Below are 56866 nucleotides of genomic sequence, written 5' to 3' on the forward strand. Positions count from 1 at the left end.
GGCGGTCGCGCCAAGGCCCTTGGGTCGCCCGGTGGAGCCGGAGGTGAACTTGAGCGTCGTCACGTCGCCCGGCCCGTAGGTCACCGGCGGCAGGTCCGGTTCGGACACCCCGCCGGCCAGGGCGCGGACCTCGCCGATCGACAGCACACCCGGTTCGCCGCCTGGCTCGTCGGTGAACACCAGCCGCAGGTCGTAGTCCTCGGCCAGCTCGCGGCCCGGCTTGACGCTGCCCGCCTCGAACCCGGCGGTCACCAGCCCCAGCCGCAGCGCCGCCAGGTCCAGCAGCAGCCATTCCAGACAGTTGCGGGACACGATGCCGATCCGGTCGCCCCGGCGCAGGCCCCGGTCGGCCAGCGCGGCGGCGACCCGGCCGGCCATCGCCCACAGCTCGGGCAGTGCCACGGTCTCCTCGCCGTCGAGCCGCACCACCCGCAGGCGGTGGCCGGGCTCCGGCGGTCCGGCCACCAGTCGGTTCAGTACCGAGGTCACGACGCGTCCACCACGAACCCGGCCATCGCCCGCGGTGTGACCACCTCGGGCAGCCGTTGCAGCGGCACGCTCACCCCGAACTCCCGGCGCACGGCCGTGACGATCCGGGCGGCGGCCACCGAGTGCCCGCCCAACTCGAAGAAGTTGTCGTCCACGCCGACCTCGTCCAGGCTCAGTACCGAGGCCCACAGCCGGGCCATGGCGTGCGCGGACTCCGGCGCCGGGCCGTCGCTGCGCGGCGTGGCCCGCGCACCCGCCGCCCGCTCGGCGAGCGCGGTCCGGTCGACCTTGTTGTTTCGTGTCAACGGAAGCCGCGGATGCCAGACGAACTCCGATGGCACCAGGTAGGCCGGCAGCCGCGCGCCAAGATGCGCCCGCAGCTCACCGTCGGTCAGCGCTTCCCCGGTCAGGTGTGCCACCAGCCGGTCGCCGCCGGCCGACTCCTGGCGCACCACCACCGCCTGGGTGACCGCTTCCAGCGCGGCCAGGTGGGTCTCCACCTCGCCGGCCTCGATCCGATAGCCGTTGACCTTCAGCTGGTGGTCGGCCCGGCCGACGATGTCGATCGTGCCGTCCGGCAGATAGCGGCCGAGGTCACCGGTGCGGTAGAGCCGCCCGCGCACCGGGTCGTCGGTGAACCGCTCGGCGGTGCGCCCCTCGTCGCCCCAGTAGCCCCTGGCCAGGCCCGTGCCGGCGGCGCAGATCTCGCCGACGACCCAGTCCGGCGCGTCCCGGCCGTGCGCGTCCAGCACGTGCGCGCGGTTGTTGGCGTTGGGCCGTCCGTAGGGGACGGTCCCGCCGCTGAGGTCGTCGATCGGGTGCACGATGTTCCACACGGTGGTCTCGGTCGGCCCGCCCAGCGACACCAGCCGCAGGTCCGGGGCGAGCGCGTGCAGCGCGGGCGGCAGCGCGGCGGGGATCCGGTCGCCGCTCATCATCACCAGCCGCAGCGACGCCGGCAGCGCGCCGTCGGCCGCGGCCTGGTCACGCAGCAGCGACACGATCGCCGGCACCGAGTTCCACACGGTGACCCCGGCGGAGTCGGCCAGCGCCAGCCAGTGCGCGGCGTCGGCGGCCTTGTCCGCGTCCGGCAGGACCAGCGCCGCGCCGGCCGACAGCGCGCCGAGGACGTCGTAGACCGACAGGTCGAAGGTGAACGCGCTGACGCCGAAGAACCGGTCCCCGGCGGTGATCCCGAACCGGGTGTTGCAGTCGGTCACCACGTTGACCACCGAGCGGTGGGTGACCATCACGCCCTTCGGGTCACCGGTGGTGCCCGAGGTGTACAGCACGTAGGCCAGGTCGTCGGGGGTCGTGCCGGCGGGGGAGAGCGGTTCGGCGTCGGGGGCGGGGGCCGACGCGTCCAGCCGCAGCACGGCCAGCGACCCGTCGGCCAGGTCGGTGTTGGTCAGCACGTGGCGCACCCGGCCGTCACGCAGCAGGAACTCCCGGCGCGCCGGCGGCAGGTCGGCGTCCACCGGCAGGTAGGCCGCGCCGGCCAGCAGGGTCGCCAGGATGCCGACGACCTGCTCCGGCCCCCGGGTCATCACCAGGCCGACCAGTTCGTCGCGGCCGGCGCCGCCGGCCCGCAGCCACCCGGCGGCGGCCAGCGCCCGCCGGTACAGCTCGCCGTAGTCCATGGTGCCGCGCGAGGTCACCAGCGCGGGGGCGTGCGGGTCGCGTTCGGCGTTGGCGGCGAACGCGTCGGTCGCCAGCGCGTCGGGCACCGCGACGGCGGTGTCGTTGGCCCGCTCGCGGCGGGCGCGCTGGGCGGGCGGCAGCAGGTCGACCGTGGTCGCCGTCCAGGTGGACTCGTCGAGCAGCCGCTCCAGCATCGCCAGGTAGCCGGCGGACAGGTCGTCGAGCAGGCCGTCGGGGAACAGCTCCTCGACGCCGTCGATGGTCACCACCAGCCCCTCGTGCAGCTCGGCGACGAACGCGTTGATCCACACCTGGGGGGTCTCGGTCACCGCGAACACCCGTGGCCCGAACAGTTCCCGCGCCGAGTAGTCCAGATCCCGCTGGAGGTAGCCGACGGTGCTGGTGAACGTGTACGGCATCCGCGCGGCGGCCGGGTCGCCCCGGTGCCGGCCCAGCTCGCGCAGCACCTCGATCCCGGAGAAGTGCCGGTTGTCCAGGTCGCGGTGCAGCCTGGCCTGGAGCGCGCGGGCCCGGTCGGCGAACCCGAGCCGCTGGTCCAGGTCGATCTCCACCAGCAGGATGTCGGTGAAGTTGCCGACCGTGTCGGCGATGCGCGGGTGGATGGGCGGGCGGTTGGCGATGGTCGAGTTGAGCGTGAACCGGTCCCCGGCGCCCCACGCGGACAGGGTCTCGGCGTAGGCGGCGAACAGCACGGTCGACGGCGTCAGGCCGAACTCGGTGCACCGCGCCTTCAGCCGCGCCCACGGCTCGGGCTCCAGGCGCAGCACCCTCGGGGTGAACCGGGGCTCGGTGATCGAGGACGGCGCGACCCGCAGCGGCAGCGCCGGGGCCGGCGGCAGGTCGTCGAGCCGCTCCAGCCAGTAGGCCCGCGAGCGGCGCGCGGGAGCCTTGGTCCGCGCGGACTCCATCGCCGCCACGAACGCCTCGAACGACGCGCCCTGCTCCGGTTCGGGCAGCGTCTCGCCGCCGTAGGCCCGCCACCAGTCGCGAAAGACCAGGAACCCGCTGACCGCGTCGGCGGCCAGCCCGTCCAGGCCGACGTGCAGGATCATCCGGTCGTCGGCCAAGATCGTCACCCCGGCGTCCATCAGCGGCGCCCGGTCGGCCGGCAGCACCAGGTGTGAGCGCTGCTCCCGCAGCCGGTGCCAGGCCGCTTCCCGTTGCTCCACGGGCAGTTCCCGCAGGTCCACCCGGCCGAGTTCGACCCGCGTCCCCGCCTGTTCGACCTGGCGGTCGCCGACGACCCTGGTCCGCAGCATCCCGTGCCGGGCGACCACCGCGCGCAGCGCCGAGGCCAGCCGGTCGAGGTCCCAGACGCCCTCGACCTCCTGGTACACGTAGGCCGCGACGTTGCCGATCTCGAACTGGTCGCCCCGGCCGAGCAGGTAGCTGCGCTGCAACGGGGTCAGCCCGAACCCGGCGCCCAGCCGCTCGTCCGGCAGCGCCGCGAGGTGGGCGAGCAGGTCGGCCTTGTGCGTGCGGATCCGCGCGATCAGGTCCGGGTCCATCCGCTCCTTGGGCCCGCGCAGCTTCAGCTCGCTGCCGGCGGCGGTGATCCGCAGCCCGCGCGCCTCGATGTCGCGGATGACGTCTAACACGCGACCACCTCCTCGCTGGCACTCGCGGCGACCTCCGCGACCGCCTCGGGCGTGGCCTTGTCCTCCAACAGCCGGGCCAGGGCGGTGACGTCCCGGTCGCCGAGCAGCTCCTCGACGGTGACGTCGGCGTCGAGCTGTTCGAGGATCTGGAACTGCAGCGCCACCGCGTGCAGCGAGCCCACCCCCAGCTCCACCAGCGTGCTCGTGTCCACACCGGATTCGTCGGGCAGCGCGACGGTGCTCACCACCAGCTCCCGCAGCCACGCCAGCAGCACCGGCGCCGCGGCCGGCGCGGCGGTGGTGAAGAACTCCTGGCCGGCCAGGTCGATCGCCGTGCCGGCCGGCAGGTACTCGACCCGCTCCGGCCACGTCGTCGGCGCCGGCAGACCCAGCGCGCCGGCCAGCCGGGCGGCGAACCTGGGCATCACCGGCAGGGCGCCACACACCAGCAGCCACGCGGCCGCCAGCTCGTCGGCGACCGCCTCGCCACTGGTGTCGTCGAGGTGGCGCACGGCGTCCTCGACCAGACCGGTCAGCTCCTCGGCCGCCCGGTTCAGCGAGAACGCGTCCTGGCCGAGACACGCGGTGAGCGCGGCACGCCGACGTTCGAGGGTGGCGCGGAACGCGGTGTCCTCGCCGGGCGGGGGAGCCTGCCCGGCGTGGTCGGTGCGGACCCGGGCGCCCAGGTCGTCGAGCCAGGTCTGCCAGGTGCCGATCAGCACGTCGGTCAGCACCGACTCGTAGGCCGCGTGCCGGAAGCTCGTGCGCCGGCCCTCCGGGCGGGTGCCGGCCAGGAAGAACCGGACCGCGTCGACGTTGTGCTCGCCGACGAAGTCCTTGGCCCACACCGCGTGCCGCCGGCTGGTGGAGAACTTGGCGTCCTCCAGCAGGTAGAACTCGTTGACGTGGTAGTCGATGTCGCAGTGCCAGTCCGGGTGGGCGAGTTGGTAGAGGATCGGGTAGAGCACCGCGTGGTAGAAGCTGTTGTCGTAGCCGAAGAAGTGCACGATCTTCCAGTCGGCCGACGGCGAGCCGGCCGACCAGTCGCGGCCAAGGCCCTCGCCGAGCGCGGCGATGCCGTGCAGGAACCCGTAGGACATCTCCGGCCACACCCAGATGACCTGGTCACCGCCCGGCGCCGGGGCGATGCCCCAGTCCGCCGGGTGGGTCAGGGCCACGTCGAGCCGCTCCCGGCCCATCAGCCGCGCCGCCAGCTCACGCAGTCGCTCGGGGGTTCGGCCCAGATCGTGGTGGGCGGCGAGGTCGTCGCGGAACTCGTGCAGCGGCAGGGAATGACGGGTCACGGTGCCCACCCGCGGCGCCGCCGCCGAGCGGCCGGACCTCGGGTCGGTGAGGTCGGCGCACGAGTTGGGCTCGCCGCACTCCTCGCAGATGTTGCCGCCGGCCGGCTCGTCGCAGGTCGGGCAGCGTCCGCTGACGTCGACCTCGTAGAGGTAGTCGCCGGTCTCGGCGTCGAACAGCGCCGCGTCCTCGCGGGGCGCGACCCGCCCGGAGCTGGCGAGCCGGGCGAAGTAGGCCCGCAGCCCTTCGGCATAGCTCGGATCGGTACTGGTCACCGTGTACTGGTCGACGTCGATGTCCATCAGCGCCAGCGTCGCGGCGATCTCGGCGCCGTGGTGGGCGGCCGTCCCGGCGGGTGTGCTGCCCTCGCGGCGCGCGCACTCCACGACGTAGCTCTGGTGGTCGTCGCTGCCGGTGAGGTGCCAGGCGTCGACGCCGTTGAGGCGCTGGAACCGGACGAACGCGTCGGCGCCGAGGTAGGGCCCGGACACGTGACCCAGGTGCAGGTCGCCGTTGGGCGTCGGCGGGGTGGAGAACACGAAGACGGGGCGGGTGCCGAAGGGGTTGCCGGTGGTCACCTGTTCCTCCATGGACGGTGTCAGCGCCCGGCGACCGGGTGCTCGGATGTGCGGACGAGGGCCAGCGCGTCGGTGGCCAGGCCGGGCGCGAACCGGACCCCGGAGCCGGAGCCGCCGTGCACCCGGACCAGGCCGGGGCCGTACCCGGTGACCAGCGGCAGCCGGCCGGGGGTGTAGGCGTCGCAGAACGCGCGGCCGCCGGTGATCGCCCCGGCCGCGGCCGGGCAGCGGCGGTGCACGGCCTCGCGGCCCTGACGCAGGTCCTCGGTGTCGGCGCGACCGTCCACGTCGGCCGGGTCGACGTCCCACACGTCGCGGTAGAAGCTGACCAGCGTCGTGTCGCCGGGCCGGGGCAGGAAGAACAGGTCGTCGTCGACGAAGGACACCACCAGGTCACCCGGCCCGGTGTCCAGGTCGGCGTGCAGTGCGGCGATCCGCTTGACCCGCAGGGAGGACCGGGGTCGCGGCCCGGTCCACGGCCCGGTGGCGAGCACCACCTGGTCGGTCGACCACTCGGTGTCGCCGGCCGTGAGCCGGTAGCCGTCGCCGTCGCGGGTGACCGAGGTGATGTCCTGTCCGGTGTGGACGTCCACCTGGCCGGCGAGCCAGCCGGCCAGGCCACCGGCGTCGACGGCGAACCCGCGCCCGTCGAGGGCCACCAGCACCTCCTCGGCGCCGATCCGCACGCCCGGCAGCAGCCGCTCGACCCCGTCGCGTTCCTCGTCGGTGACCGGCCGGACCGCCGCGCCGACCACCCGCTCGCGGAACTCGTCGAGCCCTGAACGCCGCACGACGTAGACGATCCGCAGCGCACGCAGGAACTGCGCGCCGCCGGTGCCGGCGAGCCGGTCGTACCCGTCGGCGGCCAGCCGTACCAGCCGGCGGTGGGCCGGTGTGCGGCCGAGCGGGAAGCTGATGCCGGCCGACCAGGCGGTGGCGCCGGCGGCGACCGCCGTCCGCTCCAGCAGCGTGACCCGTCGCCCGGCGCGGGCGGCCTCGTAGGCGGTGAAGCAGCCGACGATGCCGCCGCCGACCACCGCCAGCTCGGCGGTCACGACGGGGATCCCTGCCACCACACGGAGAACAGCCGCAGCTGCTCGTCACCGGTGTTGGTCACCCGGTGCGGCACCCGGCTGGCGAAGTAGACCATCGAGCCGGGCGCGACGTCCATCGTGGTCTCACCGGAGGTGACGGTCCCGGTGCCGGTGCGCACCATCCACAGCTCGACGACGTCGTGCACGTCCAGTTCGGTCGTGGCACCGGGCGGCACCTCGAACCGGGCGGCGGTGAACGGCCAGTCCACCGGCGCGGCGGCCTCCTCGACCACCATGCCGGACTCGGACCGTTCGGGGGTCCGGTACTCCACACGCGCGGGCCGGGTCATGGCAGCGGCACCCCTACTCTGTCCGATGTGAACGCCGCCGGCCGGTCGCCGGCCGGGTCGGCGCCTTCCCAGGAGATCGTCGACCGGGAGTCCTCGGTCCGGTAGACCGTCCGGCCGACGATGGAGTTGGCGATCCTGGCGCTGCGCCAGGCGGCGAGGCTGAGGTTGGGGTCGGCGATCCCGTGGGTGGCTTCCGCCGAGTTCTGCACGTAGATGCCGAGGTCGTCGGGGCCGTCCCAGTCCAGCGAGTAGTCCCGCCGCACGCGCAGCGACCCGTCCCCGTCGAGGATCCGGTCGCGCAGCGGTTCCAGGTAGGCGGGGAACTCGCTGCGGTAGCCGGTGGCGAACACGACCACGTCGGCCGCACAGGACTCGATCTTGCCGGTGTCCTCGTCGCGGATGATCGCCATCAGCCGGTCGGTACCGCCGGTGGCGTCCCCTGACGGGTCGGTGAACAGGTCGCTGACCCGGCGGTTGACCAGCAGCCGGTAGCCCAGTCGGTGGGGTTCCAGCACGTCCAGCTCGTAGAGCCGGCGGTAGATGTCGCGCAGCAGCGACTCGGTGACCCCGTCGCTGGCCAGCCGCTGGCGGCGCAGCAGCTCCTCGCGGCGCTGCGCGGACAGGCCGTAGAAGTGGTCGACGTAGGCCGGGTGGAACCACTCGTTGCTGAACGGCGAGTCGTCGATCGGCAGGAACCCGACCCGGCTGGAGACCCAGGTCAGCGAGCGGGGGAGACCGGCGTCGTCGCTGATCAGGTGGTTGACCACCTCCGCGCCGCTCTGGCCGGCGCCGACCACCATGACGTCGCGCCCGGCGGTGGCCGGTCGCACGATCCGCAGTTCGGCCGAGTGCAGCACGGAGTCACCGCGCAGCGGGCGGGCGAAGTCGGGCAGGGCGGGGGTGCGGCCGGAGCCGATGACCAGGTTGCGTGCGCGCACCGGCTCGCGGCCGGCGCAGGTGATCTCGAACCGCCCGTCGCGCAGGTCGACGCTGTCCACGCCGTGGTCCCAGCGGATGCTGGCGATCTGGCCGGCGGCCCACTGGTAGTACCGCTCGAACTCCTGGCGTGAGCACCGGTCGGTGTGCGCGATCAGGAAGCGGTGCAGCAGGCCCTCGGTGGCCAGATAGTTGAGGAACGAGAACGGGTTGCAGGGATCGACGAGCGTCACCAGGTCCTTGAGGAACGAGACCTGCAACTGGGCGCCGGGCACCATGATGCCGCAGTGCCACTGAAACGACGACCGTGCTTCGAGAAACCGTGCCTGGACGTCGGCCAGTGGTGCCAGGAGTGCGGCCAGGCTCAGATTGCACGGCCCCAGTCCGACACCGGCGACGTCCAACTCGGGTAAGTCCGCGTCCGTCCCGCCGTCGTTCACGTCCCTGCCCCCTTGTTCGGTCGAGGTCGAGACAAGTTGCAGAACCTTAAACGGAGGAGGCTGGCTCCTGTCAAGACATCGCGTCGAGAGCGATTCGCGTTCTGCCGGGATCGTTATGTCCACAAAGGACATCACGGCGCCGGGCGGACCGGTCACCCGTAGCTCTGAGTGACCGGCCTCGGCGAATGTCCGCTCGGTATTCTGAGGTGTTCTAGGGAATTCTCCGATCGATTTTCGAGATCGGCGAACCTAGCGGGATTGGTGACCGAAACGTGTCGGGTGAACGTCCCACACCCGCACGGTCGGGTCGACCTGCCGCTGGCCGTCCGTCCTCGGCGCCGCCGGCTCGATCACCGGCGCCGCCTCACCCGCCTCGACCATGCGGCGCACCAACCGTTCCCGAAGCTCGTCGGCCACCCGGCGGTGAGAGGTGAGGCCCGCCAGGTTGGTCAGCTCCGCCGGATCGTTGTCCAGGTCGTGCAGCGCGTACTCGACGTAGCGGTCGGCGCCCGGCTCCTCCCACGGGTCGGCGTCGGGCGCCACCGCGTAGTACTTCCACCGCGCGGTCCGGATCCCCCGGCCCACCTCGGACTCGCTCACCTGGAAGAACGACTCCGCCGGCCGGTCGGCGGCCAGCAGCGACCTGCCCTGCATCCGCTCCGGAACCTCGATCCCGGCCGCCGCCAGCAACGTCGGCGGCAGGTCCAGCGTGGACACCGGCTCCTCGATCCGCCGGCCACCGTCGAAACCGGGTCCGCACAGCGCCAGCGGCACCCGCAGCGACCCGTCGTGGCAGGACCGCTTGTACTCCGCGTTACGGGTCCGGAAGTGACACCCGTGGTCGGAGGTGTAGGCGAGGATCGTGTTGTCGGACAACGCCATGCTGCGCAGCGCGTCCCGCAGCCGGCCAAGACCCTCGTCGAGGCGCCGCACCTGCCCGCAGTACCCGGCCAGGTGCTGGACCGCCGGGTCGCCCGGCACGCGCAGCGCCGCCACGTCCGGCGGCAGCCACCGCCCCGCGTAGCGCCGCGCGTAGCCCTCCGGCGCGGGATAGCAGTCCACCTCGTTCTGGTGGTGCGGCTCCAGGTAGGACACGAACAGGAAGAACGGCCGGTCGTGGTGGTCGGCGACGAACCGGATCGCCGCGTCGGTGATCGCGTCGGACCGGTAGCCGGGCAGCGCGACCGGATCACCCCGGTCGTCGAACATCACCGTGCGGTAGGCGTCGGAGGTGAACTCCAGCAGGTTGGCGGCCAACCACCGCTGGTAGCCGCCGCGCTGGTCGGGCGGCACCGGCTCCTCGGCGGCCAGATGCCACTTGCCGAGGTAGCCGGTGGCGTAGCCGGCGTCGGCGAACTCGTGCGCGAGCGTCCGTTCCGCCGCCGGCAACGGGATCCCGTTGCGGAAGCAGCCGGTCGCCGTCGGGTACCGCCCGGTCTGGAGGGCCGCCCTGGCCGGCGCGCACACCGGCTGCGGGGTCACCGCGTGCACCGCGTGCGTCCCGGTGGTCGCCATCCGGTCGAAGGTCGGCGTGAGGTCCAGCGGGTTGCCGTGCACCCCCGTGGTGTCCCAGCGCTGCTGGTCGGTGAGGAAAACGATCACATTGGGCCGGTCGGGCACGGGTCCCCCATCTCCTACTTCATACCGGTGAGCGTGATACCTCGGACGAAGAACCGTTGGCTGGCCAGGAAGATCAGCGCCGTCGGCAGGAACAGCAGCACCGCGCCGGCCGCCGTCAGGTTCCAGATCGTGAAGTACTCCTGGCTGAACAGCGTCAGCCCGACCGGGATCGTGCGCATCCCCTCGGTGCTGGTGGCCACCAGCGGCCAGAGGAACTCGTTCCACTGGAACACGAAGGTGAACACGCCAAGCACCGCGAGTGCCGGCTTCACCTGCGGCAGCACCACCCGCCAGTAGATCCCCAGCTCCGAGCAGCCGTCGACGCGCGCGGCGTCGATCAGCTCGTCGGGGATCGGCTGGATGAACTGGCGCATCAGGAAGATTCCGAACGCGTCCATCAGGAACGGGGTGATCAACCCCTGATAGGTGTCCAGCCAGCCCAGGTTGGACATCATCACGTACAGCGGGATCATCTTGACGAAGAACGGGATCGCCATCGTCGCGATCACCGCCACGAACAGCGTGTCCCGGAACGGGAAGCGGAACTTCGCGAACACGTACCCGACCAGCGGGTCGAACAGCAGGTGCGACAGGGTGATCCCGCAGGTCACCACCAGGCTGTTGACGATGAAGTTCGCGAACGGCGCCCGCTCGAACAGCTCGACGAAGTTGCCCCACATCGGTGTCTCGGGCACCAGCACCGGCTCACCGGCCAGCGACTCGGCCTCGGTCTGCAACGACAGCGACACCATGTACAGCAACGGAAGCACGGTCACCGCGCTGGCGGCCAGCAGCGTGACGTAGGCGAGGACGCGACCGATCCTGGTCATCAGTACCGGACCTCCCCGCGTCGGCCGTAGCGCAGCTGCACCACGGTGAACGCCAGGATCACCACGACCAGCAGGAACGACAGCGCCGAGGAGTACCCGAAGTCCCGCGCCTCGAACGCCACGTTGAACACGTGGAACACGTACAGGTCGGTGGCGGCGGCCGGCCCGCCGTCGGTGATGATGTAGGCCTGCCCGAACGCCTGGAGCCCGGTGATCACCGAGATGATCGACACGAACAGGGTCGTCGGCGCCAGCAGCGGCAGCGTCACGTGCCGGAACCGGCGTGCCGGCCCGGCACCGTCCACCGTGGCCGCCTCGTGGTACACCTCGGGGATCCCCTGCAGGCCGGCGAGGAACAGCACCATGGCGTACCCGGTGTGCTGCCAGAGCATCACGCCGATGATCGTGGCCAGCGGGTGGGTGATCAGCCACTGCTGGGTCGGCAGGTCCAGCGCAGCCAGCAGCCGGTTGAGCACCCCCAACTCCGGGTCGAGGATGTTGCGCCACAACAGGCCGACGATCGCCACCGACGTCAGGTACGGCACCAGCAGCAGCGCCCGGAACACCACCCGCCCGCGCAGCGGCCGGTTCAGCAGCAGCGCCAGCGCGAGCCCGAGGACCAGCGCGCCGACCGTGGTGGCCACCGCGAACAGGACTGTGATGCCGAACGCGTGGCGCACCGCCGGATCGGTGAACGCCCGGGTGTAGTTGCCCAGCCCGGTGAACTCGTCCGCCCGGGGTCCGCTGTGGGCACTGGTGGTCAGCAGGTTGCCGATCGGCAGGTAGGTGAACAGCACGAAGAACGCGATCGCCGGCAGCAGCATCAGGTACGCGGTACGGGCGCGCCGCGCGTCCAGGGTGCGCCGCCGGGAGCGGCGCCGGGTCCGGCCCATGGCTCAGCCGGCCAGTGCTCGCCCGGCGGCCTCGTCGAACACCGCGAACGCCTCGGACACCGGGGTGTTGGCCACGACGATCGACTGGTACAGCGTCTTGAACAGGTTGTCGGCGATCTCGCCGCTCCTGCCGGTCGGGCCGATCTCCTCCAGGAAGTCCCTGGCGTGCGGCAGACCGTCGGCGAAGGCCCGGATGTGCTCGTCGTCCTGGACCTCCGGCTGCTCGGCCCAGGATTTGCGCGGCATCAGCATCCCGGCCTCCCTGGTGGCCGCGCGTTCCACGTCCAGGGTGGTGATCCGGCGCAGGAAGTCCCATGACAGGTCCGGCCGGGACGCCTTGGCCGGCACCATCATGCTGGCGCCGGCCGAGATCGTCGCCTGCTCCTTCTGTCGCAGCACCGGCGCGATACCCAGCTCCAGGTCGGGGCTGGTGTCGGCGATCGGCTTGAGGTCCCAGGGCCCGGTGATGATCATCGCCGCGCGGCCGGCGGAGAGCAGCTTCTGCGGCCCGGCGTAGTCGGTGCTGGGGACCGGGACGGGGGAGACCCGGTGCCGGTGGGCGAGGTCGGCCTGGAAACGTAACGCCTCCTCGGCGGCCTCCCTTGGCGCCAGGACCGCGCGGGTGTCCGGGTCGTAGAAGCGCACACCATTCTGCACCAGCCACGGCCAGGCGTAGGAGGAGTCCTGGTTGAGCGCGATCCCGTACACCTCGCCGGTGGTCAGCTCCTTCGCCGCCGCCAGCAGGTCGTCCCAGGTGGACGGTGGACTGATGCCGGCCGCGTCGAGCATCGTCCGGTTGTAGAGCAGCAGGCTGCACGTGTAGTGCAGCTGGAGTCCGTAGACCTCGCCCTCGTGGGAGTTGCGGCTGACCGTGGCCGGCAGCCAGTCATCCGGGAAACCCATCTCCGCGCCGTCGGCCGCCACGTACTTCGCCAGCGACAGCGCGTCGCCGGACACCGCGAACTCCTGCACCCACGCGCCCTGGGTCTCCACCACGTCGGGCACGGTGCCGGAGGCGAGGTCGGCGAGCAGCCGGGTACGCAGGTCGGGCCACTGGTACTTCTGGAAGTTGACGGTGACGCCGTGCTCCCGTTCGAACTCGTCGATCACCTTCTCGTAGGCCTGGTAGCCGTGGCCGGCGTTCCAGTAGACGGTGAACGCGTCACCGTCGGTGTCGGACTTCGGCGCGCCGGAGCCACACGCGGTGGCCAGCGGGGCGGCGGCCGTGGCGAGCGTGGCCGTGCCGGCGATGCGCAGCAGATCGCGTCGGGTGAGGTGGTACGCCATGACATGTCCCTTCGTCGGACCTGGTGGCGGGATCAGGCGGAGCCGCGCCTGATGAACGTCCACTCCGTGGTGATCACCCGGCCGGCCGGCCGTTCGCCGGTGGCCAGGACGCGCTCGAACAGCAGCCGGGCCGCGTCGTGGAAGTCCATGGCCGGCGGACCGACGGTGGTGAGCGGCGGCCGGGTGATCCGCCCCTCGTCGAGGTTGCCGACGCCGACCACCGCGACCTCGTCCGGGATCGCCACCCCGGCGTCGCGCAGGGCCAGGATCGCGCTGATCGCCGCCCGGTCGGACGCGGCGAACACGGCGTCCGGGCGGACCGGGCCGGCCAGCAGCGCCGTCACCGACCGGTAGGCGGCGACCCGGTCGTCGGCGCCGTCCACCACCAGCTCCGGCCGGCGGTCCAGGCCGTGCCGGTCGAGCGCGGCGAGGTAGGCGGCGTGTCGCTCGGTGGGCAGTTCGCCGGTGAGTTCGTGGCGGTGACCGAGGAAGGCGATGCGCCGCCGGCCGGTGGCCACCAGGTGGTCGAGCGCCTCGGCGCAGGCCGCGTCCTCGGTGGTGCGCACGACGTCGAAACCGTCCGGGTCGGCGGCGTTGCTCATCACCACCAGCGGCAGGTCGGCCAGCGCCCGCAGCTGGGCCGGCGACAGGTAGGGGACCGACGGCGCGATGATCGCGCCGTCGGCGACGTGCTGGCGCAGCAGGTCGACGGCCTTGTCCGCGCGCGCCGGCGAGTCGACCACCATGGTCAGTACGCCGTGGCCGGCCGCGTCGGCCGCGTCGGACAGGTCGCGGGCCAGCTGGTCGTAGGCCGGCACGCCGATCGACCCGACCACCAGGCACACCCGCTCGGTCCGGCGCAACCGCAGGCTGCGGGCCGACGAACTGCGGACGTAGCCCAGTTCCTCGGCGGCGGCCAGCACCCGCCGCCGGGTCTGCTCGCCGACCCGTTCGACCTTGCCGTTGAGCACGTAGGACACGGTCGCGACCGACACCCCGGCCAGCGCGGCGACCTCGCGGGTCGTCGGTCTCCGGAGCGGGTTCGCCATGTTAAACGTTTAACAAGGATGCTCGGACTCTGTCAACACCTCACCTCAGTCGCACGGCGGGTCGACCGGCACGTCGTCGCCGACGTAGCGCCGCCACTGGGTCGCGGTCACCGTGCCGCGCGTCGACGCGCAGATCAGCGCGGGCGCCGCGGCGGCGTCGGTGCGCCACAGGCGGATGGTCCGGTCGCTGCCGGCGGTGGCCAGCACGCCGCCCGGCCCGAAGGCCACCGCGCGGACGACGTCGGTGTGGTTGGTGAGCGGCTGGCCGAGACGCCGTCCGGTGGTGAGGTCCCACAGGCCGACCGTGTCGTCGGCGCTCGCCGAGGCCAGGGTGCGACCATCGGGTCCGAAGGCCACCGCGTTCACCGAGTCGGTGTGCCCGGCCAGCTCCCGCACCGGCCCCGGCGAGTCCACATCGGACACGTCGCGGAACCGGATCGTGTCCTCGCCGTCGAGGGACACCAGAGTGTTGCCGTCCGGGCCGAACTCCAGCCCGGCCCACCCGTCCTGGCCGGTCAGCGGCTCACCGAGCGGCACCGGTACCGCCGGGTCCGCCACGTCCCACAGCCGCACCAGCTCACCCTCCGCCGTGGCCAGCCGGCCCCGGACCGGGTCGAACGCCACCGCGTTGACGACCACGTCACCGGGCAGGCGCCCGGCGAGCACCGGCGCCGCCGGGTCGGACACGTCCACCAGCGCCACCACGCCGACGGTGTCGATCACGGCGGCGGTGTCCCCGCCGGGGTGGAACGCCAGCGCCGGGGTGCTCAGCACGTCGCCGGTGCGGCGCAGCGCGACGCGGCCCAGCGGGGCCGGCGCCGCCGGGTCCGTCAGGTCCCACAGCCGCAGACCGTCCTCGCCGGCGGTGCCCAGGACGCGCCCGTCCCGGCGGAACGCCGGCGACCCGCCCAGACCCGTGGGACCCGGCAGAGGGCCCAGCGGCGCCGGCCGGTCGGGATCCGCCACGTCCCACACCGCGACGGTCGCCGCCCCCGGCTCGGCGAAGCTTCCGGTCGCCGCGGCCATGGTCCGCCCGTCCGGGCTGAACGCCAGGTCCCACACGGTGTCGGTGGCGCCGGTGGCGCGGGTGGGCAGCGTCCAGAGCCGGACCGTGTCGTCCTCACCGACCGACACCAGCGCGGAGCCCGCCGGGTGGAACGCCACCGACAGGACCGACTTGGTGTGGCCGCGCAGCGGATGTCCCTGGGCGAGCGGTGTCCGCGGGTCGGCGAGGTCCCACAACCGGACCGTGCCGTCGAAGGACGCGGAGGCGAGGGTGGTGCCGTCCCGGCTGAACGTCACCGCGTTGACCTCTCCCGCGTGCGCGTCCACCAGGTCGGCCAGCGGCGCCGGCCGCGCCCGGTCGGTCACGTCCCACAGCCGCACGGCGCCGTCGAGACCGCCGGTCGCCATGATCCCGTCCGGACCGAACGCGACCGTGGCGGCGAACCCGTCGTGCGCGGTGACCGGCGGACCGGCGGGCACCGGAGCGCCCGTCACCTCCCACAGCCGCACCGACTCGTCCTCGACGACCGCCACCAGCCGCCCGTCCGGCGAGAACGCGGCACCGTGAACGCTCTCCCCGGCCGCGTCGACGCGGCCACGCGCGACGGGCCTGTCCCGGTCGGTCACGTCCCAGAACGCGATCCCGCCGCGTCCGACGGCCGCCAGCACCGCGCCGTCCGGGCTGAACCGCACGTCGATGACGTCGTCGAGGTACCGGCCGAACAGGCCACCGGCGGGCACCGGCCGCGCCGGGTCCGACACGTCCCACAGCCGCGCCTCGGTGCCGACACCGCCAGAATCGTCGCCGTACCCGGCGGTGGCGACCGTGTCGCCGTCGGGGGACAGTGCCAGGGTGTGCGCGGCCCCGGCGGTCGACTCGCCGAGCGGCACCGGGTCGGCCGGGTCGCCGGCGTCCCACAGCCGGAGCCGCTCGTCCGGGCCGGCGGTGGCCATCAGCCCGCCGTCCGCGTCGAAGGCCGCCGCGCTGCCCTCGGGCAACACCGAGTACAGCGGGGAGTTGGCGTCCTGGACGAGCTGGGTCGCGGTCCGTTCGTCCGGTCGCAGTCGATGGCGGACCAGGTCCAGCCGCGCGGCCAGCGACGCGTCCGTTCCGCGCAGCCTGGCCGCCTCGGCCTCCACCCGGTTGGCCACGGCCAGGTCCCGCTGGTCACGCGCCTCGCGTTGCTGTTGCGCGGCGACGAGCGCGGCGACCGACGCGACCACGGTGAGCATCGCCAGCACCGCCACGGTCCCGGTGCGCCGCCGGGCAGCCCGGCGCCGCTGCCGGTCCGCCGCGCCGACGAACGCCCGCACCACGGGACTGTCGGTGGCCAGCGACCGCGCGTCGTCGAGCCGGCTGCCCCGGTACAGCAGCGCGGGGTCGCGGCCGGCGCGGTCCCAGGCGAGCGCGGACTCCTCGACCCGCTGGCGCAGCAGCCGTCCGGCGCGGTCGGCGTCGATCCAGCGCCGCAGCCGGGGCCAGCCGCGCAGCAACGCCTCGTGGGTGATCTCGACGGTGTCGCGGTCCTGGGTGTCGTGGTCCTGGGTGAGCAGCCTGGCCGAGGTGAACGCGTCGATGATCGCCGCCGTGCGGGCCGGGTCGTCGCTGGAGGCGGTCAGCTCGGCGCGGGCCACGCACCGCCGGGTGTCCTCGGCGCCGTCGCCGAGGCGCACCAGGCGCAGGAACAGCGACCGCACGGCGGCGTCATCGGCGGCGTCATCGGCGGCGCCGCCGATCCCGCCGAGCTCCGCGCACACCCGGTCGGCGGTCTTGGCGACGGCGCCGGAGATGCCGCCGGTGGTGCGGTAGCCGTCCACGGTGAGGGTCGCGCCGTGGCGCTGCTGCCAGGCGACCCGCAGGGCGTGCGCGAGCAGCGGCAGCCGGCCGGCGGGATAACCGTCGACGCCGGCGCCGAGGTCGCGCAGCAGCAGCTCCACCAGGGCGGGTTCGAGGTCCAGGCCGGCGTCGCGCGCCGGGTGAACGATGACCTCACGCAACTCGTCCTCGGTCATCGGCCCCACCACCACCGGCCGGTCCTGCAGGGCGGCGCGCAACCCGGGGTGGTTGACGCAGTCGGCGTAGAAGTCCGCGCGGACACCGATGACGACCAGACAGGTGCGGTCGTCGGCCAACCGCGTGATCTCGTCCACGAACTGGTGCCGCCGGGTGTCGTCGTCGCACAGCGTGAACAGCTCCTCGAACTGGTCGACCACGAGTACGGCACCGGTCCCGGGGTCGCCGTCGAGCGCGGTGATCGCGTCGGCCAGCACGGCCAGCGGCGCCGCGGTCGGGGTGATCACCTGTTGGCGCCACCCCGCCGACCCCGGCAGCGCGCCCCGCGCGAGCGCGGCGGCCAGCCCGGCGCGCAGCAACGAGGACTTGCCGGCGCCCGACGGGGCGAGAACGACCTGCACGCCGCCGGTGCGCCCACGTTCGTCGAGGTGGGTGAGCAGGTCGGCGGTCAGCCGGTCCCGGCCGAAGAACCACCGGGCGTCGTCCTGGCCGAACGGCGCCAGCCCGGGGTAGGGGCAGTCCGCCGGCGCCGGCTCGGTGCGGCGCACGCCGTCGCCGTAGTGGACGTGCAGGTCGCGGCCGGCCTGGTGGATGCGCGCGTGGTCGTGGGCGGTGGCGTCGAGCCGCACACTCGCGGCCCGCTCGCCGGCAGGGCTCACGGCTACCGCTCGGTGACGTGCTGGTCGCGTCCCGCCTGGTAGATCCGGCTGCGCCCACTGGCCCGCGCGGACAGCACGGCGCCGGGCTCGCGGTCGGTCAGCGCCGGCACCAGCTCCTCGGCGAGCAGGCGACGCAGGGCCCCGGCGAGTTCCTCGTCGTCGGCCAGTGCCCGGCGCAGCTGGTTGCGCCACTCGCCGATCAGGTCCTGTTCGGCCAGGTCGTCGCCGGCCCGCCGCGCGGCGAGCACCTCCGTGCGGGTGCGGTCGAGGTCGGCGTCGAACGCGTCGGCGCGCTCGGGCCGCAGCCGCCGCCACAGCTCGGCGAGGCCCGTTCTGGCGTGCTCCCACGCGGTGGTGGCGGCCAGGTTCACCAGGGTCGTCGCGGCCTGTGTCACGAGTTCGGAATCCACGCGTCGCCTCCGCTGCCGGTTTCCTGGTCGCGAAAGCCTTCCACGGCGCCGAACCCACCGCCGCCGCTCGCGCACAATGTCGCCCGATCGTGTGACGGGAGCCGTCGCGGCGCGGGGGAGGGCTGTGTGAGAGTGCTGCGGTGGACACCGCCCCGGAGATCGTCAGTGACGAAGCAGGCTCGTTCCCGTGGAGCGTGCTGCACGACCGCCATCCCGCGCTGATCGACAAGGTGCGGCACGGTCTGCCCTACCCGCCGATGATCCAGCGGGCGCTCGACGAACTGGCCGAACAGACCCAGGACGTGATCCGGCCGCTGCCGGCGTCGGCCGCCGACCACGACCTGTGGCGCGAACGGGCCGGCGAGTACCTGGGGCGGAGCTGGTACGCGGTGCCGTTCCTGTGGTCGGAGAGCTACTTCTACCGCCTGCTGCTGGGCGCCGTCGGCTACTTCGACGGGCCGTGGCGGGGCGTCGACCCGTTCGAGCCGTTCAAGTCCGAGGAGCTGCGCACCGGCGCGCTGGCCCGCGACCTGGCCGCCCTCGACGACCTCGACAGGTTGTCCGTGGCAGACCAGGACGCGGCGCTGTTGAGCGCGTCGCTGTGGGGCAACCGCGCCGATCTCGGCTTCCAGATCTCGACCCGGCTGGACCAGGACGGCCAGGGTGCGCTGGTCGCCGACCAGAGCGCGCGGCTGTGGGAGCTGCTGGCCGGGTCGGCTCCCGGCACGGTGTGCGTGGTGGCCGACAACGCGGCCCGGGAGCTGGTGCCCGACCTGGTGCTGGCCGACCAACTGCTCACCACCGGCCGGGCGCGGACGGTGGTCCTGCACGTCAAACCGCACCCCTACTACGTGTCCGACGCGGTGACCGCCGACGTCGTCGCCGCGCTGCGGACGATGTCCGCCGCGTCCGGCCGGGCGGCGCTGACCGGCCGGCGGCTCTGGCGCTCCGTCGTGGACGGGACGCTGGTGGTGCGTGCGCACCCGTTCTCCTGCGCGCCCTGGTCCTACCACCGCGCACCGGCCGACCTGGCCGACGACTTCGCCTCGGCGACGGTGACCGTCATGAAGGGCGACCTCAACTACCGTCGCCTCGTCGGTGACCGGGAATGGCCGAACGCCACCGCGTTCGAGGCGGTGACGGCGTACTTCCCCGGCCCGGTGGCGGCGATCCGCACCCTCAAGTCCGACGTCGTGGTCGGCGTGTCGGACGAACAGCGGGCGCGCCTGGACGCGACCGGTGAGCGGTGGCGGACCAGCGGCACCCACGCGCTGGTCCAGGTCCGGGATCGGTAGTTTCACCGGTCTCGCGCCGGGTCACTGGCTCCACACGTTCCGTGCCCGCATGCTTGAAGTGGGAGCTCAAGGGTGACCTCGACAGCCGAGCCCAGTTCGTGGGCCCCCACTGCGGCCTGTGCTCCACCGACTGGGATGTCATGTCCAGGAACCTGACCTGATAATCGTTGTACAGCAAGGCGGCGACTGTCCTACCGTGACGGCCGTGCGACCTGACTCGGTACTGTCCACGTTCGTCCCCGACGGCCGGCTGCTGCGTCTGCCGGCCCGACGGGGCCGGCGCCGGATCGTCCTGGAACACGTGGTGTCCTCGTTCGAGCCCGGCCGCCGCTTCCCGGAGAAGGAGGTCGACGTGGTGCTGCGAGCCTGGTGCGCCGGCGGCGAGACCGACTACGTGACCGTACGTCGCCATCTGGTGGACGAGGATCTCCTCAGCCGCGAGAACGGCCTGTACTGGCGCTCCGGCGGCCCGGTGGATCTCTAACGAGTCCGAGTGGCCCCCACCGACGCGGTCACCACCAGCAGGACGGCCGCCCACTGAAGTCCGCCCAGTACCTCACCGAGCACCACCAGCCCCACCATCGCGGCCACAGCGGGTTCGAGACTCAGCAGAATCCCGAACACCTTCGGTGGCATCCTGCGTAGAGCCTCAAGCTCCAACGAGTACGGAACAACGGAACTCAGCAGAGCCACTCCCAGTCCCACCGCCAGCACCCAGGGTTCCACCAGCGCCGGCCCACTCGTCACGATTCCCACCGGCGCCGCGACCACCGCCGCCACCACCATGCCGAGCGCGAGCCCGTGCCCAGCCGTGGTGTGCCGCCCCAGCGACGCGCTCAGCAAGATGTAGGACCCCCACCCCACGGCCGCGGCCAGCGCGAACAGGATCCCGGCCAGTCCGACGTCTCCCCGTCCCCGAGCCAGCAGGAACACCCCGACACCGGCCAGCGACACCCACAGCAGGTCGACGGGATGCCGAGACCCGGCGATGGCCACCGCCAACGGCCCCAGGAACTGAATGGTCACCACGATGCCCAACGGCACCGTGGCCAGGGCAAGGTAGAAGAACAGATTCAGCGCACCGAGCACCGCCCCGTAGGCGATGACCACCAGCCAGGCCCGCCGCCCCAGCCGCACAGAAGGCCGCCACACGGCCACGAGAACGAGCGCGGCAAGGACGAGCCGAAGACTGAGGGCACCAGTGGTCCCGGTGCTGTCGAACAGCTTCTTGGCGAGAGCGGCTCCGACCTGGACACTGAGGATGCCGCCGAGCACTTGGGCCGGGGGAGGAGCATCGGCGACCGCCCGAGCCAGGTTCCTGATCATCGCCACCCATGGTGGCACGAGCCCTCATCCGCGCGGAGGAACGCACCCGCTGACCACGACGGCGTCGAACCGGGACCGTTGATCAAGCCGCGCACGGGCACGGGCCGGGCAGAACCCGGCCCGTGCCACAGCGAATCAACCGTTCTGGGCCTTCTCCCAGTTCCCCAACTCACCACTGTTGTCGATCAACGGGCCGGCGGGCTCGAACCCACCGGTCTTCTGCGGCGTGGCCCCGGTGTACGTGTACATCCCGCCGGCCTCGAACGGGTAGGCGTCCTCGGTCCCGCTGACCTTGCCCACGACCCCGTCCACCATCAACGGATAGGTCGACTCGTAGGAGTGCACGGCGATGTTGATGTTCGCCCGGGTCAGCCCGCCCTTCATGGTGGAGGCGTCCTGCAGGGACTGCACGATGTACCACGCCCAGAACCACCCGTTGGCGATCTGCGCGTTGTTCGGGTCCAGCCCGGCCGCGCTCACCGTGTCCGTGTAGAGCTTCGCGAAGTCCTGGTGCGGGTTGTCCGGATCGGTGGGCGCGTAGTAGTACCGCACGACGTTGGTCCCGTTGCCGGTCAGTCCCTGCTCACCCAACGGCGCATAGGTCGTCTGGATCTGCGCGCAGGGCTGGGCGGCCACGACGACCGGGTCCCAGGAGCTCTTCTCGATCGCCCCGATGGCCTGGGTGCAGAACGTGCCTGCCTCGGCGAGGACGACCACGTCGGCCTTGGACGCCGCCGCGCTGGTGACCTCGTTGTCGACGTTGGGCGCGGTCACGTCGTTGGTCTGCTCGTCGACGATCTCGATGCCGTCGGTGTGCTCCACGGCCCGCTTGAAGCCGTTGATGTACGCCTGGCCGAGCGCGTTGCCGATGGAGATCGTCGCGACCTTCGCGCCCTGGGGGAACCGCTCCTTGATCCAGCTCGCCCAGATGCCGCTCTCGTTGTAGTAGTCAAGGCCGAAGCCGGTGGTCCACGGGTTGTTGGTGGGGTCGCCGAACTCGTTGTCCGACGCGGCCACCATGTAGTGGCCGACGCAGTTCTTGTTCGTGTAGTCGACCAGGTTCAGGTTGTTCGGTGATCCGAGCACGGCGTAGCTGGCCGCGTAGTCACCGGACTGCACGGCCTCCTCGACGTTCTTGCGTGTCTGGTCGGGCTGGTACTGGTCGTCCTTGACGTCGATGGTGACCTTGCGGCCCTGGATGCCGCCGTTCTCGTTGACGTAGTCCAGGTAGGTCTTGATGCCGCCGCTGATCGCGCCGTAGGCGGCCAGCGCGCCGGAGTGCGGCATGCTGGTGAACAGCCGGATCTCCTCGGCGGTGATGCCGGCGTTGTTGTCCCAGGAGGACGGGCAGTCGCTCAGGTCGAGCTCGAAGTCGCCCGGTCCGGTGTAGACACAGCCTTCGGACAGGCCCCAGTTCTTCGCGTCCGGGTTCGGGGTGGGGACGGTGCCGTCCGAGGGCGGGTTGCCGGCCTGCGCCGGTTCGCTGGTCGACGGTCCGCACTTCTGCTCCTCGGCGGCCTGTTTGGCCTCCTCGTGGGAGCACGCTACCGCCGAGGCGACCGTGACCATCGCTATGGCCAGGGTGACGAGGCGTCGTTGCCAGGTGGATCGGGACATGGTTCAGCTCTCTCTCACAGCCGGTTGGTCGGTGCGGGAACGGCCGGCGAACCGGTACCGCTCCCAGTCACGTGGTGGGCGGGGGACGATCTCGACGATCCGGCGCCGCAGCGCCTTCAGACCGTCGATCACCCCGCCGGGCAACAGGAACACGAACGCGATGAGCAGCGCGCCGGACAGGATTCCGACGATCTGCCCGCCGTCCGGTCGCCCGCCGAGCAGGTCGAGGCCCTCGGCCCAGTCGGCGATGTAGGTGCGGAGGACCACGAACACGATGGCGCCCGGGATCGCTCCGGCGATCGAGGCGCTGCCCCCGGCGATCAGCGCGACGAGCAGGAAGATGGACAGGTACAGGTCGAAGCGCGTGTCGGACACCGCCGGCAGCTGGATGACCAGCAGGGACCCGGCGACTCCCGCGAAGGCCGCGCTGACCGCGAACGCGAAGATCTTGACCTTGGCGACGGGGATGCCCGAGGCGGCCGCCGACAGCGGCGCGTCCCGCACGGCGTGCATCGCCCGGCCGACGCGGCTGCGCACGATGTTGTGCGCGATGAGGAACATCAGCGCCGCCACCACGAGGATCGCGTAGTAGTGGTCGGTCGGCGGGCCGGTCGGGGTGTAGGGGTTGACGAAGAACCAGTCCGGCGCGGTCATCTCCTCGTTGGCGAACTTGCCGTTCGGACCTCCCGTGAAGCTGGGGAACTTGTTGACGAGTACCGGGAACAGGGCCGCGACGGCGATGGTGACCGTCGCCAGGTACAGCCCCCGGATGCGCAGCGCCGGGATACCGACGAGCGCCCCGGCGACCAGGCAGACCAGCACGCTGACCGGAATGGTGGCCAGGTAGGGCCAGTTGTGGTCGGCGACCAGGATGATCGTGGTGTACCCGCCGAGTCCGACGAACGCGCTGTGGCCGATGGAGATCTGTCCACAGTGGCCGACGAGCAGGCCGAGGCCGAGGATGGCGACGCTGTAGCAGACGATCTGGGTGATCGTCTCGATCTGCGCGACCGACGGGATGACCAGCGGGAGCACGATGAGGAACGCGGCGCCGAGCAGGCCGGCGCCCCAGCGCAGCCGGCGGTGCGCGCCGCTGCCTTCGGAAATGGTGAACGCGGCCATCACACACGATCCTGGGTACGGCGGCCGAGCAGGCCGGATGGTTTGAACTGGAGCACGGCGATGATCACGAAGAAGGCGCAGCCCAGCGCGAACTCCCCGCCCAGCCACGGGATGTAGCCGGTGAGCAGGGCGATCGCCAGGCCCGTCACCACGCCGCCGACCAGGGCGCCGGCGATGCTGTCCAGCCCGCCGAGGGTGGCCGCGGCGAACGCGTAGATGAGGATCTTGTCCATGAACGTCGGGTCGAGGTAGGTCGTCGGCGCGGCGAGGCAGCCGGCCAGCGTGCCGACCGCGGCGGCGATCGCCCAGCTGCTCTGCACGGTTCGTCCGATGTGGACGCCGAGCAGCCGGGAGGACTCCACGTTGCTGGCCACACAACGGAAGGCCAGACCCAGCCGGCTGCGGGACAGTGTCAGGTGCAGCGCGACGACGACCGCGACGGCCACCAGCGCGGTGCCCAGCTTCGTGTAGTACAGCCTGGCGCCGCCGATGGAGAGGTAGTCGTCGGAGCCGGTGGGGAACAGGGTCGGGAACCCGCGCGGGTCGAACCCCCACAGCAGCGCCGCCAGCGCGTTGAGCGCCAGGTAGAGGGCGAGGGTCACGATGATGATCGGCAGGTGGTTGCTCGGGTCGAACGGGCGGATGAGCACCCGCTCGATGCCGGCCGCCGCGCCGGCGGAGAGCACCATCCCGATCAGGATGGCGACCACCAGCGGCACCGCCCACTTGTCGACCGCGGTGAACGCCAGGAACGTGCCGAACATGGCCATCGCGCCCTGGGCGAAGTTGATCACGCCGGTGGCCTTGAAGACCAGCACCAGCGCCAGCGCGACCATGCCGTAGAGCACGCCGTTGGTCGCGCCGTCGATGACCCGCTGCAGGTAGAGCGTCAGGCCGCCGTCGATGATCGCGTAGACGGAGAACGCCGCCAGCAGCGCGGTGACCACGCCGAGGCTCTTCGCGGCGGACCGGCGGCGCCGTGCGGCCAGCACGTCGCCGCCTCGGGATCGCCGGCCGGCCGGACTGTCCGGCCGGTCCGTGGTGGTGATCGCCACTTGCACCCTCCTTTGGGCGTGGACGTGAGTCGTGTGGCTCAGTAGCCGAGGTAGGCGCGCCGGACGTTCTCGTCGTCGCGCAGGGTGTTCGCCTCGCCGGTGACGGCGATCGCACCGGCCTCCAGCACGTAACCGCGCTGGGCCATGCCCAGCGCCAGGGCCGCGTTCTGCTCGACGACGACCATGGCGACCGCGCGCTCGGCGCACACCCTGGCCAGCACGTCGAACAGCTGCCGCACCACGATCGGCGCGAGGCCGAGCGACGGCTCGTCGAGCAGCAGCAGCTTGGGTTTGCTCATCAGTGCCCTGGCGATGGCCAGCATCTGCTGCTCGCCGCCGCTGAGGCTGCCGGCCAGTGTCGAGCGTCGCTGGGCCAGCGGGGGGAAGACCTCGTACCAGTACCCGAGGTCGGACTCGACGTCCTTGTCGCGCCGGATGTACCCGCCGGCGCGGATGTTGTCCTCGACGGTCAGGTCGACCAGCGTGCCCCGGCCCTGCGGCACCATCGACACGCCCCGGCGGACGATGTCGTAGGTGTTGGCGCCGATCGGGGCGCCGTCGAACAGGATCTGGCCCTTGGTGCGCACGAGCTGGCAGATCGAGCGCAGCAGGGTGGTCTTGCCGGCGCCGTTGGCGCCGAGCACCACGACGACCTCGCCGTCGGCGACGGTCAGGTCGACGCCGTGCAGGCACTCGACGTCGCCGTAGAAGGCGTGCACCGCACGGAGTTCGAGCAGCGGATGGGTCATACCGGCGCTCCGAGGTAGGCCTCGACGAGTTCGGGGGAGTCCCGGAGCTCGGCCGGGTTCCCGGCGACGAGGTTGCGGCCGAGGTCGAGCGCGACGACGTAGTCGGAGATCCCCATGACGAACTGCATGTGGTGCTCGACCAGCAGCAGGGTCATGTCGTGGTCGTCGCGCAGCTTCATCAGGGTCTCGCCGAGCTCGCGGACGTCGCCGTGCGCCAGGCCGCCGGCCGGCTCGTCGAGCAGCAGCAGCCGGGGCTGCGCGACCAGCGCCCTGGCCAGCTCGACCCGCTTGAGGGTGCCGAACGGGAGTCCCTCGCAGTCGCGGTGGGCGACGTCGGCGATCCCGAAGTAGTCGAGCATCGCGTAGGCGCGGGCCCGGACCTCGCGGTCCTCGACCCTGGCCGGCCGGCCGAGCAGCGAGGCGGCGAACCCGACCCGGCCGCGCGCGTACCGGCCGACCATCACGTTCTCCAGCACGGTCATTCCCGGCCAGAGCGCGAGGTTCTGGAACGTGCGGGCGATGCCGAGTCCACTGAGGTCGGCGGCCTCCAGGCCGAGCAGGTCGTGTTCGGCGAACCGGATCTGCCCGTCGGCCGGCCGCACGAGCCGGCTGATCGCGTTGAACGCGGTGGTCTTCCCGGCGCCGTTGGGGCCGATCAGCGCGCAGATCTGTCCTTCCCGGACGCTGAACGACACCCCGTCGAGCGCGGTCACCCCGCCGAACTGGACGACCAGGCCCTCGATCCGCAGCAGGTCGCTCATATGACACCGTCCGCGCGCAGGGTGGTGAGTTCGTCGGGGGAGACACCGGCCAGCGTGGTGAGGACCGTGTCGGTGTCGGCGCCGAGCGACGGTCCGATGTGGTCGATCGCGCCGGGGGTGCGGGAGAACTTCGGGACGACACCGTTCATGGGCAGCTCCGTGCCGTTGGTGGTCTGGCGCCACAGGATCATGTCCCTGGCGGCGAAGTGGTTGTCGGTGAGGATCGAGGCGGCGGTGTTGATCATTCCGACGGGGACGCCGTGCCGTTGCAGCAGCTCGACGAGGTCCTTGCTCTCACGGGTGGCGGTCCAGTCGCTGATCAGCGAGTCCAGTTCGGTCATCGCCGCGCCGCGGGCCTCGTGGGTGGCGTACCGGGTGTCGGTCGCCAGCTCCGGGCGGCCCATGGCGGTGGTGAGCCGGCCGAACACCGAGTCGGCGTTGGCGGCGATGACCACCTCGGCGTCGTCGGCCGTCGGGTACACGTTGGACGGTGCGACGCCGGGCAGGACGCTGCCGCTGCGGGTGCGGATCACGCCGCCGACGTGGTAGTCGGCGAGCATGGACTCCATCAGGGCGAACACCGCCTCGTAGATGGCGACGTCGACCTCCTGGCCCTGTCCGCTGCGGCCGCGTTCGGTCAGTGCCGCCAGGGTGCCGATGACCGCGAACAGCGCGGCGAGCGAGTCGCCGAGGCTGATGCCCGAGCGCGCCGGGGTGTCGTTGGGGGAGCCGGTGGTGTAGCGGATACCGCCGACGGCCTCGGCGACGCTGCCGAAGCCGGCGTGGCCCGCGCTGGGTCCACTCTGGCCGAAGCCGGAGACGTGCACCAGGACCACGCCCGGGTTGACCGCGCGCAGTGACTCGTAGTCCAGGTCCCAACGGGACATCGTGCCGGGGCGGAAGTTCTCCAGCACCACGTCGCAGTTGGCCACCAGTCGGCGCAGCAGTGCCTGTCCCGGCTCACCGCGCAGGTCGACGGTCACCGACTTCTTGTTGCGCGCGATGGCCGGCCACCACAGGGACTCGCCGTCCTTGGTGATTCCCCAGCGGCGCATGGGATCGCCGGTGCTCGGGGGTTCGATCTTGATGACTTCGGCGCCGTAGTCGGCGAGCAGCTGGCCGGCGAACGGACCGGCGATGAAGCTGCCAAGCTCCAGGACTCTGACACCGCTCAGGGGACCCAACGACGCGCCACCTCTCGACTCGACTGGTGGCACATATTGCACACAATCCGAGTCTTGAAACAAGAGTCTCCTGCGGTCTTGTTCGTGGAAGAGTCGAAATTGTATGCTAAATCGTGCTTGCCGCTTCGTTCGTCGTGACTTCGGCACACGCGGTCACCGCCCGCGTACCCTCTACGTCCGACCAGCGGGCACCTGTGGGACAAGGGGGAGTCATGAGCGATCGGGACACCGACGTCATCGCCTACGGCGGCGGCGGGATGCCGGAGGCGGGGATGGGCGGGCCGATGCTCGCCTACACGTCGATCCGGTCGTGGATCGTGGAGGGCCGGCTGCGGCCGGGGGAGCGGCTGATCGAGGCGCGGATCGCCGCCGAGCTGAGCCTGTCACGCACCCCGGTCCGCGAGGCCGTCCGGATGCTGGCGGCCGACGGACTCGTGGTGTCCGAACGCAACCGTGGCGCGGTGGTGCGCACCCTGGGGCGCCAGGACGTCCTGGACCTCTACGAACTGCGCGCGCGGCTGGAGTCCTACGCGTGCGAGCTGGCGGCGGCCCGCGCCGTCCCGGACGACATCACCGCGATCGACGAGGGCATCCGGGACTTCGGCCGGGCGATGCGCCGCCGCGACATCGACCACCTGGAACGGACCAGGCTGATCGGCGAGGCCAACCGCCGGATCCACTCGGCGATCATCGTCGCCAGCCGCCACCACCGGCTGGCCCACCTGCTCAGCAGCGCGGTCGACGCGCCGCTGGTGTTCGAGGCGCTGCGCGAGTTCACCCACCGTGAGTTGGAGCGGTCGAACCTGTTCCACCAGCTGATCCGGGACACCATCGCCAAGGGCGAGCCGATGCGGGCCGCCCAGTTGATGCACGAGCACATCATGCTCGGCCGCGATCAGATCCTGGCCAACCTGGACGCCGTGTGATGGGAGAACCATGCTGGAGCGCAACGACTACAGCCGCCTGCTGATCGACGTGGAGGCGGGCGTCGGCACCGTCACCCTCAACCGCCCCGACCACGGCAACGCCGTGGACGACGCGATGCACTCGGAGCTGACCCGGGTCTTCGACGCGGCCCGGCGCGACGAGCGGGTACGGGTGGTGGTGCTGACCGGGGCGGGCGACACGTTCTGCCGAGGCGGGGACAGCGGTCCGGACAGGACGTTCACCACCCACACCGGCCTGACCCCCATCCAGGAGGCCAGGCTGATCATCGAGTCCCTGCTGGACCTGGACAAGCCCGTCATCGCCGCCGTCAACGGCGACGCCCTCGGCCTCGGCGCGATCCTGGCGACCCTGGCCGACGTGGCGTTCGTGGTCCACTCGGCCCACCTCGGCGACCGCCACGTTCCCGGCGGCGTGACCGCCGGCAACGGCAGTGCGGCGCTCTGGCCGGCCATCATCGGCGTCAACCGCACGAAGTACCTGCTGTTCGAGGGGGCGTTGCTCACCGCCGCCGAGGCGGTCGACCTCGGCCTGGCCCACGAGGCGGTCGACGAGGCCCTCCCGGCGGCGCTGGCCCTGGCGGCCCGCTGGTCGGCCCGGCCACCGTTCGCCCTGCGCAGCACGAAGTCGGTCATCAACCTGCACCTCAAGGAGGCGGCGGCCCGAGCGCTGGCGCCCGGCCTGGCCCTGGAGGAACAGGCCCTGGCCGGCCCGGAGTTCGCCCGCCGCCGGTCAACCGAAGGGACCCCCACATGCTCGACTTCACCGGCCAGGTAGCCATCGTCACCGGGGCCGGCAACGGCCTGGGCCGCCGGTACGCGCTGGACCTGGCTCGCCGAGGCGCCAGGGTCGTGGTCAACGACATCGGCGTCGGCGTCGACGGTACGTCCACAGCGGACACCCCGGCCGAACGCGTGGTCACCGAGATCCGCGACGCCGGTGGCGACGCCGTCGCGGCCCCGGCGACGGTGGCCGACGTGGCGGGTGGACAGTCGATCGTGGACCGGACACTGGACGCCTACGGCCGCCTGGACATCCTGATCAACAACGCCGGCATCGCCAGGACGAACCTGTTCACCGACGTCCGGTACGAGGATGTTCTGGCGTCCCTGCACGTCCACCTGCTGGGGGCGTTCCACCTGCTCCTCCCCGCCTGGCGCCACCTGGGGGCGAACGGCGGCGGAGCGGTGGTCAACACGACCTCGGCGGTGGGCATGTTCGGCCAACGCCGCTCCAGCGTGTACGCCGCGGGCAAGATGGGGATCGTGGGCCTGACCAGGGTCCTGGCCCTGGAGGGCGAGGAGCATGGTGTCCGCGTCAACGCGATCGCGCCGGTGGCCAGCTCCCGCATGGCCGCCGAGGTCTACGGCCGGCTGGACCCCAAGCTGGACCCCACGTTCGTCTCCGCCGTGGTCCTGGCCATGGCCCACCCCACCAGCACCGTCAGCGGCGAGGTCGTCTCGGCCGGTGGTGGCCGGATCTCCCGCCTGATGCTCGCCGCCACCGAGGGCCACTTCGACCCCGCCCTGGACGACGTCACCGCCGCCGCCGCTCTCACCGACGTGTGCGCCGACCAACGGGTCGCCGCCGTCCCCGGCTGCGCCATGGACGAGATCGACCTGATCCGGGCCAGCTACCCCGACCTCGCCGACTTCCGCATGCGGCCGCGCTGACCACCGGCACGCGCCGGGCCGGCACCGGGGATTCACGGGGCAGGGCGTCAGCCCTGCCCCGTGATCTCAGGCCTCGATGACGCAGAGGAGTTCGCGGACCTCGATGACGTCGCCGGCGTCGCCCTGGAGGTCGCGGACCACGCCGGTGTGGGGCGCGGTGATGACCTGGCGGGCCTTCTCCGCCTCGATCTCCACCAGGTCGGCGCCTTCGGTGACCTGTTCGCCGTCCTCGACGTACCAGTCGATGATCTCGGCGTCGCTCATGCCCATCGACAGTTGGGGCAGGCGTACCTCGTGTCGCACGTGTTGTCCTTTCGAGCGGGGTCAGCCGGCCAGTGCTCGGCGCACGGCGGCGATCACCTTGTCCTTGTTGGGGTAGATCTGCTTCTCCAGCGCCGGGCTGAACGGCACGTGGGTGTCGTCGGTGGTCACGCGGATGACGGGGCCGCGCAGGGAGGCGAAGCACTCCTCGACCACTCGCGCGGCGATCTCGCTGGCGGCACTGCACGTGCGGTTGGCGGGGTCCACGACGACCAGGCGGCCGGTGCGGGTGACCGACTCCAGGATCGTGGGCCAGTCCATGGGAACCAGCGTCCTGGGGTCGATGACCTCGGCACTGACGCCGTCGGCCGACAGCTCCTCGGCGGCCTGCTCGGCCAGGAACGCTCCCAGGCCGATGCCGACCACGGTGACGTCGGTGCCGGGGCGGCGCACGGCCGCCCTGCCCAGCGGCACGAGGTGGTCCTCGGCGGTGGGGATCGGTCCCCGGCCCTTGCGGCCCCACAGGTTCGCGTCCTCGAAGCACAGCACCGGGTTGTCGTCGCGGATGGCGGACTTGAGCAGGCCCAGCAGGTCCGGGGCCGTCGACGGCAGGATGATCTTCAGGCCGGGGACGTTCATGAACATCGGGTACGGGCGGTCGGCGTGGTGCCCGGCCGTACCCCCGTGGTAGTACAGGGCCGACCGGACGACGACCGGCAGTGTCGCCTGGCCGCCGAACATGTACCGGGCCTTCGCCAGCTGGGACACGAACTGGTCCATCGCGCCGAACACGAAGCTCGCGACAGTCAGGTCGATGATCGGGCGCAGGCCGGCCATCGCCGCGCCGGCCGCGACGCCGATCGAGCCGGCCTCGGCCAGGGGGAGGTCGCGGACCCGGGACGGGCCGAAGGTCTCCAGCGCCCCGGCCGCCGCGCCGAACACGTTGGCGCGCAGGTCCTGGCCCATCAGGATCACCCGCTCGTCGCGGGCCATCTCCTCGTTCTGCGCGCGGTTGATCGCTTGCAGGAAGCCGAGCTGCTTGACCCTGGTCCTGGCGGCGGTCATCGGGTCTCCTCCGGGGACGGGGCGTAGACATCGGCGTAGGCCGCCTCCGGCGGCGGGAACGGGGACCGCCTGGCGAACTCGACCGCCTCGTCCACCTCGGACTTCACGGACGAGTGCAGGGCCACCAGTTCCTCCTCGGTGGCCACGCCCCAGGCGATCAGCCTGTCGTGGAACAGGGTCACCGGGTCGACCGTGTCGAACCAGGTGTCCACAACGGACTGGTCGCGGTAGGGGCGGGACACCACCAGGCCGTAGGCGTGCTCGTGGAAGCGGTAGGTCTTCGCCTCGACCAGGCTCGGGCCGTCGCCGGCGCGGGCGCGGGCGACGGCCTCGCGGGTCGCCCGGTACACGGCGAGCACGTCCTGGCCGTCGACGACCGTCCCCGGCATCGAGTAGCCGGCCGCCCTGGTGGCCACGTCGGGCACCGACAGCGACTCCTCGGAGGTCAGGCTGACCGCGTAGCCGTTGTTCTCGCAGAAGTAGATCACCGGCAGCTTCCAGATGCCGGCCATGTTCATCGACTCGTGCAGCACGCCCTCGCTGGCCGCGCCGTCGCCGAAGAAGCACAGCGCCACCTGGTCGGTGCCGCGCACCTGGGCGGCCAGGCCCGCGCCGGTGGCGACCGGGATGGCCGAGCCGACGATGCCGGACTCGCCGAGGCTGCCGACGGAGAAGTCGGCCAGGTGCATGCTGCCGCCCTTGCCGCCGCACACGCCGGTCGCCTTGCCGAGCAGTTCGGCCATCAGCGCGTCCAGGTTGGCGCCCTTGGCGATGGGGTGCCCGTGCGAGCGGTGGTTGCCGGTCATGTAGTCGGCGTTCCCGGTGGCCAGGCACGCGCCGACGACCGCCGCCTCCTGTCCGATCGACAGGTGCACCATCGCCGGCAGCTCGCCGGCGTGGAACAGCGCGATCGTCGCCTCCTCGAACAGCCGCACGCGCTGCATCCGGCGCATCATCTCCAGCGCGAGCTGGCGGCCCGGCGCGTCGGAGAACTCGGCGGGCGGGGCACCGGTATCGGCGCTGACGGTCATCTCACCAACCCCTGTCGTGTTTCGGTGTGGCGCCGTCAATCTAGGTTCCGACCAGCGTCGATGGCAATAGTCAGCGTAAACGTTGACGCAGGAACTTCGCCGGGCTACCGTCTTCGTCAACACAAACGATGACGCGAGGAGCCACGGGATGGCTGGCAGGTTGCACGACGCGCTGGACGCCGTGGCGCACGGCGAGTTCGTCGTCGTCGTCGACGCGGCGGACCGGGAGAACGAGGCCGACCTCGTCCTGGCCGCCACCCACATGACACCGGAGAAGATGGCCTTCCTGCTGCGGCACTGCTCGGGGATCGTCTGCGTGCCGATGACCCACGAGCGCGCCGACGCCCTCGACCTGCCGCTGATGGTCGCCGACAACACCGAGCGGCACAGCACGGCCTTCACCGTCAGTGTCGACGCCCTCGAACGCACCACCACCGGCGTGTGCGCGGCCGACCGGTCGGTCACCGCCCGCCGGCTCGCCGACCCCGACGCCACCCCCGGTGACTTCTCCCGCCCCGGGCACATGTTCCCGCTGCGCGCCCACCCCGACGGGGTCCTTGGCCGCACCGGGCACACCGAGGCCGCCGTCGACCTCGCCCGGCTGGCCGGGATCGAACCGGTCATGGTCATCTGCGAGCTGACCCGACCGGACGGCGCCATGGTCCGGGGCGAGGACATCGCCGAGTTCGCCCGGCGCTACGACCTCACGGTCGTGGACATCCGGGAGATCGTCGAGGCCCGCCGCCGCGAGCGCGAGGTGCCCAGCATCCCGCTGCCCACCGCCTACGGCGAGTTCGTCGCCGACCTCGTCCACACCGGACCCGAGGGCGAGGAGCACCTGGTGCTGCGCCTGGGCGACCTGTCCACCGGCGAGCCCGTCCTGGTGCGGGTGCACTCCGAGTGCGCGACCGGTGACCTGTTCTCCTCACTGCGCTGCGACTGCGGCGAACAACTGCGCGCGAGCCTGGCGACCATCGCCGAGGCCGGACGCGGCGTGCTGGTCTACGAACGCGGCCACGAGGGCCGGGGGATCGGGCTGGCCGACAAGTTCCGCGCCTACGCCCTGCAGGACCGGGGCGCGGACACCGTCGACGCCAACCTGCGCCTCGGACACCCGCCGGACGCGCGGGACTTCGGCCCGGCCGCCGAGGTGCTGACCGGTCTCGGGCTGCACGAGGTCGTGCTGCTGACCAACAACCCGGACAAGGTGGCGGCCCTGCGCGCGGCGGGCCTGCTGGTCACCGTCCGTCCACTGCGCACGGTGCCCGCGCCGCAGAACGTCCACTACCTGCACACCAAGCAGGTCCGGTTGGGCCACGACCTCGCCCTCGACGGCGACGCGCTGGCCTCGACCGGCACCACAGACCGAAGGGAGCCGTGGTGACCGCGATGCGGGAGCAGGAGGTGTCCCCGGACCGGCTGCGCCAGGTGATGCGGCACGTGCCGACCGGTGTCGCGGTCGTCGCCGCGGCGACCCCGGACGGTCCGGTCGGTCTGGCCGTCGGCTCGTTCGTCTCGGTGTCGCTCACGCCGCCGCTGGTCGGGTTCTTCGTCGCGCACGCGTCGACGACCTGGCCGGTGATCGAACCGCACGGCCGGTTCTGCGTCAACGTCCTCGGCGAGGAGGGCGAGGACACCTGCCGCGCCTTCGCCGTCTCCGGCGGCGACAAGTTCGCCGGGGTGACCTGGCGGCCCTCGCCGGCCGGTTCACCGGTGCTGGACAACGCGCTCGCGTGGTTCGACTGCACCACCAACACGATCAGCGACGCGGGCGACCACCGCTTCGTGCTCGCCGACGTGCACGACCTGTCCGTACGCCCCGCCGGCGGGCCGCTGGTGTTCTGCCACGGCACCTACCAGCGGTTGGGGAACGGGCCAACCACCGATGTCAAGGGAAGGGTCTGAGGCTCGATGCGAGTCGGATACACCACCATCTTCCAGGGCGGCGGGGACCCCGCCGACGACCAGCGCGTCTACACCGACGAACTGCGCCTGTGCGATCTGGCCGAGCCGCTCGGCTTCGAGATGCTCTGGGGCGTCGAACACCACTTCACGTCCTACACGATGTGTCCGGACCCGGTGCAGTTCCTGTCCTACATGGCCGGTCGCACCAAGGACATCCTGCTGGGCTCCGGCGCGGTGATCCTGCCGTGGCACGACCCGGTACGGGTCGCCGAGCAGGTCACCATGCTGGACCTGATGAGCGGCGGGCGGTTCATCTTCGGCATGGGCCGGGGCCTTGGCCGGATCGAGTTCGAGGGCCTGCGGGTGCCGATGGACGAGTCGCGGGCGCGGTTCGTCGAGTCCGCCGAGATCGTCATGCGCGCGCTGGAGACCGGCGTGCTGGAGGCCGACGGGCAGTACTACCAGATCCCGCGCCGCGACCTGCGTCCCCAGCCGACGAAGTCGTTCCGCGACAGGATCTACGCGGCGGCCGTGTCGCCGGAGTCGGTGCGGATCATGGCCGACGTCGGCGCCGGCATCCTGATCAACCCGCAGAAGGACTGGCAGGAGGTGTCCGAGGACATGCGCACCTACCGCCAGCAGTTCCGCGAGCTCAAGGGCACCGAGGCGCCGGCGCCGATGGTCACCGGCTGGGTGTGCTGCGACGAGGACCCGGTCAAGGCCAAGGACATGGCCCAGGAGTACATCGGCGCCTACTACGAGTCGGTGATGTCGCACTACGAGCTGGGCGGGCGGCACTTCGCCAACACCCAGGGCTACGAGTACTACCGCAACCTGGCCTCCTACATCCAGAACAAGGGCTCCAGCAAGGTCGTCGACAACTTCATCGAGCTGCAGATCTACGGCACCCCCGACGAGTGCTACGAGCGCATCGTCGACATCCGGTCCAAGGTCGGCAACGACGGGTTCAACGCGGTGTGCTCGTTCTCCGGGATGACCCACGAGATGGCCGAGGCCAACATGCGGCTGTTCGCCGAGAAGGTCATGCCCCGGGTCAAGCAGCTGCCGGCGGTCGACTTCGCGGAGCTGGAAGCGGCGGGAGCGCAGTCGTGACCGCGCCGCGCGTCGTCGCGACCGGGCTGCGGTTCCCCGAGGGCCCGAGCTACCTGCCTGACGGCTCGGTCGCGGTGGTCGAGATGAAGGGCGAGGCGGTCAGCCTGGTCGCTCCCGACGGGACGGTCACCGTCGCCGGGGACTGCGGCGGCGGACCCAACGGCAGCGCGCTGGGCGCGGCCGGTGAGCTGTACGTGGCCAACAACGGCGGCCTGTCGGCCGAGGGCACCGGCTACTGGCACGCGCCGCGCGAGTTCGACGGGTGTGTGCAGCGGGTCGATCGGGACGGCACGGTCACCACGGTCGGCGGTGTCCTGCCCGGCCCGGCGCCGCACCGGCCCAACGACCTGTGCTTCGGCCCGGACGGCACGCTCTACGTCACCGACAGCGCCGACTGGGAGAACCTGCGTGACATCAAGCCCGGCCGGGTGGTGGCGATCGGCGCGGACGGGTCCCAGCTCGGGCACGTCGAGGTGCCGGCCATGCCCAACGGCGTGGTGTTCGGTCCGGACGGTCGGCTCTACCTGAGCCAGACGCTGACCAGGAAGGTGCTGGCCTACCAGGTTTCCGGCGGTGAGTTCGGCGAGCCGGAGCAGGTGCTGAAGGTGCCGTCGGGCATGCCGGACGGCCTGTGCTTCGACGGCCAGGGCACGTTGTACGTGTGCGGCAGCGTCGGCAACGTCATCCACGTCTACGTCGGCCTGGAGCTCAAGGAGTCGATCGAGACCGGTGAGGGCACCCAGCCGACCAACTGCTGCGTCGGCGACGACGGCAGCCTCTATGTCACCTTCGGACTCACCGGACAGCTCGTTGCCTACGACCTCGGTCTGACGCCGACGACTGTCCACACCGGATCGATCGCGGGAGCCGCTTCGTGAAACTCGCCCTGATGTACGAGCTGCCGGTGCCCCGCCCGTGGGGTCCGGACAGTGCCTACAACGCCTTCGAGAACACCCTCCAGCAGATCGAGCTGGCCGACCGGCTTGGCTTCCACAGCGTGTGGACCGTCGAGCACCACTTCCTCGACGAGTACTCCTTCTCCTCGGCGCCCGGTGTGTTCTACGGCGCCATCGCCGCCCGGACCCAGAACATCCGTATCGGTCACGGCGTGCGGCTGCTGCCGTTCCCGTACAACCACCCGGTGCGCGCGGCCGAGGCGGCGGCGACGGTGGACGTGCTGTCCAAGGGCCGGTTGGAGTTCGGCACCGGCCGCTCGGGCACCCGGATCGAGATGGAGGGCTTCGGCATCAGCCCGCCGGACACCCGGCCGATGTGGGAGGAGGCCCTGGAGGTCATCGTCGGCAGCTGGACCGAGGAGGAGTTCAGCTGGGACGGCGAGTTCTTCAAGCTGCCGCCGCGCGGGGTGGTGCCCAAGCCGATGCAGCAGCCGCACCCGCCGCTGTGGGGGGCGACCTCCAGCGCGGAGAGCCACGAGATCGTCGGGCGCAAGGGCATGGGCCTGCTGTCGTTCTCGGTGGCGATCCCGCCGGAGGGGCTGACCAAGCGGATCGCCCGTTACCACGAGGGTCTGGAGCAGGTGAAGCCGGTCGGCAAGTTCGTCAACAACCGGATCGCGACCTTCGCCCAGGCGCACTGCGCGGAGACCACCACGCAGGCCCACGACGACGCGCGGGAGCCGTTCCCGTGGTACATCCAGTCCTCGCTGAAGACGATCGCCGAACTCGGCGCGTGGCAGGAGGGCACGAACCTCGGCAGCTACGAGTACGCCCGCAAGCTGCTCGGCGGCATGGAGCTGTCCGATCTCACCTTCGACTACCTCGTCCAGAACGAGACCGTCCTGTGTGGAGATCCGGACCACTTCGTGTCGATGTGCCGACGCTACGAAGCGGTGGGCGTGGACCTCTTGCTCCTGCTCGTGCAGTCGTACAACATCCCGCACGAGAAGGTGATGCGCTCGATCGAACTCATCGGCACCGAGGTAATGCCGAAGCTGTCCTGACCAGCACGACTCCGGAGTGGACATGGCCGTCCAGCAGAACTCGCGCGTCGCGGACTGGATCCGCATCAACGCCAGTACCGTGCCCAACAGGGCTTGCTTCGTCACAGATACCGAGACATACACGTTCCGTGAGGTGAATGGTCGGGTCAACCGGGTCGCCTCGGCGCTGGCCCGGCTGGGCGTCGGCAAGGGCGACCGGGTCGCACTGTTCGCCACCGACTCCCCACAGTACGTCGAGACCCTGCTGGCCTGCATGAAGCTCGGCGCGGTCTACGTGCCGCTGAACTTCCGGCTGGCCACCCCCGAGTTGCAGACCCTGCTGCGGACCGCCGAGACGAAGGTGCTGTTCTTCTCCGACCGCTACACCGACATGGTGCGCGCGGTCGACGTGCCCGGTCTCGTGGCCACGGTGAGCTACGACTCCGACTCCGGCGACGAGTCCTACGAGGGCCTGGTCGCCGGCGGGGACGAGGCGGAGATCGACACCCCGGTCGCCGACGACGAGCTGGTGTGCCTGGCGTTCACCAGTGGCACCACCGCGCTGCCCAAGGGCGTCATGCACTCCCAGCGCATGGCCAAGCACATGGTGATGCAGTGCATCGTCGAGCGGCGGATGACCTCGCTGTCGTTCCACTACTCGGCCGCGCCGCTGTTCCACGTCGGCGGCATGCTCTACACCCTCGCCGGGGTCGCCAGGGGACACACCTCGCTGGTCCTGCCGGCCTTCGACGCCAAGACCGTCGCGCACTGGATGGCCAACCGGGGCCTGGACGGCGTGTTCCTGGTCCCCACCATGATCGACACCCTGTTGCACGAGCCGGCCGTGATCGAGGGCGACTTCTCCCAGCTCGGCTCGATCGGCTACGGCGCCGCGCCGATGTCGCCCGCGCTGCTGCGCCGCGCGATGGACCGGTTCCACTGCGAGTTCATGAACATGTTCGGCGCGGGCACCGAGGCCGGCCTGCAGACCGTCCTCACCCCCGAGGACCACCGCCTCGCCCTCGCCGGCCAGGAACACCTGCTCGGCTCGATCGGCAAGGCCGGTATGGGCGTGGACCTGCGGCTGTGCGACCCCGACGACACCACCGGCCTGACCGACGTCCCCGACGGCGAGGTCGGCGAGATCGTCACCCGGTCCGACGCCGTCATGACCGGCTATCTCGACCAACAGGAGGAGACGGCGAAGGTCCTGGTCGACGGCTGGTTCCGGGGCGGGGACATGGCCTGGCGGGACGCCGACGGCTACCTCTACCTCAGCGGCCGGAAGAAGGACATGATCATCCGCGGCGGGGAGAACATCTACCCGGTGGAGATCGAGGACGTCCTTGGCCGCTACCCGGGCGTGCGGGAGGTCGCCGTGGTCGGCGTCCCGGACGAGCACTGGGGCGAGGTCGTGCGCGCCCACGTCATCCTGGAGGACGGCGCCGCGCTCGACGTCGACGCCGCCCGCGCCTACTGCCGTACCCAGCTCGCCGGCTACAAGGTCCCGGCGCTGTTCTCGGTGGACCGGGAGTTCCCCCGCAACGCCAGTGGGAAGGTCCTCAAGCGCGAACTCCGTGCGGTCTAGGGTGGTGGGCGCACACGGCGTCCCCGGACAGGCGGGGCGCCAACGACGAGGGGGTTCGATCGGCAGTGGCCGCGCCACGTCAACGCCGCACGACGGCCAAGGGGTCCACGGGCGCCGAGCCGCCCAGCGACATCGCCCGGCGGCGGATGGAGCGCCGGGCCGCCAGCGGCCGCCGGTCGGACGCGCGCTGGGCGGAGATCCTCGCCGGCGCCGGCCGGGTCTTCACCAGGCTGGGCTACGGCCAGTCCACGCTGGAGGACGTCGCCGCCGAGGTCGGGATCAGCCGGGCGACGCTCTACTACTACGTGGGCACCAAGGAGGAACTGCTCGTCGGGCTGCTGCACGACCCGATCGAGACGATGCGCACCAGGCTGGAGGAGGTCGCCGCCCAGCCCGACCCCGCGCCCGAACGGCTGGCCGCCGCGCTGCGCGAGTACGTGCGCACGATGGCCGAGCTGCCGGAGCTGTTCATCTTCCTCAGCGAGAACGTGCACCAGGTGATGACCGGCCAGGAGGCCGACCACATCCGGGACAACGCCGACCGCTACGGCCGGGCGCTGGCCGGAGTCATCCGCAGCGGGGCGCGGGCGGGGGAGTTCCGCGCCGACATCGACCCGTCGATCGCGGTGCTCGGCATCATCGGCATGTTCAACTGGATGCACCGCTGGTACAACCCGGACGGCAAGCGCAGCCTGGCCGACTTCGGCGAGGTGTTCACCGAGATGGCCCTCTCCGCCCTGGCGCCAGAGCGCGCCTGACCCACCGGGGGCCGCGATGAGCCCCCGGGTGGCGTTCGTGACCGGCGGCGGGCGCGGCATCGGCGCCGCCACCGCCCGCCGGCTGGCCGCCGAGGGCGTGCGTGTCGCGGTCGCCGACCGTGACGGCGACGCCGCCCACGCGGTCGCCGCCGAGATCGACGGGCTGGCGCTGCCGGTCGACGTGTCCCGCCCCGGCGAGGTCGTGGCCGCGGTCGACCGGACCGTCGCGTGGGGCGGCGGGCTGCACTACGCGTACAACAACGCCGGGGTCACCGGGGTGCTGGCCGACGTCGCCGACTACCCGCAGGACGTGTTCTGGCGGGTACAGCGGGTCAACGTCGGCGGCGTGCTGGCCGGGATGCGTGCCCAGCTGCCGCACCTGGTCGCGGCCGGCGGCGGGGCGATCGTCAACGCCGCGTCCGGCGCGGGCCTGGCCGGGGTGGCGCGTTCGGCCGCCTACGTCGCCAGCAAACACGCCATCGTCGGCCTGACCAGGACCGCGGCCGTGGAGTACGCGGCGCGCGGGGTGCGGGTGAACGCGGTCGCGCCGGGCCTGGTGAGCACCGGTCTGGTGCGCGGGATCGACCGGTCGGCGTTCGCCGACGCCCATCCGGCCGGACGGCCGGCGCGACCGGAGGAGGTGGCCGAGGCCGTGTGGTGGCTGCTCGCCGGCGGCTCGTCGTTCGTCACCGGGACCGTGCTCCCGGTCGACGGCGGACTGCTGGCCCAGGTGCCGGGGTTGGGCTCGTGAGCGCCGCGCCCCGCCCCGAGAACTGCGCGGTCGTGGCGGACGGGACGTTCGCCGGCCGGACCGCGCTGGTGACCGGCGCCGGGACCGGGATCGGCCGGGCGGTGTCGCTGCGGCTGCTGGCCCTCGGCGCGACGGTCGTCGGTGTCGGCCGGCGGGCCGAGCCGCTCGCCGAGACCGCCGCGCTGGCCGGCACCGACCGCTTCCGTCACACGTCGCTCAACATCCGTGACCGGGAAGCGGCGGACGCGTTCGTCGCCGGGCTCGGTGGGCTGGACCTGCTGGTGAACAACGCCGGTGGCCAGTTCGTGGCACCGGCGACGGAGATCTCGCGGCGCGGCTTCGACGCCGTCGTCGACCTGAACCTCACCGCGCAGGCCGCGCTGGTGCGCGCCGCGTATCCCGGGCTGGCCGCGCGCCGGGGGCGGGTGGTGACGCTGTCGCTGTCCGCGCCGGAGCGGGGGATCGCCGGCATCACCCACTCCGCGGCCGCGCGGGCCGGGATGGCGGCGCTGACCGCGTCGCTGGCCCGCCGCTGGCGCGCCGACGGGATCAGCCTGTTCTGCCTGGCACCCGGCACGGTGCTCACCGACGGTGTCGGTGACGAGTTGCCGGCGGAGGTGCTGGCGCGGATCGTGGCGACGACCCCGCTTGGCCGGGACACCACGCTCGCCGAGGTGGCCGAGTGGGTGGCCGCGCTGGGCAGCGGGGTGGCCGACGCGGTGAGCGGGACGCTGTTCGAGGTGGACGGGGGTTCCGGGCTGGTCTCGGCCGCGTCCCTGATGGGCCAGGAGGACCGGTAGTGATCGAGATCGTCGAGGTCTCCCCGCGTGACGGGTTGCAGAACGAGGACCGCACGCTGTCCACGGAGGACAAACTGGAGCTGGTGGCGCGCGCCGCCCGCACCGGCGTCCGCCGGATCGAGGTGACCTCGTTCGTCCGCCCCGACCGGGTCCCGCAGCTGGCCGACGCCGCCGAGGTGGTCGCCGGGCTGCCGGACACCGGGGTGGCGCACAGCGCGCTGGTGCTCAACGCGCGCGGCTACGAACGCGCCGTGGCCGCCGGGATCCGCGAGGTCACCACCCTGGTCCTGGCCAGCGACACGTTCAGCCAACGCAACCAGGGCATGACCACCGCCGAGGCGGTCGAGGCGGTCCGTGACATCCGGGCGCGCGGGCGGGCCGACGGCGTCACCGTCGCGGTGACCATCGGCGCGTCGTTCGGCTGCCCGTTCGAGGGCGAGGTGCCCGATGAGCGGTTCCGCTCGGTCGCCGCCCGGGTCGCCGACCTGGACGCCGACGAGGTGTGCCTGGCCGACACCATCGGCGTGGCCGTGCCCTCGGACGTGGAGACCCGGTTCGGGGTGCTGGCGGAGCTGTCGCCGTCGGTGCCGATGCGCATCCACCTGCACGACACCCGCAACACCGGCGTGGCGAACGCCGTGGCGGCCGTGCGCAGCGGTGTGCGGGCGCTGGACGCGAGCCTCGGCGGGATCGGCGGCTGCCCGTTCGCGCCGGGCGCCTCGGGCAACGTGGCCACCGAGGACGTCGTGTACACGTTGCACCGCATGGGTTACGACACCGGCCTGGACCTCGACGAGTGTCTGGAGCACGCGCGGTGGGTGACCGACCGGCTCGGGGTGGCGCCCTCGGGCCGGCTCGCCAGTGTGGGCGGCTTCCCGGCATGACCACGGTGCACGCCCTGCTCATCCCGAACGTCGGCTGGCCGGAGCTGCTGGCCAGGGCCCGGCGCCTGGAGGAGCTGGGCGTGGCGACCGTGTGGGTCGACGACCACGTGCTCAACCCGGCGCGGCCCGACCAGCCCTGGCTGGACTCGTGGACGGTGCTCTCGGCGCTGGCCGTGTCGACCACCCGGGTGCGCCTGGGACCGTTGGTGGCCAACGGGATCCTCCGGTCACCCGCCGTCCTGGCACGGCACGCGCTGTCGGTGGACCACCTGTCCGGTGGCCGGCTGGAGCTGGGTCTGGGGGCCGGGTACGCGCCCGGCGACCGTGCGGCCGCCGGTGGCAGGCCGGCCAGCTTCACCGATCTGGTGTCCATTGTGGATGACGCGTTGCGGGGAAAGTCCGTGCTGGCCGGGTTTCCCGCGTTCGCGCCGGTCGGCCGGCGGGTGCCGTTGACGGTGGCCGCGCACCGCCGCTCGTCGCTGCGGGTGGTGGCGGCCCACGCCGACCGCTGGGTGTCCTACGGCGGCTTCGGCCTGGGAGCCGACGACCACCTGGCGCTGACCCGTCGGCGGCTGGCCGCGCTGGACGAGGAGTGCGCCGCGACCGGGCGGACCGTGCGGCGGATGCTGCTGGCCGGGAGCCCGGCCGTGACCGCCGAGCCGCTGTGGCGGTCGGTGGCCGCCGTCGAGGACTTCGTCGGCCGCTACACCGAGGCGGGGATCGACGAGTTCGCCTTCTACTACCCGCCCGGTCCGATGTGGACTGACCAGGCGGCCGACCGGGTGTTCGAGGACTACCTGAGCACCTGAGCCAGCTCCGCCCACAGCGCCTCGGGAACCGGGTCGGCGAGCAGCGCCAGGTTGCGCCGGACCTCGGCCGCAGAGCGCATCCCGGCCACCACCCGGGACACCGCCGGGTGCCGGGTCGGGAACTGGAGCGCGGCGTGGGGCAACGTGACCCCGGCCGCCCGGCACACCCGCGCCATCTCCCGGGCCGTGGCGAGCACCGTCGCCGGCACCGGGCGGTACAGGTAGCGCGCGTCCGGGGCGGGGTCGTCGGTGGCCAGCAGGCCGGAGTCGAACGGGGCGGCGGCCTGCACGGCGACCCCGGCGGCGGCGCACTCGTCGAGCAGCACGGCGGCGTCGCGGCGGGTCAGGGTCCAGCCGTTGGCGATCATCACCACGTCGACCACCCCGATGGCGACCAGCCGGCGCGCGGCCGGGACCGAGGTCGTGCCGACACCCACGGCGCGCACGGTCCCGGCGGCCTTCAGTTCGTGCAGCACGGGGAACGTCTCGGCCAGGGCGAGGTCGAGCTGGTCGTCCGGGTCGTGGACCAGAACCTCGTCGAGGTACTCGATCCCCAGGCGCGCCAGGCTGTCCACGACACCGCGGCGCACCCCGGACGCGGTGAAGTCGAACGCCGGGTCCCGCCGCGCGCCGGGGTCGGCGCGGTACGGGTCGGCGATCGCCATCCGCAGCCGGCCGACCTTGGAGGTCACGGTCACCGCGGGCCTCGGCCAGTGCCGCAGTGCCTCGCCGAGCAGGCGCTCGCCGGCGCCGTCGCCGTAGCTGGGGGCGGTGTCGAAGTGCCGGATCCCGCCGGCCCAGGCCGCGTCCAGTGCCGCCAGCGACTCCGCCCGGCCGGCCTCGCCCCGCCCGCCGACCGGGCCGCAGCCGAACGCCAGCTGGCTCACCCGAGCCGCCGCAGCTCGTCGTCGTAGGCCAGGGCCTGGGCCGGGGTCGACCGGGCGGCCACCCGCAGGGACCGGACCAGCAGCGCCGCGCCGGGGACGGCCAGCCGCGCGGCCTCGGCCGCCGGGTCGCCGTCGTGGGCCAGGCCACTCGCGCGCAGGGCCCAGGCGTCGAGCGTGGCGGCGAACAGCAGGCGCCGCGCCGGGACCGCGCCCAGCGCCGCCGGCAACGACCACGTCAGGCCAAGGCCCAGCACCGTGGGGTGCTCAACCGTCACGGTCACGTCGTCGGTGACCACGCCGAGCGTGGCCGCCGCCAGCACGGCGAGCGCTCCGGCGTCGCAGTCACCACTGACGACGGCCACCGTCGGGGTGTCCAGCGACTCCAGACGCCGGGGGAAGGCCGGGTCGATCTCACGCGCACCGGTCGCGTCGACCAGGACCGCGCCGACGGCCGGGTCGCGCCCGGCCGCTCGCAGCCCGGCGACACCGTCGCTCAGGGACACCTGGCGAACCTCCATGGAACACATCCTCCTACCGGCCGGTGAACCGAGGCGCCCGCTTGTCCAGCAGCGCCGTGATTCCCTCGACGTGGTCGTCACTGGTCAGCATCAGCAGCAGCTGCTGACGCTCGAACTCCATCGCCGCGCCCAGCGGCAGTTCCTCGGCCCGGCGCACGGCGGCGCGCGCGGCCCGCACGGCCAGCGGCCCGTTCGCCGCGATCTGTCCGGCGACCGTCACGGCCGCCGCCACCACTCGCTGCGCCGGCACGATCCGGTGCACCAGCCCGAGATCCCGGGCCTCGAACGCGTCGACCGTGCGGCCGGTGAGCACCACGCCGGCGGCGGTGTACCGGCCGGCTGCCCTGGCCCAGCGTTGGGTTCCGCCCGCGCCGGGTACCAGTCCCAACCGGACCTCCGGCTGGCCGAACACGGCGGTGTCGGCCGCCACCACCAGATCCGCGGCCAGCGCCAGCTCACACCCGCCACCCAGCGCGACACCCGCGACGGCGGCGACGACCGGGGTCCCGACCGCGCCGATGCGCCGCCAGCTGGTCGCGCGGGGGGAGGCGGCGTACTCGACCGGCGAGAGGTCACGCAGCTGACGCACGTCGGCGCCGGAGGCGAACAGCGACGGTCCGCCGGTGAGCACGATCGCGTGGACACCGTCGTCGGCGTCGAGTTCCTCCAGGGCGTCGGCCAGTTCGACGAGCAGGTCGGTGGACAGCGCGTTGCGGTTGTCGGGCGAGTTCAGCGTCAGAACGGCGACCGCGCCGTCGTGGCTGGTGGTGACCTTTCCCATGCGTGGCAGCCCCTTGACTTCAATGGTCCCCTGTGTACGGTTGTCAGCATCTACGTCAACGTTGATTTTGGCAACCCGGCGGAGGAGTCGCGGTCATGACGGTGCTGTGGGAACCCGCGCTGGACCCCGAGGCGGAGCGCTGGCGCGAGGTCGCGCGAACACTGGCCGCCGAACGGTTCGCGCCACTGGCCGAGGAACTCGACCGCGAGCAGCGCTACCCGGACGAGCACATCGCGACCTTCGTCGAGACCGGCCTGTCCGGGATGCTCGTGCCGGCCGAGTACGGCGGCGCCGGGCTGTCGATGACCGCGATCTGCTCGGTGGTCGAGGAGGTGTCGGCGGCCTGCGCGTCGACCGGCGCGATCCTCGCCGCGCACACCCTCGGCGCGGTCCCGGTCCGGCTGGCCGGCACCGACGAGCAGAAGCGCGCGGTGCTCGGCACCCTGATCTCCGGCGACGCGATCAGCTTCGCGCTCACCGAGAAGGGCGCCGGCAGCGACGCCGCCGCGATCCAGGCCGTCGCCGAGCCGGACGGCTCGGGCTACCGGATCACCGGCGAGAAGATCTACATCGGCAACGGCGGGATCTCCAACCGCTACGTGGTGTTCGCCAGGACCGACCCGGACGCGGGCGCCCGGGGCATCACGGCGTTCGTCGTGCCGGCCGACGCGCCGGGTGCCGTGGTGGACCGGATCGAGGACAAGATGGGCATCCGGGGCACCCGCACGAGCAACCTCAAGCTCGACGGCGTGCGGGTCGAGGCCGGGGACGTGCTCGGCCAGGTCGGCCGGGGCCTCAAGCTGGCGCTGCGCACGCTCGACGTCGGCCGGGTCACGGTCGCCGCGCAGGGCCTGGGCATCGCCTACGCCGCCTACCGACTGGCCGCCGCCGAGGCGAGCCGCCGGGTCACGTTCGGCAAGCCGGTGATCGAGAACCAGGGCATCGGGTTCCGCCTGGCCGACCTGGCCGTCGAGCTGTCGGCCGCGCGCATGCTGACCTACGAGGCCGCGTCGGCCTACGACTCCGGCCGCCCGGTCTCGCTGCCCGGTGCCATGGCCAAGCTGTACACCAGCGAGGTCGCGCACCGCGCCGTCGACCTCGCCGTCCAGGTCTTCGGCGGCGACGGCTACTGCAAGCCCTGTCCCGCCGAACGCCTCTACCGCGACCAGCGGGTCCTGGAGATCTACGAGGGCTCCTCGGAGATCCAGCGCCTGGTCCTGGCCCGTGCCGTGGCCGCCGAGGTCGAGCAGGGGTGAGCGTCCAGGTCGTCATCGACGTCGCTGGGGACGGTGGACTCTCCGCCGCCGCCTCCGGTGATGCCGCCACCGTCCTCGCCGACGCCTTCGACACCGCCAGGGAGGCCCTGTCGACCCTCCCACCCGGAGGCGGAATCCTGTTTCGCTGCCAGGAAACCGACGCTCCGGCGCTCACCGGCGCGCTGACGTCGCTGTGCCGGGGGCTCGCCCGTGAGGCCGCCCCGCTCGGTGTCCGGGTGAACGCCGTCATCGGTAAGTCCGATGTGGACGAACTGGTCGCCTTTCTCGGCAGTCCGGCCGCGACCATGTGCACCGGTGCCGTCCTGGAGACGGTCTGACATGGACACCCTGCACGCGTGCGAAACCTGGGACCCCGAACGGATCCGCGACCACCAGCTCGCGGCCCTGCGCGACCAGCTCGCCCGGGTGTACGGGTCGAGCCGCTACTACCGCCGCCAGTGGGACGAGATCGGCTGGCACCCCGCCGACCTGCGTGACCTCGACGACCTCGCCGCCCTGCCCATCACCACCAAGGCCGACTACCAGCGGGCCATCGACGACCGCCCGCCCTACGGCGACTTCCTCGCCGTACCACGGGAATCCGTCGCCCGGCTGCACTTCTCCTCCGGCACCACCGGCGCCCCCACCCCGGTCGCCTGGACCGCCGCCGACCTCGACCGGTGGGCCGACCTCTACGCCCGCGCCGCCCACAGCCAGGGTGTTCGGCCCGGCGACGTCTACCAGTGCCTGTTCTCCTACGCCTGGTTCGTCGGCGGGCTCGGCGCGACGCTGGGCTACACCCGGCTCGGCGCCACCGTCATCCCCGGCGGATCCGGCGACACCGACCGCCAGCTGGAGACGATCTTCCGGTACGGGACCACAGCGGTCGGCGGCACCCCGTCGTTCCTGCTGCACCTGGCCGCACGTGCCGACTCCCTCGGCCGACCGCTGAGGGAGTCGGCCGTGCGGCACGTGATGGTCGGCGGCGAACCCGGCGGCGGCGTGCCGGCCACCCGGGCCATGATCGAGAGCGCCTGGGGCGCCCGCTGCCACGACGGCTACGGCTGCCTGGAGTTCCAGCCGGTCGCCTGGGAGTGCGCGGAGCGGGCCGGCGGCCACCTCGCGGAGGACTTCGTCCACGCCGAGGTCCTCGACCAGCACACCCGCCAGCCGGTGCCCGACGGCCGGCCCGGCGTCCTGGTACTCACCCACCTCGACAAGCGGGCCACCCCGCTGGTGCGCTGGTGGACCGGGGACGTCGTGGTCCGCGACCGCGCCCGCTGCGAGTGCGGGCGCACCCACGCGCGCCTGGCCGGCGGGGTGCTCGGCCGCGCGGACGACATGCTCGTCGTGCGCGGCGTGAACGTCTTCCCGTCGGCGGTGGAGAACGTCGTGCGCCGCACGGCCGGTGGCCTCACCGAGTTCCGCGTGGTTCTCGACCCGGCATTGGCCGACCCCGTCACCGGGTACCCGACGGCGCTGCGCGTCCAGGTCGAGTCCACACAGGACAACCTGTCCGGCGACCTCGCCGCCGCCCTGCGGGCCGAGCTCCAGGTACGGGCGGTCGTCGAGATCGTCGGGCCGGGGACGTTGCCCCGCACCACCCACAAGGCGCGGCGAGTGGTCCGCGCCACTGAGCCGGAGGTATCCCAGCGTGTCCCGTGACGTACTGCTGCTCGGCTCCGTCCGCACGCCCAACGGGCGCTACGGCGGATCCCTGCGCGAGACCCCGGTCGTCGAACTGGCGACCCTGGCCGCGCGGGAGGCCGTCTCCCGGGCGGGCATCGGCCCCGACCTGGTCGAGGAAGTCGTGCTGTCGAACTGCCGGCAGGCCGGCAACGGTCCCAACCCCGGCCGGCAGGTCGCGCTGCGCGCCGGGTTCCCCGAGCGGGCACCCGCCCAGACGATCAACATGGCGTGCGCGTCCGGGCTCAAGGCCGTCCAACTGGCCTGGCGGTCGATCGCCAGCGGCGAGGCGGACATCGCGGTCGCGGTGGCGGCCGAGTCGATGAGCACCATGCCCTACCTGGCGTCCGGGTCGCTGCGCTGGGGCGGGGTGCGGCGCGGCGACATCGTGCTGGCCGACGGCTGGCGCGACGGCGGCACGGACCCGGTGTGCGGGCTGAACATGGGCCAGACGGCGGAGAACATCGCGTCCCGGTACGGCATCGCGCGCGCCGACCAGGACGCGTGGTCGCTGCGCTGCCACCAGCGGGTCGCCGCCGCCTGGGAGAACGGGTACTTCGCCGGCCAGGTCGTGGACGTGCCGCTGGCCGACGGCGACGTCCTCGACCGCGACGAGGGCTTCCGCACCGACACCACCGCCGAGCGTCTGGCCCGGCTCAGGCCGTCCTTCGTGGACGGTGGGACGGTGACCGCCGGCAACGCCAGCCAGATGGCCGACGGCGCCGCCGCGGTCGTGCTGGCCAGCGCCGACGCGGTCGCCGCGCACGGGCTGACCCCGCAGGGCCGGCTGCGCTCGTTCAGCGCGGTGGGTGTGGACCCGACGGTGATGGGGGTCGGCCCGGCCTTCGCCGTGCCGAAGGCGTTGGAGCGGGCCGGGGTGTCGGCCGGGGACCTGGACCTGGTGGAGATCAACGAGGCGTTCGCCGCGCAGGTCGTGCACAACGTGCGTGAGCTGAAGCTGGACGAGGACCGGGTCAACGTCAACGGCGGCGGCATCGCGCTGGGCCACCCGACCGGGCAGAGCGGCTGCCGGCTGGTGGTCTCGCTGCTGCACGAGCTGGCCAGGCGGGACGCGACCCTCGGGGTGGCGAGCCTGTGCGTCGGCGGCGGCCAGGGTGTCGCCGCGGTGATCGAGCGGGTGGCGTGATGGGCGAGCTTTCGGGTCTGCGGGTGGCGGTCGCCGGGCTCGGGCCGATGGGCCGGGGCATCGCCAGGGTGTTCGCCGAGGCCGGCGCCCAGGTGTCCGTTGTGGACGTCGACGCGGCGGCGACCGCGCGCGGGTACGAGACCCTGCTGGCGGAGGCGGATCCGCCGGTGACGGTGTCCACCGCCGCGTCGGTCACCGAGGCCGTCCGCGACGCCGACCTGTTCGTCGAGGCCGTCGTCGAGCGGTTCGACGCGAAGCTGGCGTTGCTGGCCGAGGTCCGCGCGGCCGGCAACGAGACGCTCGTCGTCGCCTCCAACACCTCGTCGCTGAGCATCGGCGAACTGGGCGTCGCCTTCGGCGACCCGGCCCGGGTGGTCGGGCTGCACTTCTTCAACCCGCCGACGAAGATGCGGCTGGTCGAGATCATCCGGGGTGCCCGTACCGACCCCGAGGTCGTCGAGCGCGCGCGGGCCTGGGTCGCCGGCCTCGGCAAGACCGCCGTGCTGTGCGCCGACTCGCCGAACTTCATCGTCAACCGGGTCTGCCGGCCGCTGTACTACGAGTCGCAGCTGCTGGTGACCCAGGGAATGACCCCCGAGGTGGTCGACGCGGCCGTCAAGGGTGCGCTCGGACACCGGATGGGGCCGCTGGAACTGCTCGACTTCACCGGCCTGCACACCCACCTCGGCTCGTCGGAGACCGCGCTGCGCGAGTTCGGCGACCCGCGCTACCGGCCGATCCCGCTGACCCGCCAGCTGGTGCGCGCCGGCACCACCGGCCGGGCCGCCGGCCGCGGCTACTACGACTACGCCGCCGGCAAACCGAGGCAGGCGCAGGCGGCCGTGACCCGCTCCCCGGAGTCCGCGGCGGACGGTCAGGTGCACGTGTACCGGGCGGTCGACTGCACCCCGGCGGACGTGGCGGCGGTGCGTGAGCTGGCCGCCGACCGGCGGGTGGTCGTCGACTCCTCGGCCGGCGGCTGGGTCGAGCACCTGCCGCCCGGCGTCGGCTGGCTGCGGCTGCACCGCCACGGCGAGCAGACCTTCGCCGAGGTGGTGGCCGACGAGGTCGCCGGAATCGCACCGGCCTTCGACGCCGCCGACGCGCTCGGCGCCACGTCGGTACCGGTGCTCGCCCTGCCCGGCCTGGTCGTGGACCGCCTGGCACACACCATGGTCAACGAGGCGCTGACACTCGTCGAGGAGGGCACGGCCGCCGCCGCCGACGTCGACCTCGCGCTGCGGCTGGGGATGAACCACCCGGTCGGCCCGCTGGAGTACCTGCGGGACACCGGTCCGGTCGAGGTACTGGCCGGGCTGCGCGCGCTGCTCACCGGCTTCGGAGACCCCCGCTACCGGCCGGCGCAGCTGCTGGTGCGCCAGGCCGCCGGGAGCCGCCGTGGGTGAGCTGACCGACGCCGTCGCCTCCGTGCGGCCCGGCGACACGGTGTGGTTGGGCAACTTCGGCGCCCAGCTGTTCGCCGTCGGCGAGGAGCTGGTCCGCGCCGGGATCCGTGACCTGCACGTCGTGGTCGCCTCCGGCGGGCTGCTGCTCGACCGGTTGATCGGCGCCGGTGCGGTGGCCGAGGCGACCTTCGCGCACTGCTGGAGTGCGGTCGGCCCGGCCCCGGCCTGGAACTTCCGCCGCGCCTGGCAGGACGGCGCGCCGATCCGGTGGCACGAGCTGCCGATGGGGGTGCTGGCCGCCGCGTTGGACGCCGCCGCGCGCGGCGTGCCGTTCGCGCCGGTGAACGTCAACGAGGACACCGGGTTCGCCACCGGCGACTGGTCAGGGGGCATGCTCGCCCGCGCCGAGTCGCCCTTCGGCGCCGCCACCGTGGTGGCGGCGCTGCCGGTGGACGTGGCGTTCGTGCACGCCGCGCTGGCCGACGCCGCCGGCGACTGCGCGTTCGGCGAACCGTCCGGGGAGGCGCTGGCCGCCGCGAGGGCGGCGCGCCGGGTCGTGGTGGTCGCCGAGCGGATCGCCCCGGCGACCGAGGTCCGCGCCGCCGGGGTCGACCTGCCGGGCCTGCTCGTCGACACCGTGGTCGCCCTGCCCGGCGCGGTCGCCCCCGACGGCGTCCCCGGGCACTACCCGAGGAACGTCGAGGCCTACGAGGCCGCCGTCGCCGCCGGGAGGCCGGCATGAATCCTGACGTGCTGGACTTCCTGGTCCGCTCCGCGCGCGAGTTCCGCCGCACCGGCTGGGTGTTCACCGGCTTCCACTGGCCGGTGCTCGCCGGTGAGGTCGCCGCGCGGCTCGACGGCGCCACCCCGACGTTCCGCCAGCTGTTCGAGGCCGGGTTCGCCACCGAGGGACCGGCCGACGACCTGCCGACCTCCACCACCGACTTCGCCGCGTTCGGTTCGGCGATCACCTGGCGGGGGAGTACCGGCGACGTGTTGGGCACCCTGGTCCGCCGCGCCGACCTGGTGGTCCTGGACGCGGCCAACGTCGACCTCGCCGGGCGGCTCAACTCCACCGCCGTCGGTGACTACCGCGCGCCGGCGGTCCGCCTGCCCGGCGGCGGTGGCGCGCCCGACGCCGCGCACGGCGCGCGGGAGCTGCTGGTGCTCTACGGCGGCGCCGACCCCGGCCGGATCGTCCGCCAGGTCGAGCACGTCACCGCCGCGCCGTCGGTGCGTACCGCCGTGCGGTTGCTGACCCGCTGGGGCACCGTGCGGCTCGGTCCCGCGCCGCGGCTGCTGACCGCCGCGCGCGACGAGACCGTGCTGGCCGACCGGCTGCGCGCCCTGGGCGTCGGCACGACCGGCGCGATGGTGGAGAAGGCGCCGACCGACGAGGAACTGGCGGTGGCCGCCGCCGTGCTCACCGAGGCGGCGCGGCGCGGATACCTGGTGGCACGGGAGGCCGTACGTGGTTGACGAACTGGACGAGCTGCGCGGCACGGTCCGCGACCTGGTCGACTCCTGGGGCCACGTCCCGACCTGTGACGCGTGGATGCGCGGCCTGGACCGGGAGTTCACCCGCGAGCTGGCCCGCCGGGGCCTGATCGGCCTGACCTGGCCGGTGCCGCTGGGCGGCGGCCGGTCCAACCTCGCGCGCCTGGTCGTCACCGAGGAGCTGCTGCGCGCCGGTGCTCCCGTCGGCGCGCACTGGATCGCCGACCGGCAGATCGGGCCGGCGATCGTGCGCAACGGCTCACCCGAGCTGCGGGCCGCGATCCTGCCCGGCATCGCCGCCGGTGAGCTGACGTTCTGCCTGGGCATGAGCGAGACCGAGGCCGGCTCGGACCTCGCGTCGGTGCGCACCCGCGCGGTCCGCGACGGCGACGGCTGGCGCGTGACCGGCAGCAAGATCTGGACCACCGGCGCCCACCACGCCACCCACGCCTACGTCCTGGCCCGCACCGGCGACACCGACGACAAGCACGCCGGGCTGACCGAGTTCGTCCTGGACATGGCCGCGCCCGGGGTCACCGTGCGGCCGATCGAGGACCTCGGCGGCGAGCACCACTTCAACGAGGTCCTGTTCGACCAGGTCTTCGTGCCCGGCGACCGGGTGATCGGTGCCGAGGGCGACGGCTGGCGGCAGGTCACCGAGCAGCTCTCCTTCGAACGCGGCGGGATGGAACGCGTGCTGTCGACCTACCCGCTGCTCGCCGGGCTCCTCGACCGCCCGCTCGACCGCCCGCTCGACAGCACCGCCGCCCCGGCACTCGGCGCGCTGGCCGCCCGGCTGCTGACCCTGCGCGAGCTGGCCTGCCGGGTGGCCGAGGCGATGGACGCCGGGCGTGCCCCGGCCGGTGAGGCCGCGGTGCTCAAGTACCTGGGCACCACGTTCGAACGGGACGTCGTCGACGTCGCCCGTACGGTCACCGAGGAGGTTGCGGCGCTGCGCGGCGACGGGTTCGCCGGCCTGCTCGCCCAGGCCCAGCTCGCTGCCCCCGGGTTCACCATCCGGGGCGGCACCGACGAGATGCTGCTGACCGTCGTGTCCCGCCAGGCCCCGCCGCCCGAGATCGGCGAGATCGGCCGGATGGCCGACGACGTGCTCGCCTCGGCCACCGACACGCTGGCCACCGCCGAGGATCTCGGGTGGACGGCCGTGGGCGTGCCGGAGTCGGCCGGCGGCTCGGGCGGCGGTTTCGCCGACCTGGCCGAGCTGGTTCGCGCCGCGGCCCGGCACGCGCACGCCGTTCCGCTGGCCGAGATCGCCGTCGCCCGCTCGCTGACCGGCACCCCGTCGGTGGCCGCCGTCGCCGAGGACCTGACGGTCACCGGCGGCCGGGTGCGTGCCGTGGCCGACGTCGGCTGGCCCGACCACCACGGCTCGGTCCTGCTGGTCGGCCGGGACGTGGCCGCCCGGGTCGACCTTTCCGAGGTCACCGTCCGGCGCTGGCGCGGTCTGGCCGGCCAGCCGCGTGCCACGCTGGACTGCGCCGGGGCCCCGGCGCAGGTCGTGGCGGTGCCCGCCGGGGACGACCCGGCCGCCCGGCTGACCGTGTTGCGGGCGCACACCGCGCTCGGGGCCGTCGAGGGCGCGTGCCGGCTCACCCGCGAGCACGTGACCAGCCGGAGGCAGTTCGGCCGCCCGCTCAACCGGTTGCAGGCGGTGGCCCACCGGCTGGCCGAGATGGAGTGCCTGCGGGTGCTGCTGGAGGTGGCCGCGTCGGCCGCCGTCGGGCTCGAACCGGCTCGGGTGGCGGCCGCCGCCGCGCTGGTCGACCAGGTGGCCGGCACGGTCGCCCGGCTGGCCCACCAGCTGCACGGTGCGATGGGGATCACCCGGGAGAGCGCGCTGCACCGGTACACCACGCTGCTCTGGTCGACCCGCGACGAGATCGGCCCGGCCCGGCGGTGGGCCACCCGGCTGCACGGGATCACCTGCGCCGGCGAGGACACGTTGTGGCGGGCCGTCACCACCCGCCCGGAAGGACGGTGAGACCGATGTCCCTGGTGGAGCTGACGGAACCGGCGCCGGGCGTGCGGCTGTTGCGCCTGGCCGACCCCGAGCGCCGCAACGCGATCTCCCCGCGCCTGCAGGAGGATCTGGTGACCGCCGTCGACGCGGTCGCGCGCGACGGCGACGCCAGGGCGCTGGTGGTGACCGGGGCGGGCTCGGCGTTCTGTGCCGGCGCCGACCTGGCCGCGACCTTCGGCGACCCCGACCGGCCGGTGCACGTGCTGCGTGAGCGGCTGCGCGCGACCTATGACAGCTTCCTGCGGGTGCGCCGGCTGCGGATCCCGACGATCGCCGCCGTGCACGGTGCGGCGGTCGGCGCCGGGGTCAACCTGGCGCTGTCGTGCGACCTGCGGGTCGCCGGGCCACGCGCGCGGTTCGGCGTCACGTTCACCCGGCTGGGCCTGCACCCTGGCGGTGGGTGCACGCACTTCCTGGTGCGGACCCTCGGCGAGCAGCGGGCGTTGGAGCTGCTGCTCGACGGGGGGACGCTGACCGCCGACGAGGCGGCCGCGACCGGGTTGGTGCTGCGCGTGGTCGACGATCCGCTGGCCGAATCCCTCGCCATGGCAACGCGGTACGCCGCACTGGACCCGGGTCTGGCGGCCGACGTCAAGCACGCCGTGGGCATCGCGTCGGCCGGCGCGTTCGACGCGGTGCTGGACTTCGAGGCGTGGGCCCAGGCCTCGTCGGCGACCACCCCGGCCGTGGCGGACGCGATCGCGGCGATGGTGCGGCGATGACGGGCCTGCTGGGCGGGCGGGCGGTCGTGGTCACCGGCGCCGGCCGGGGGCTGGGCGCGGCCTACGCGACCGACCTCGCCGCGCACGGCGCGTCGGTGGTGGTCAACGACATCGACCTGACCGAGGCGCGGGCGGTGGTCGAGCGGATCACCGCCGCGGGCGGCGCGGCGATCGCCAGCGGCCACGACGTGAGCGTCCACGACGGCGCCGCCGCGCTCGTCCAGTCCTGTGTGGACGAGTTCGGCCGGCTGGACGGTCTGGTCAACAACGCCGGCCTGTACCACGAGGCGCTGCCCTGGGAGGAGAACCCGGCGGCGATCCGGCGCGCGGTGGAGGTGAACGTGCTCGGGGCCCTGTACTGCCAGGCGGCGGCGAGCGCGGTGCTGCGGGCCGGTGGCGGCGGGGCGATCGTCAACGCCTCCTCCGGTGGCATGTTCGGCTTCCCGACGGTGTCGACCTACGCCGCGACCAAGGGCGCGCTGGCCGCGCTGACCTACAGCTCCGCGCTGGACCTGGAGGACGCCGGTATCCGGGTCAACGCGATCTCGCCGATGGCGCTGACCCGGATGACCGCCAACGCCCTCGGCCGCGACCACCAGTCGTCCACAGAGGACGGACCGCCGCTGGCCGGGATCGAGGACAAACCGCCGGCGGCGGTGGCGCCGCTGGTGACCTTCCTGCTCAGCGACCTCGCCGCCGGGATCACCGGCCAGTTCCTGCGTTTCGACGGCCGGCGGATCTCGGTGGTCACCACCGACGCGTTCGCCGACCACCCGACCGTCACCGCGCCGGCCTGGGGCCCGGCGGCCATCGCCACGGCCTTCGACGGCCCGCTCGCCCGCCACCTCCAGCCCTACGGAGTCGAACGCCGAATTGCTCCCCGTATCCGGTGACACCCGAAAGAGTGACGATTACCGTTTTGCCCTCACCCTCGGCGGGTAGCCGCTCAGCTGAGGGTGAGGGGGTCATCACGATGACCTGGATCAAGACCGTACTGACGCGAGTGGTGGTCGGCGAGATCGTCCACTTCACCGTGAAGGTGGCCAATCCCGAGACCAAGGTCGACCACCTGCTCGTCGTACTGGTCGTGTTCTTCGTGACCACCGCGCTGGGCGTGACGCCGGATTCGGACACCACCGGCGACCCGCGCTAGCGGGAGTCTCAGGGGTCGGTGAGCGAGATGACGGCCTTGATGTCGTCCGCCCCGGCGGCGAACGCCTCGGCGAACCGGTCCAGCGCGACCCGCCTGGTCACCAGCCGGGCCAGCCAGTCGACGTCGGCCTTGGCCAGCGCGTCGGCCGCCATCCGGTAGTGCTCCAGGTTCGCGTTCACCGACCCCACGATGACGTCGTTCTCCAGCACGACGTCCCGGTTGAGGGCACCGGCGTCCACCGACATCCGGTGCCCGGCGGTCGACACGCCGGTCAGGCAGGTCACGCCGTAGGGCGCCGTGTGCGCCACCGCGTCGTACACCACCTGACCGGCACCGGTCGCCTCGATGACGATGTCCGGCCGCAGCCGGGCGGCGACCTCGGCGGCCGGCGCGTGGTGGTAGGTCGCGCCGAGTTCCTTGACCAGCAACGGTTTGCGGCCCTCGGTGACCCGGTCGAGGACGTGCACGTCCAGCTCGCACTGGGTACCGAGCAGCGCGGCCAGCAGGCCGATCGGCCCGGCGCCGGTGACCAGCACACGCTCCGGCTCGAACCAGCCCCGCTGGCCGACCCGCAGCACCTGGTCCCACGCCTTGGCCACCACGCTCGTCGGCTCCATCAGCACGCCGACACCGGCCAGCCGGGGGTCGAGCAGTACGGCGTAGTCGACCGGCACGCACCACAGCTGGCTGCCGAACCCGTCGAGCTCCTTGATGCCGCACTCGGTGTACCGGCCGTTGCGGCACATGTCGAACTGCCCCCGCGCGCACGCCCCGCACGGCACCGGATCGGGCCGGCGCACCACCCCCACCACGAGGTCACCCTCGGTGATCTCGCCACCCGGTGGTGCCTGCAGGACCCGACCGAGTGACTCGTGCCCGATCACCAACCGCTTCCGGTCCGGAGGTGCCCACCCGTACTCGCCGTCCGCGATCTCCCGGTCCGTTCCGCACACCCCCAACGCGAGGGCCTCGACGAGGATCTCGT

Annotated in this window: 54 protein-coding genes (2 of these 54 cut by a window edge); 27 read left to right on the plus strand and 27 right to left on the minus strand. The window is 72.7% G+C overall.

The features are described from left to right. From BLA60_RS02405 to BLA60_RS02465, 13 genes are all read right to left on the minus strand, one after another. Nucleotides 1–489, minus strand: the start of a protein-coding gene (locus tag BLA60_RS02405) for an AMP-binding protein (RefSeq protein WP_211288561.1). Its footprint begins 1011 nt before the window's first position; the window shows 489 of its 1500 coding nt (coding positions 1–489); its start codon is at nt 487–489; the stop codon falls past the left edge of the window. Beyond that, nucleotides 486–3749: a non-ribosomal peptide synthetase gene (locus BLA60_RS02410; protein WP_075130994.1), complete on the minus strand. Its 3264-nt coding sequence runs from the start codon at nt 3747–3749 to the stop codon at nt 486–488. Before BLA60_RS02410 ends, BLA60_RS02405 begins: the two co-directional genes overlap by 4 nt. Beyond that, on the minus strand, nt 3743–5629 hold the full coding sequence (locus BLA60_RS02415; protein ID WP_245811791.1) for a class I tRNA ligase family protein: 1887 nt from the start codon (nt 5627–5629) through the stop codon (nt 3743–3745). Before BLA60_RS02415 ends, BLA60_RS02410 begins: the two co-directional genes overlap by 7 nt. A gap of 20 nt (nt 5630–5649) precedes the next feature. Then, entirely contained in the window at nt 5650–6684 is a 1035-nt protein-coding gene (locus BLA60_RS02420; protein WP_075130996.1) for an NAD(P)/FAD-dependent oxidoreductase, read from the minus strand. After that, nucleotides 6681–7013, minus strand: a complete 333-nt coding sequence (locus BLA60_RS02425) for a cupin domain-containing protein (RefSeq protein ID WP_075130997.1) — start codon at nt 7011–7013, stop codon at nt 6681–6683. The genes BLA60_RS02420 and BLA60_RS02425 overlap by 4 nt, the downstream gene beginning before the upstream one ends. Beyond that, nucleotides 7010–8389: a lysine N(6)-hydroxylase/L-ornithine N(5)-oxygenase family protein gene (locus BLA60_RS02430; RefSeq protein WP_162292887.1), complete on the minus strand. Its 1380-nt coding sequence runs from the start codon at nt 8387–8389 to the stop codon at nt 7010–7012. The genes BLA60_RS02425 and BLA60_RS02430 overlap by 4 nt, the downstream gene beginning before the upstream one ends. A gap of 249 nt (nt 8390–8638) precedes the next feature. Next, nucleotides 8639–10009, minus strand: coding sequence for a sulfatase family protein (locus tag BLA60_RS02435; protein ID WP_075130998.1), 1371 nt, complete (start codon nt 10007–10009; stop codon nt 8639–8641). Nucleotides 10010–10023: 14 nt separating this feature from the next. Then, complete coding sequence (locus BLA60_RS02440) at nt 10024–10839, minus strand: carbohydrate ABC transporter permease (protein ID WP_075130999.1); 816 nt, start codon at nt 10837–10839, stop codon at nt 10024–10026. After that, a complete protein-coding gene (locus BLA60_RS02445) occupies nt 10839–11732 on the minus strand; it encodes a carbohydrate ABC transporter permease (protein WP_211288562.1) in 894 nt (297 codons plus the stop codon). Before BLA60_RS02445 ends, BLA60_RS02440 begins: the two co-directional genes overlap by 1 nt. A gap of 3 nt (nt 11733–11735) precedes the next feature. Next, a complete protein-coding gene (locus BLA60_RS02450) occupies nt 11736–13019 on the minus strand; it encodes an ABC transporter substrate-binding protein (protein ID WP_154814064.1) in 1284 nt (427 codons plus the stop codon). A gap of 32 nt (nt 13020–13051) precedes the next feature. Next, nucleotides 13052–14068 (minus strand): LacI family DNA-binding transcriptional regulator, encoded by a 1017-nt coding sequence (locus tag BLA60_RS02455; RefSeq protein ID WP_075131000.1) that lies wholly within the window; start codon nt 14066–14068, stop codon nt 13052–13054. Nucleotides 14069–14113: 45 nt separating this feature from the next. Next, nucleotides 14114–17746, minus strand: coding sequence for a WD40 repeat domain-containing protein (locus BLA60_RS02460; RefSeq protein WP_075131001.1), 3633 nt, complete (start codon nt 17744–17746; stop codon nt 14114–14116). Nucleotides 17747–17748: 2 nt separating this feature from the next. Then, complete coding sequence (locus tag BLA60_RS02465) at nt 17749–18156, minus strand: hypothetical protein (protein ID WP_075131002.1); 408 nt, start codon at nt 18154–18156, stop codon at nt 17749–17751. A gap of 140 nt (nt 18157–18296) precedes the next feature. Here BLA60_RS02465 and BLA60_RS02470 point away from each other — a divergent pair, with 140 nt between their 5' ends. Together BLA60_RS02470 and BLA60_RS02475 are read left to right on the plus strand one after the other, a co-directional pair. Then, nucleotides 18297–19451: a damage-control phosphatase ARMT1 family protein gene (locus BLA60_RS02470; protein WP_075131003.1), complete on the plus strand. Its 1155-nt coding sequence runs from the start codon at nt 18297–18299 to the stop codon at nt 19449–19451. A 205-nt stretch (nt 19452–19656) separates the two neighbouring features. Continuing rightward, a complete protein-coding gene (locus BLA60_RS02475; protein WP_162292888.1) occupies nt 19657–19935 on the plus strand; it encodes a DUF2087 domain-containing protein in 279 nt (92 codons plus the stop codon). On the opposite strand, the gene BLA60_RS02480 is transcribed toward BLA60_RS02475, so the two are convergent. The 7 genes from BLA60_RS02480 to BLA60_RS02510 form a co-directional block, all read right to left on the minus strand. Continuing rightward, the gene (locus BLA60_RS02480) at nt 19932–20777 is read right to left on the minus strand and encodes an EamA family transporter (RefSeq protein WP_075131466.1); all 846 of its coding nucleotides are present in this window, start codon (nt 20775–20777) and stop codon (nt 19932–19934) included. The genes BLA60_RS02475 and BLA60_RS02480 overlap by 4 nt on opposite strands. A 135-nt stretch (nt 20778–20912) precedes the next feature. Then, the gene (locus BLA60_RS02485; protein WP_084734556.1) at nt 20913–22394 is read right to left on the minus strand and encodes an ABC transporter substrate-binding protein; all 1482 of its coding nucleotides are present in this window, start codon (nt 22392–22394) and stop codon (nt 20913–20915) included. A 3-nt stretch (nt 22395–22397) separates the two neighbouring features. Next, nucleotides 22398–23516, minus strand: coding sequence for a branched-chain amino acid ABC transporter permease (locus tag BLA60_RS02490; protein WP_075131006.1), 1119 nt, complete (start codon nt 23514–23516; stop codon nt 22398–22400). Then, entirely contained in the window at nt 23516–24571 is a 1056-nt protein-coding gene (locus tag BLA60_RS02495) for a branched-chain amino acid ABC transporter permease (protein ID WP_084734557.1), read from the minus strand. The genes BLA60_RS02490 and BLA60_RS02495 overlap by 1 nt, the downstream gene beginning before the upstream one ends. Nucleotides 24572–24609: 38 nt before the next feature. Beyond that, nucleotides 24610–25320 carry an ABC transporter ATP-binding protein gene (locus BLA60_RS02500; protein ID WP_075131007.1) on the minus strand — a complete coding sequence of 237 codons (711 nt, stop codon included), beginning with the start codon at nt 25318–25320 and terminating at the stop codon, nt 24610–24612. Continuing rightward, the gene (locus BLA60_RS02505; RefSeq protein ID WP_075131008.1) at nt 25317–26081 is read right to left on the minus strand and encodes an ABC transporter ATP-binding protein; all 765 of its coding nucleotides are present in this window, start codon (nt 26079–26081) and stop codon (nt 25317–25319) included. The genes BLA60_RS02500 and BLA60_RS02505 overlap by 4 nt, the downstream gene beginning before the upstream one ends. Beyond that, on the minus strand, nt 26078–27265 hold the full coding sequence (locus BLA60_RS02510) for a CaiB/BaiF CoA transferase family protein (protein ID WP_075131009.1): 1188 nt from the start codon (nt 27263–27265) through the stop codon (nt 26078–26080). Before BLA60_RS02510 ends, BLA60_RS02505 begins: the two co-directional genes overlap by 4 nt. A gap of 212 nt (nt 27266–27477) precedes the next feature. Between BLA60_RS02510 and BLA60_RS02515 the strand changes: the two genes are divergently transcribed. The 3 genes from BLA60_RS02515 to BLA60_RS02525 are packed head-to-tail and all read left to right on the plus strand — an operon-like array spanning nt 27478 to nt 29883. Continuing rightward, nucleotides 27478–28191, plus strand: coding sequence for a GntR family transcriptional regulator (locus BLA60_RS02515; protein WP_075131010.1), 714 nt, complete (start codon nt 27478–27480; stop codon nt 28189–28191). Between the two features lie 10 nt (nt 28192–28201). Then, nucleotides 28202–28987: an enoyl-CoA hydratase/isomerase family protein gene (locus BLA60_RS02520; RefSeq protein ID WP_075131011.1), complete on the plus strand. Its 786-nt coding sequence runs from the start codon at nt 28202–28204 to the stop codon at nt 28985–28987. After that, the gene (locus BLA60_RS02525) at nt 28963–29883 is read left to right on the plus strand and encodes an SDR family NAD(P)-dependent oxidoreductase (protein WP_075131012.1); all 921 of its coding nucleotides are present in this window, start codon (nt 28963–28965) and stop codon (nt 29881–29883) included. Before BLA60_RS02520 ends, BLA60_RS02525 begins: the two co-directional genes overlap by 25 nt. A gap of 66 nt (nt 29884–29949) precedes the next feature. Here the strand turns inward: BLA60_RS02525 and BLA60_RS02530 are convergent, their stop codons facing one another. Genes BLA60_RS02530 through BLA60_RS02540 form a run of 3 tightly spaced genes read right to left on the minus strand, consistent with a single transcriptional unit; the run spans nt 29950 to nt 32240 of the window. After that, nucleotides 29950–30186 (minus strand): biotin/lipoyl-containing protein, encoded by a 237-nt coding sequence (locus tag BLA60_RS02530; protein WP_084734558.1) that lies wholly within the window; start codon nt 30184–30186, stop codon nt 29950–29952. A 21-nt stretch (nt 30187–30207) separates the two neighbouring features. Further along, nucleotides 30208–31209 (minus strand): alpha-ketoacid dehydrogenase subunit beta, encoded by a 1002-nt coding sequence (locus BLA60_RS02535; RefSeq protein WP_075131013.1) that lies wholly within the window; start codon nt 31207–31209, stop codon nt 30208–30210. Beyond that, a complete protein-coding gene (locus BLA60_RS02540; RefSeq protein ID WP_211288564.1) occupies nt 31206–32240 on the minus strand; it encodes a thiamine pyrophosphate-dependent dehydrogenase E1 component subunit alpha in 1035 nt (344 codons plus the stop codon). The genes BLA60_RS02535 and BLA60_RS02540 overlap by 4 nt, the downstream gene beginning before the upstream one ends. 148 nt (nt 32241–32388) lie before the next feature. Between BLA60_RS02540 and BLA60_RS02545 the strand changes: the two genes are divergently transcribed. The 11 genes from BLA60_RS02545 (at nt 32389) to BLA60_RS02595 (ending at nt 42787) form a co-directional block, all read left to right on the plus strand. Next, nucleotides 32389–33624, plus strand: a complete 1236-nt coding sequence (locus tag BLA60_RS02545) for a bifunctional 3,4-dihydroxy-2-butanone-4-phosphate synthase/GTP cyclohydrolase II (protein WP_075131014.1) — start codon at nt 32389–32391, stop codon at nt 33622–33624. 5 nt (nt 33625–33629) lie between these two features. After that, a complete protein-coding gene (locus BLA60_RS02550) occupies nt 33630–34145 on the plus strand; it encodes a flavin reductase family protein (RefSeq protein ID WP_075131470.1) in 516 nt (171 codons plus the stop codon). Nucleotides 34146–34151: 6 nt separating this feature from the next. Continuing rightward, nucleotides 34152–35258, plus strand: a complete 1107-nt coding sequence (locus BLA60_RS02555; RefSeq protein WP_075131015.1) for an LLM class flavin-dependent oxidoreductase — start codon at nt 34152–34154, stop codon at nt 35256–35258. Then, a complete protein-coding gene (locus tag BLA60_RS02560; protein WP_075131016.1) occupies nt 35255–36136 on the plus strand; it encodes an SMP-30/gluconolactonase/LRE family protein in 882 nt (293 codons plus the stop codon). The genes BLA60_RS02555 and BLA60_RS02560 overlap by 4 nt, the downstream gene beginning before the upstream one ends. Continuing rightward, complete coding sequence (locus BLA60_RS02565) at nt 36133–37218, plus strand: LLM class flavin-dependent oxidoreductase (protein ID WP_075131017.1); 1086 nt, start codon at nt 36133–36135, stop codon at nt 37216–37218. The genes BLA60_RS02560 and BLA60_RS02565 overlap by 4 nt, the downstream gene beginning before the upstream one ends. 22 nt (nt 37219–37240) lie before the next feature. Beyond that, nucleotides 37241–38785 (plus strand): class I adenylate-forming enzyme family protein, encoded by a 1545-nt coding sequence (locus BLA60_RS02570; protein WP_154814065.1) that lies wholly within the window; start codon nt 37241–37243, stop codon nt 38783–38785. A gap of 65 nt (nt 38786–38850) precedes the next feature. Further along, nucleotides 38851–39543, plus strand: a complete 693-nt coding sequence (locus BLA60_RS02575) for a TetR/AcrR family transcriptional regulator (RefSeq protein WP_211288565.1) — start codon at nt 38851–38853, stop codon at nt 39541–39543. A gap of 16 nt (nt 39544–39559) precedes the next feature. After that, entirely contained in the window at nt 39560–40294 is a 735-nt protein-coding gene (locus BLA60_RS02580; RefSeq protein WP_075131019.1) for an SDR family NAD(P)-dependent oxidoreductase, read from the plus strand. After that, entirely contained in the window at nt 40291–41094 is an 804-nt protein-coding gene (locus tag BLA60_RS02585) for an SDR family NAD(P)-dependent oxidoreductase (RefSeq protein WP_084734560.1), read from the plus strand. Before BLA60_RS02580 ends, BLA60_RS02585 begins: the two co-directional genes overlap by 4 nt. Beyond that, complete coding sequence (locus BLA60_RS02590; protein ID WP_154814066.1) at nt 41094–41978, plus strand: hydroxymethylglutaryl-CoA lyase; 885 nt, start codon at nt 41094–41096, stop codon at nt 41976–41978. The genes BLA60_RS02585 and BLA60_RS02590 overlap by 1 nt, the downstream gene beginning before the upstream one ends. After that, complete coding sequence (locus BLA60_RS02595) at nt 41975–42787, plus strand: LLM class flavin-dependent oxidoreductase (RefSeq protein WP_075131020.1); 813 nt, start codon at nt 41975–41977, stop codon at nt 42785–42787. The genes BLA60_RS02590 and BLA60_RS02595 overlap by 4 nt, the downstream gene beginning before the upstream one ends. Here the strand turns inward: BLA60_RS02595 and BLA60_RS02600 are convergent. Genes BLA60_RS02600 through BLA60_RS02610 form a run of 3 tightly spaced genes read right to left on the minus strand, consistent with a single transcriptional unit; the run spans nt 42772 to nt 44973 of the window. After that, nucleotides 42772–43674, minus strand: coding sequence for an aldo/keto reductase (locus tag BLA60_RS02600; RefSeq protein WP_075131021.1), 903 nt, complete (start codon nt 43672–43674; stop codon nt 42772–42774). The two genes, BLA60_RS02595 and BLA60_RS02600, sit on opposite strands and share 16 nt — an antisense overlap. Further along, nucleotides 43671–44192: a hypothetical protein gene (locus tag BLA60_RS44150; protein WP_075131022.1), complete on the minus strand. Its 522-nt coding sequence runs from the start codon at nt 44190–44192 to the stop codon at nt 43671–43673. The genes BLA60_RS02600 and BLA60_RS44150 overlap by 4 nt, the downstream gene beginning before the upstream one ends. 13 nt (nt 44193–44205) lie before the next feature. Next, nucleotides 44206–44973, minus strand: coding sequence for an enoyl-CoA hydratase-related protein (locus tag BLA60_RS02610; RefSeq protein ID WP_075131023.1), 768 nt, complete (start codon nt 44971–44973; stop codon nt 44206–44208). A gap of 95 nt (nt 44974–45068) precedes the next feature. On the opposite strand from BLA60_RS02610, the gene BLA60_RS02615 reads away from it, so the two are divergent. The 11 genes from BLA60_RS02615 to BLA60_RS02665 all read left to right on the plus strand — a co-directional run bounded on the left by BLA60_RS02615 (nt 45069) and on the right by BLA60_RS02665 (nt 55881). Next, nucleotides 45069–46229 (plus strand): acyl-CoA dehydrogenase family protein, encoded by a 1161-nt coding sequence (locus BLA60_RS02615; RefSeq protein WP_075131024.1) that lies wholly within the window; start codon nt 45069–45071, stop codon nt 46227–46229. After that, complete coding sequence (locus tag BLA60_RS02620) at nt 46226–46567, plus strand: Rossmann fold domain-containing protein (protein ID WP_075131025.1); 342 nt, start codon at nt 46226–46228, stop codon at nt 46565–46567. The genes BLA60_RS02615 and BLA60_RS02620 overlap by 4 nt, the downstream gene beginning before the upstream one ends. Before the next feature lies 1 nt (nt 46568). After that, nucleotides 46569–47894, plus strand: coding sequence for a phenylacetate--CoA ligase family protein (locus BLA60_RS02625; RefSeq protein ID WP_075131026.1), 1326 nt, complete (start codon nt 46569–46571; stop codon nt 47892–47894). Then, nucleotides 47884–49062, plus strand: a complete 1179-nt coding sequence (locus BLA60_RS02630) for a thiolase family protein (RefSeq protein WP_075131027.1) — start codon at nt 47884–47886, stop codon at nt 49060–49062. Before BLA60_RS02625 ends, BLA60_RS02630 begins: the two co-directional genes overlap by 11 nt. Further along, nucleotides 49062–50468: a 3-hydroxyacyl-CoA dehydrogenase NAD-binding domain-containing protein gene (locus BLA60_RS02635; protein WP_075131028.1), complete on the plus strand. Its 1407-nt coding sequence runs from the start codon at nt 49062–49064 to the stop codon at nt 50466–50468. Before BLA60_RS02630 ends, BLA60_RS02635 begins: the two co-directional genes overlap by 1 nt. Next, the gene (locus tag BLA60_RS02640; protein ID WP_084734561.1) at nt 50461–51210 is read left to right on the plus strand and encodes a CoA-transferase; all 750 of its coding nucleotides are present in this window, start codon (nt 50461–50463) and stop codon (nt 51208–51210) included. The genes BLA60_RS02635 and BLA60_RS02640 overlap by 8 nt, the downstream gene beginning before the upstream one ends. After that, a complete protein-coding gene (locus BLA60_RS02645; protein WP_075131029.1) occupies nt 51207–51947 on the plus strand; it encodes a hypothetical protein in 741 nt (246 codons plus the stop codon). The genes BLA60_RS02640 and BLA60_RS02645 overlap by 4 nt, the downstream gene beginning before the upstream one ends. Continuing rightward, nucleotides 51940–53967: an acyl-CoA dehydrogenase family protein gene (locus BLA60_RS02650; RefSeq protein WP_075131030.1), complete on the plus strand. Its 2028-nt coding sequence runs from the start codon at nt 51940–51942 to the stop codon at nt 53965–53967. Before BLA60_RS02645 ends, BLA60_RS02650 begins: the two co-directional genes overlap by 8 nt. A 5-nt stretch (nt 53968–53972) precedes the next feature. After that, entirely contained in the window at nt 53973–54728 is a 756-nt protein-coding gene (locus BLA60_RS02655; RefSeq protein ID WP_075131031.1) for an enoyl-CoA hydratase, read from the plus strand. Further along, nucleotides 54725–55621, plus strand: coding sequence for an SDR family NAD(P)-dependent oxidoreductase (locus BLA60_RS02660; protein ID WP_075131032.1), 897 nt, complete (start codon nt 54725–54727; stop codon nt 55619–55621). The genes BLA60_RS02655 and BLA60_RS02660 overlap by 4 nt, the downstream gene beginning before the upstream one ends. 80 nt (nt 55622–55701) lie before the next feature. Continuing rightward, nucleotides 55702–55881 carry a hypothetical protein gene (locus BLA60_RS02665; RefSeq protein ID WP_075131033.1) on the plus strand — a complete coding sequence of 60 codons (180 nt, stop codon included), beginning with the start codon at nt 55702–55704 and terminating at the stop codon, nt 55879–55881. 8 nt (nt 55882–55889) lie between these two features. On the opposite strand, the gene BLA60_RS02670 is transcribed toward BLA60_RS02665, so the two are convergent. Further along, nucleotides 55890–56866, minus strand: the 3' portion of a protein-coding gene (locus BLA60_RS02670) for a glucose 1-dehydrogenase (protein ID WP_075131034.1). It continues 79 nt past the right edge of the window; only the last 977 of its 1056 coding nucleotides appear in the window; its start codon lies off the right edge, out of view; the stop codon is at nt 55890–55892.

The organism is Actinophytocola xinjiangensis, from assembly GCF_001921215.1.
Taxonomy (GTDB): Bacteria; Actinomycetota; Actinomycetes; order Mycobacteriales; family Pseudonocardiaceae; genus Actinophytocola; species Actinophytocola xinjiangensis.

Excerpts from the sequence above, each read along its gene's own strand:
- BLA60_RS02425 (WP_075130997.1), bottom strand. The coding sequence starts at position 7,013 with ATGACCCGGCCCGCGCGTGTGGAGTACCGGACCCCCGAACGGTCCGAG.
- BLA60_RS02440 (WP_075130999.1), bottom strand. The coding sequence starts at position 10,839 with ATGACCAGGATCGGTCGCGTCCTCGCCTACGTCACGCTGCTGGCCGCC.
- BLA60_RS02445 (WP_211288562.1), bottom strand. The coding sequence starts at position 11,732 with ATGGGCCGGACCCGGCGCCGCTCCCGGCGGCGCACCCTGGACGCGCGG.
- BLA60_RS02450 (WP_154814064.1), bottom strand. The coding sequence starts at position 13,019 with ATGGCGTACCACCTCACCCGACGCGATCTGCTGCGCATCGCCGGCACG.
- BLA60_RS02455 (WP_075131000.1), bottom strand. The coding sequence starts at position 14,068 with ATGGCGAACCCGCTCCGGAGACCGACGACCCGCGAGGTCGCCGCGCTG.
- BLA60_RS02480 (WP_075131466.1), bottom strand. The coding sequence starts at position 20,777 with ATGATCAGGAACCTGGCTCGGGCGGTCGCCGATGCTCCTCCCCCGGCC.
- BLA60_RS02485 (WP_084734556.1), bottom strand. The coding sequence starts at position 22,394 with ATGTCCCGATCCACCTGGCAACGACGCCTCGTCACCCTGGCCATAGCG.
- BLA60_RS02490 (WP_075131006.1), bottom strand. The coding sequence starts at position 23,516 with ATGGCCGCGTTCACCATTTCCGAAGGCAGCGGCGCGCACCGCCGGCTG.
- BLA60_RS02500 (WP_075131007.1), bottom strand. The coding sequence starts at position 25,320 with ATGACCCATCCGCTGCTCGAACTCCGTGCGGTGCACGCCTTCTACGGC.
- BLA60_RS02505 (WP_075131008.1), bottom strand. The coding sequence starts at position 26,081 with ATGAGCGACCTGCTGCGGATCGAGGGCCTGGTCGTCCAGTTCGGCGGG.
- BLA60_RS02515 (WP_075131010.1), top strand. The coding sequence starts at position 27,478 with ATGAGCGATCGGGACACCGACGTCATCGCCTACGGCGGCGGCGGGATG.
- BLA60_RS02520 (WP_075131011.1), top strand. The coding sequence starts at position 28,202 with ATGCTGGAGCGCAACGACTACAGCCGCCTGCTGATCGACGTGGAGGCG.
- BLA60_RS02525 (WP_075131012.1), top strand. The coding sequence starts at position 28,963 with ATGCTCGACTTCACCGGCCAGGTAGCCATCGTCACCGGGGCCGGCAAC.
- BLA60_RS02535 (WP_075131013.1), bottom strand. The coding sequence starts at position 31,209 with ATGACCGCCGCCAGGACCAGGGTCAAGCAGCTCGGCTTCCTGCAAGCG.
- BLA60_RS02540 (WP_211288564.1), bottom strand. The coding sequence starts at position 32,240 with ATGACCGTCAGCGCCGATACCGGTGCCCCGCCCGCCGAGTTCTCCGAC.
- BLA60_RS02545 (WP_075131014.1), top strand. The coding sequence starts at position 32,389 with ATGGCTGGCAGGTTGCACGACGCGCTGGACGCCGTGGCGCACGGCGAG.
- BLA60_RS02550 (WP_075131470.1), top strand. The coding sequence starts at position 33,630 with ATGCGGGAGCAGGAGGTGTCCCCGGACCGGCTGCGCCAGGTGATGCGG.
- BLA60_RS02555 (WP_075131015.1), top strand. The coding sequence starts at position 34,152 with ATGCGAGTCGGATACACCACCATCTTCCAGGGCGGCGGGGACCCCGCC.
- BLA60_RS02570 (WP_154814065.1), top strand. The coding sequence starts at position 37,241 with ATGGCCGTCCAGCAGAACTCGCGCGTCGCGGACTGGATCCGCATCAAC.
- BLA60_RS02580 (WP_075131019.1), top strand. The coding sequence starts at position 39,560 with ATGAGCCCCCGGGTGGCGTTCGTGACCGGCGGCGGGCGCGGCATCGGC.
- BLA60_RS02595 (WP_075131020.1), top strand. The coding sequence starts at position 41,975 with ATGACCACGGTGCACGCCCTGCTCATCCCGAACGTCGGCTGGCCGGAG.
- BLA60_RS44150 (WP_075131022.1), bottom strand. The coding sequence starts at position 44,192 with ATGGAGGTTCGCCAGGTGTCCCTGAGCGACGGTGTCGCCGGGCTGCGA.
- BLA60_RS02610 (WP_075131023.1), bottom strand. The coding sequence starts at position 44,973 with ATGGGAAAGGTCACCACCAGCCACGACGGCGCGGTCGCCGTTCTGACG.
- BLA60_RS02615 (WP_075131024.1), top strand. The coding sequence starts at position 45,069 with ATGACGGTGCTGTGGGAACCCGCGCTGGACCCCGAGGCGGAGCGCTGG.
- BLA60_RS02625 (WP_075131026.1), top strand. The coding sequence starts at position 46,569 with ATGGACACCCTGCACGCGTGCGAAACCTGGGACCCCGAACGGATCCGC.
- BLA60_RS02635 (WP_075131028.1), top strand. The coding sequence starts at position 49,062 with ATGGGCGAGCTTTCGGGTCTGCGGGTGGCGGTCGCCGGGCTCGGGCCG.
- BLA60_RS02645 (WP_075131029.1), top strand. The coding sequence starts at position 51,207 with ATGAATCCTGACGTGCTGGACTTCCTGGTCCGCTCCGCGCGCGAGTTC.
- BLA60_RS02655 (WP_075131031.1), top strand. The coding sequence starts at position 53,973 with ATGTCCCTGGTGGAGCTGACGGAACCGGCGCCGGGCGTGCGGCTGTTG.
- BLA60_RS02660 (WP_075131032.1), top strand. The coding sequence starts at position 54,725 with ATGACGGGCCTGCTGGGCGGGCGGGCGGTCGTGGTCACCGGCGCCGGC.
- BLA60_RS02665 (WP_075131033.1), top strand. The coding sequence starts at position 55,702 with ATGACCTGGATCAAGACCGTACTGACGCGAGTGGTGGTCGGCGAGATC.